Origin of the sequence: Gemmobacter nectariphilus DSM 15620, from assembly GCF_000429765.1 — a bacterium.
Classification (GTDB): Bacteria; Pseudomonadota; Alphaproteobacteria; order Rhodobacterales; family Rhodobacteraceae; genus Wagnerdoeblera; species Wagnerdoeblera nectariphila.
The window spans coordinates 500,389-554,143 of the sequence record NZ_KE386949.1; the positions used below are offsets into that span (position 1 = coordinate 500,389).

The 53,755-nt window shown below is 67.0% G+C and carries 56 protein-coding genes, 1 pseudogene and 2 riboswitches (1 of these 59 cut by a window edge); of the genes and pseudogenes, 28 read left to right on the forward strand and 29 right to left on the reverse strand.

Translation table 11 applies throughout. The features are described 5' to 3' along the window. Positions 1-14: 14 nt before the first annotated feature. The 5 genes from G481_RS0121115 to G481_RS0121135 all read left to right on the forward strand — a co-directional run bounded on the left by G481_RS0121115 (position 15) and on the right by G481_RS0121135 (position 4,566). Positions 15-350, forward strand: a complete 336-nt coding sequence (locus tag G481_RS0121115; RefSeq protein ID WP_028031767.1) for an STAS domain-containing protein — start codon at positions 15-17, stop codon at positions 348-350. Beyond that, positions 340-831, forward strand: a complete 492-nt coding sequence (locus G481_RS25300) for an ATP-binding protein (RefSeq protein ID WP_051294689.1) — start codon at positions 340-342, stop codon at positions 829-831. The genes G481_RS0121115 and G481_RS25300 overlap by 11 nt, the downstream gene beginning before the upstream one ends. A gap of 308 nt (positions 832-1,139) precedes the next feature. Beyond that, positions 1,140-1,248: riboswitch (TPP riboswitch) on the forward strand. 39 nt (positions 1,249-1,287) lie between these two features. Beyond that, complete coding sequence (gene thiB, locus G481_RS0121125) at positions 1,288-2,277, forward strand: thiamine ABC transporter substrate binding subunit (RefSeq protein WP_028031768.1); 990 nt, start codon at positions 1,288-1,290, stop codon at positions 2,275-2,277. Between the two features lie 101 nt (positions 2,278-2,378). Beyond that, complete coding sequence (locus G481_RS0121130) at positions 2,379-3,884, forward strand: ABC transporter permease family protein (protein WP_051294709.1); 1,506 nt, start codon at positions 2,379-2,381, stop codon at positions 3,882-3,884. After that, complete coding sequence (locus tag G481_RS0121135) at positions 3,868-4,566, forward strand: thiamine ABC transporter ATP-binding protein (RefSeq protein WP_245595023.1); 699 nt, start codon at positions 3,868-3,870, stop codon at positions 4,564-4,566. Before G481_RS0121130 ends, G481_RS0121135 begins: the two co-directional genes overlap by 17 nt. Before the next feature lie 102 nt (positions 4,567-4,668). Here G481_RS0121135 and G481_RS0121140 read toward each other — a convergent pair whose 3' ends face one another. Then, positions 4,669-4,896, reverse strand: coding sequence for a DUF1150 family protein (locus G481_RS0121140; RefSeq protein ID WP_028031770.1), 228 nt, complete (start codon positions 4,894-4,896; stop codon positions 4,669-4,671). Between the two features lie 12 nt (positions 4,897-4,908). Then, positions 4,909-5,322 (reverse strand): Hsp20 family protein, encoded by a 414-nt coding sequence (locus tag G481_RS0121145; RefSeq protein WP_028031771.1) that lies wholly within the window; start codon positions 5,320-5,322, stop codon positions 4,909-4,911. A 177-nt stretch (positions 5,323-5,499) separates the two neighbouring features. On the opposite strand from G481_RS0121145, the gene G481_RS0121150 reads away from it, so the two are divergent. The 6 genes from G481_RS0121150 (at position 5,500) to G481_RS0121175 (ending at position 10,089) form a co-directional block, all read left to right on the forward strand. After that, the gene (locus tag G481_RS0121150; RefSeq protein ID WP_028031772.1) at positions 5,500-5,718 is read left to right on the forward strand and encodes a YdcH family protein; all 219 of its coding nucleotides are present in this window, start codon (positions 5,500-5,502) and stop codon (positions 5,716-5,718) included. A 72-nt stretch (positions 5,719-5,790) separates the two neighbouring features. Further along, on the forward strand, positions 5,791-6,282 hold the full coding sequence (gene purE / locus G481_RS0121155; RefSeq protein WP_035026898.1) for a 5-(carboxyamino)imidazole ribonucleotide mutase: 492 nt from the start codon (positions 5,791-5,793) through the stop codon (positions 6,280-6,282). Then, a complete protein-coding gene (locus G481_RS0121160; protein WP_028031774.1) occupies positions 6,275-7,345 on the forward strand; it encodes a 5-(carboxyamino)imidazole ribonucleotide synthase in 1,071 nt (356 codons plus the stop codon). The genes purE and G481_RS0121160 overlap by 8 nt, the downstream gene beginning before the upstream one ends. A 193-nt stretch (positions 7,346-7,538) precedes the next feature. Further along, positions 7,539-8,042 (forward strand): bifunctional 3-hydroxydecanoyl-ACP dehydratase/trans-2-decenoyl-ACP isomerase, encoded by a 504-nt coding sequence (fabA, locus tag G481_RS0121165; RefSeq protein WP_035026900.1) that lies wholly within the window; start codon positions 7,539-7,541, stop codon positions 8,040-8,042. Positions 8,043-8,054: 12 nt separating this feature from the next. Beyond that, positions 8,055-9,284, forward strand: coding sequence for a beta-ketoacyl-ACP synthase I (gene fabB, locus G481_RS0121170; RefSeq protein WP_028031776.1), 1,230 nt, complete (start codon positions 8,055-8,057; stop codon positions 9,282-9,284). A gap of 16 nt (positions 9,285-9,300) precedes the next feature. Then, positions 9,301-10,089 carry an enoyl-ACP reductase FabI gene (locus G481_RS0121175; protein WP_028031777.1) on the forward strand — a complete coding sequence of 263 codons (789 nt, stop codon included), beginning with the start codon at positions 9,301-9,303 and terminating at the stop codon, positions 10,087-10,089. Positions 10,090-10,148: 59 nt separating this feature from the next. On the opposite strand, the gene G481_RS0121180 is transcribed toward G481_RS0121175, so the two are convergent. Both G481_RS0121180 and G481_RS0121185 read right to left on the reverse strand, forming a co-directional pair. Beyond that, entirely contained in the window at positions 10,149-10,979 is an 831-nt protein-coding gene (locus G481_RS0121180) for an alpha/beta fold hydrolase (protein ID WP_028031778.1), read from the reverse strand. Continuing rightward, positions 10,979-11,575 (reverse strand): 2-hydroxychromene-2-carboxylate isomerase, encoded by a 597-nt coding sequence (locus G481_RS0121185; RefSeq protein ID WP_028031779.1) that lies wholly within the window; start codon positions 11,573-11,575, stop codon positions 10,979-10,981. The genes G481_RS0121180 and G481_RS0121185 overlap by 1 nt, the downstream gene beginning before the upstream one ends. A gap of 93 nt (positions 11,576-11,668) precedes the next feature. On the opposite strand from G481_RS0121185, the gene G481_RS0121190 reads away from it, so the two are divergent. The 4 genes from G481_RS0121190 (at position 11,669) to trmB (ending at position 16,254) form a co-directional block, all read left to right on the forward strand. Then, a complete protein-coding gene (locus G481_RS0121190) occupies positions 11,669-12,688 on the forward strand; it encodes a ribose-phosphate pyrophosphokinase (RefSeq protein ID WP_028031780.1) in 1,020 nt (339 codons plus the stop codon). Between the two features lie 3 nt (positions 12,689-12,691). Then, positions 12,692-14,167, forward strand: a complete 1,476-nt coding sequence (gene lnt / locus G481_RS0121195; protein ID WP_028031781.1) for an apolipoprotein N-acyltransferase — start codon at positions 12,692-12,694, stop codon at positions 14,165-14,167. 32 nt (positions 14,168-14,199) lie between these two features. Then, positions 14,200-14,247: riboswitch (SAM-SAH riboswitch) on the forward strand. Between the two features lie 7 nt (positions 14,248-14,254). Then, positions 14,255-15,442: a methionine adenosyltransferase gene (gene metK / locus G481_RS0121200; RefSeq protein WP_028031782.1), complete on the forward strand. Its 1,188-nt coding sequence runs from the start codon at positions 14,255-14,257 to the stop codon at positions 15,440-15,442. Between the two features lie 110 nt (positions 15,443-15,552). After that, positions 15,553-16,254, forward strand: a complete 702-nt coding sequence (gene trmB, locus G481_RS0121205) for a tRNA (guanine(46)-N(7))-methyltransferase TrmB (protein ID WP_028031783.1) — start codon at positions 15,553-15,555, stop codon at positions 16,252-16,254. A 12-nt stretch (positions 16,255-16,266) separates the two neighbouring features. Here the strand turns inward: trmB and G481_RS0121210 are convergent, their stop codons facing one another. From G481_RS0121210 to fabF, 3 genes are read right to left on the reverse strand one after another with little or no spacing between them, the layout of a single operon-like run. After that, positions 16,267-16,686, reverse strand: coding sequence for a cytidine deaminase (locus G481_RS0121210; RefSeq protein ID WP_028031784.1), 420 nt, complete (start codon positions 16,684-16,686; stop codon positions 16,267-16,269). A 1-nt stretch (position 16,687) separates the two neighbouring features. Further along, positions 16,688-17,857 (reverse strand): endolytic transglycosylase MltG, encoded by a 1,170-nt coding sequence (gene mltG / locus G481_RS0121215; protein WP_028031785.1) that lies wholly within the window; start codon positions 17,855-17,857, stop codon positions 16,688-16,690. Then, positions 17,857-19,119, reverse strand: a complete 1,263-nt coding sequence (gene fabF / locus G481_RS0121220; RefSeq protein ID WP_028031786.1) for a beta-ketoacyl-ACP synthase II — start codon at positions 19,117-19,119, stop codon at positions 17,857-17,859. Before fabF ends, mltG begins: the two co-directional genes overlap by 1 nt. A gap of 270 nt (positions 19,120-19,389) precedes the next feature. Between fabF and G481_RS0121225 the strand changes: the two genes are divergently transcribed. From G481_RS0121225 to G481_RS0121235, 3 genes are read left to right on the forward strand one after another with little or no spacing between them, the layout of a single operon-like run. Beyond that, positions 19,390-20,433, forward strand: a complete 1,044-nt coding sequence (locus G481_RS0121225; RefSeq protein ID WP_028031787.1) for an aldo/keto reductase — start codon at positions 19,390-19,392, stop codon at positions 20,431-20,433. Continuing rightward, on the forward strand, positions 20,433-20,768 hold the full coding sequence (locus G481_RS0121230; RefSeq protein WP_028031788.1) for a hypothetical protein: 336 nt from the start codon (positions 20,433-20,435) through the stop codon (positions 20,766-20,768). Before G481_RS0121225 ends, G481_RS0121230 begins: the two co-directional genes overlap by 1 nt. After that, positions 20,756-21,241 carry a lipocalin/fatty acid-binding family protein gene (locus G481_RS0121235; protein WP_028031789.1) on the forward strand — a complete coding sequence of 162 codons (486 nt, stop codon included), beginning with the start codon at positions 20,756-20,758 and terminating at the stop codon, positions 21,239-21,241. Before G481_RS0121230 ends, G481_RS0121235 begins: the two co-directional genes overlap by 13 nt. Positions 21,242-21,332: 91 nt before the next feature. Here the strand turns inward: G481_RS0121235 and G481_RS0121240 are convergent, their stop codons facing one another. The 3 genes from G481_RS0121240 to G481_RS24840 form a co-directional block, all read right to left on the reverse strand. Then, complete coding sequence (locus G481_RS0121240; RefSeq protein WP_342666613.1) at positions 21,333-21,635, reverse strand: H-type lectin domain-containing protein; 303 nt, start codon at positions 21,633-21,635, stop codon at positions 21,333-21,335. Positions 21,636-21,771: 136 nt separating this feature from the next. Next, entirely contained in the window at positions 21,772-22,410 is a 639-nt protein-coding gene (locus tag G481_RS0121245) for a GntR family transcriptional regulator (RefSeq protein ID WP_028031791.1), read from the reverse strand. A 1-nt stretch (position 22,411) separates the two neighbouring features. Further along, the gene (locus G481_RS24840) at positions 22,412-23,416 is read right to left on the reverse strand and encodes a phosphotransferase (RefSeq protein ID WP_245595024.1); all 1,005 of its coding nucleotides are present in this window, start codon (positions 23,414-23,416) and stop codon (positions 22,412-22,414) included. Positions 23,417-23,540: 124 nt separating this feature from the next. Here G481_RS24840 and G481_RS24845 point away from each other — a divergent pair, with 124 nt between their 5' ends. The 3 genes and pseudogenes from G481_RS24845 to G481_RS26805 form a co-directional block, all read left to right on the forward strand. Further along, a complete protein-coding gene (locus G481_RS24845; protein WP_035026903.1) occupies positions 23,541-24,812 on the forward strand; it encodes an acyl-CoA dehydrogenase family protein in 1,272 nt (423 codons plus the stop codon). Next, positions 24,809-25,594 carry an SDR family NAD(P)-dependent oxidoreductase gene (locus tag G481_RS0121260; RefSeq protein WP_028031792.1) on the forward strand — a complete coding sequence of 262 codons (786 nt, stop codon included), beginning with the start codon at positions 24,809-24,811 and terminating at the stop codon, positions 25,592-25,594. Before G481_RS24845 ends, G481_RS0121260 begins: the two co-directional genes overlap by 4 nt. A gap of 66 nt (positions 25,595-25,660) precedes the next feature. Then, a pseudogene (locus G481_RS26805) lies at positions 25,661-26,152 on the forward strand (NYN domain-containing protein); the annotation flags it as partial. Between the two features lie 85 nt (positions 26,153-26,237). On the opposite strand, the gene uvrB reads toward G481_RS26805, so the two are convergent. Genes uvrB through mnmC2 form a run of 4 tightly spaced genes read right to left on the reverse strand, consistent with a single transcriptional unit; the run spans position 26,238 to position 30,896 of the window. Further along, positions 26,238-28,418, reverse strand: a complete 2,181-nt coding sequence (gene uvrB, locus G481_RS0121270; protein ID WP_028031794.1) for an excinuclease ABC subunit UvrB — start codon at positions 28,416-28,418, stop codon at positions 26,238-26,240. A 57-nt stretch (positions 28,419-28,475) separates the two neighbouring features. Continuing rightward, complete coding sequence (locus tag G481_RS0121275; protein ID WP_028031795.1) at positions 28,476-29,351, reverse strand: DMT family transporter; 876 nt, start codon at positions 29,349-29,351, stop codon at positions 28,476-28,478. Positions 29,352-29,353: 2 nt separating this feature from the next. Continuing rightward, the gene (locus tag G481_RS0121280) at positions 29,354-30,226 is read right to left on the reverse strand and encodes a DMT family transporter (protein WP_028031796.1); all 873 of its coding nucleotides are present in this window, start codon (positions 30,224-30,226) and stop codon (positions 29,354-29,356) included. A 1-nt stretch (position 30,227) separates the two neighbouring features. Further along, positions 30,228-30,896 carry a tRNA (5-methylaminomethyl-2-thiouridine)(34)-methyltransferase MnmC2 gene (gene mnmC2 / locus G481_RS0121285; protein WP_035026905.1) on the reverse strand — a complete coding sequence of 223 codons (669 nt, stop codon included), beginning with the start codon at positions 30,894-30,896 and terminating at the stop codon, positions 30,228-30,230. Positions 30,897-31,001: 105 nt separating this feature from the next. Here mnmC2 and G481_RS0121290 point away from each other — a divergent pair, with 105 nt between their 5' ends. Further along, positions 31,002-32,024: an NAD(P)/FAD-dependent oxidoreductase gene (locus tag G481_RS0121290; RefSeq protein ID WP_028031798.1), complete on the forward strand. Its 1,023-nt coding sequence runs from the start codon at positions 31,002-31,004 to the stop codon at positions 32,022-32,024. 46 nt (positions 32,025-32,070) lie between these two features. Here the strand turns inward: G481_RS0121290 and G481_RS0121295 are convergent, their stop codons facing one another. The 10 genes from G481_RS0121295 to G481_RS0121340 all read right to left on the reverse strand — a co-directional run bounded on the left by G481_RS0121295 (position 32,071) and on the right by G481_RS0121340 (position 42,960). Then, positions 32,071-32,694, reverse strand: coding sequence for a flavin reductase family protein (locus tag G481_RS0121295; protein WP_028031799.1), 624 nt, complete (start codon positions 32,692-32,694; stop codon positions 32,071-32,073). After that, on the reverse strand, positions 32,691-33,620 hold the full coding sequence (locus tag G481_RS0121300; RefSeq protein WP_028031800.1) for a carbon-nitrogen hydrolase family protein: 930 nt from the start codon (positions 33,618-33,620) through the stop codon (positions 32,691-32,693). Before G481_RS0121300 ends, G481_RS0121295 begins: the two co-directional genes overlap by 4 nt. A gap of 100 nt (positions 33,621-33,720) precedes the next feature. Continuing rightward, positions 33,721-34,641, reverse strand: a complete 921-nt coding sequence (locus tag G481_RS0121305; RefSeq protein WP_028031801.1) for a fumarylacetoacetate hydrolase family protein — start codon at positions 34,639-34,641, stop codon at positions 33,721-33,723. Positions 34,642-34,648: 7 nt separating this feature from the next. Further along, the gene (locus G481_RS0121310; RefSeq protein ID WP_028031802.1) at positions 34,649-35,770 is read right to left on the reverse strand and encodes a cupin domain-containing protein; all 1,122 of its coding nucleotides are present in this window, start codon (positions 35,768-35,770) and stop codon (positions 34,649-34,651) included. 198 nt (positions 35,771-35,968) lie between these two features. Continuing rightward, positions 35,969-38,413: a DNA topoisomerase (ATP-hydrolyzing) subunit B gene (gene gyrB, locus G481_RS0121315; protein ID WP_028031803.1), complete on the reverse strand. Its 2,445-nt coding sequence runs from the start codon at positions 38,411-38,413 to the stop codon at positions 35,969-35,971. Positions 38,414-38,493: 80 nt separating this feature from the next. Beyond that, a complete protein-coding gene (locus tag G481_RS0121320) occupies positions 38,494-39,114 on the reverse strand; it encodes a LysE family translocator (RefSeq protein ID WP_028031804.1) in 621 nt (206 codons plus the stop codon). Then, positions 39,111-39,536: a VOC family protein gene (locus G481_RS0121325; protein WP_028031805.1), complete on the reverse strand. Its 426-nt coding sequence runs from the start codon at positions 39,534-39,536 to the stop codon at positions 39,111-39,113. The genes G481_RS0121320 and G481_RS0121325 overlap by 4 nt, the downstream gene beginning before the upstream one ends. Next, entirely contained in the window at positions 39,533-40,588 is a 1,056-nt protein-coding gene (gene recF, locus G481_RS0121330; protein WP_028031806.1) for a DNA replication/repair protein RecF, read from the reverse strand. Before recF ends, G481_RS0121325 begins: the two co-directional genes overlap by 4 nt. Positions 40,589-40,667: 79 nt before the next feature. Then, positions 40,668-41,786: a DNA polymerase III subunit beta gene (gene dnaN / locus G481_RS0121335; RefSeq protein ID WP_028031807.1), complete on the reverse strand. Its 1,119-nt coding sequence runs from the start codon at positions 41,784-41,786 to the stop codon at positions 40,668-40,670. A gap of 187 nt (positions 41,787-41,973) precedes the next feature. Continuing rightward, positions 41,974-42,960, reverse strand: coding sequence for a 2-hydroxyacid dehydrogenase (locus G481_RS0121340; protein WP_028031808.1), 987 nt, complete (start codon positions 42,958-42,960; stop codon positions 41,974-41,976). 162 nt (positions 42,961-43,122) lie between these two features. On the opposite strand from G481_RS0121340, the gene G481_RS0121345 reads away from it, so the two are divergent. Beyond that, entirely contained in the window at positions 43,123-43,683 is a 561-nt protein-coding gene (locus G481_RS0121345; protein ID WP_035026908.1) for an SH3 domain-containing protein, read from the forward strand. 69 nt (positions 43,684-43,752) lie between these two features. Then, positions 43,753-44,649, forward strand: a complete 897-nt coding sequence (locus G481_RS0121350; protein ID WP_028031810.1) for a cation diffusion facilitator family transporter — start codon at positions 43,753-43,755, stop codon at positions 44,647-44,649. Positions 44,650-44,813: 164 nt separating this feature from the next. Here the strand turns inward: G481_RS0121350 and G481_RS0121355 are convergent, their stop codons facing one another. The 5 genes from G481_RS0121355 to G481_RS24850 form a co-directional block, all read right to left on the reverse strand. Then, complete coding sequence (locus tag G481_RS0121355; RefSeq protein WP_028031811.1) at positions 44,814-46,199, reverse strand: glutamine synthetase family protein; 1,386 nt, start codon at positions 46,197-46,199, stop codon at positions 44,814-44,816. Between the two features lie 4 nt (positions 46,200-46,203). Beyond that, positions 46,204-47,574 carry an aspartate aminotransferase family protein gene (locus G481_RS0121360; protein WP_028031812.1) on the reverse strand — a complete coding sequence of 457 codons (1,371 nt, stop codon included), beginning with the start codon at positions 47,572-47,574 and terminating at the stop codon, positions 46,204-46,206. A gap of 66 nt (positions 47,575-47,640) precedes the next feature. Further along, a complete protein-coding gene (locus tag G481_RS0121365) occupies positions 47,641-48,597 on the reverse strand; it encodes a DMT family transporter (RefSeq protein WP_028031813.1) in 957 nt (318 codons plus the stop codon). Continuing rightward, positions 48,594-49,664 (reverse strand): DUF6902 family protein, encoded by a 1,071-nt coding sequence (locus G481_RS0121370; RefSeq protein ID WP_028031814.1) that lies wholly within the window; start codon positions 49,662-49,664, stop codon positions 48,594-48,596. Before G481_RS0121370 ends, G481_RS0121365 begins: the two co-directional genes overlap by 4 nt. Positions 49,665-49,768: 104 nt before the next feature. Next, a complete protein-coding gene (locus G481_RS24850) occupies positions 49,769-50,119 on the reverse strand; it encodes a DUF6749 family protein (protein ID WP_154664712.1) in 351 nt (116 codons plus the stop codon). Between the two features lie 421 nt (positions 50,120-50,540). Here G481_RS24850 and fahA point away from each other — a divergent pair, with 421 nt between their 5' ends. The 4 genes in view from fahA to G481_RS0121395 are tightly spaced (at most 1 nt apart) and all read left to right on the forward strand, a layout consistent with a single transcriptional unit that may run on beyond the window. After that, on the forward strand, positions 50,541-51,800 hold the full coding sequence (gene fahA / locus G481_RS0121380; RefSeq protein ID WP_028031815.1) for a fumarylacetoacetase: 1,260 nt from the start codon (positions 50,541-50,543) through the stop codon (positions 51,798-51,800). Next, positions 51,800-52,060, forward strand: a complete 261-nt coding sequence (locus G481_RS0121385) for a hypothetical protein (protein ID WP_028031816.1) — start codon at positions 51,800-51,802, stop codon at positions 52,058-52,060. Before fahA ends, G481_RS0121385 begins: the two co-directional genes overlap by 1 nt. Further along, positions 52,057-53,298: an NAD(P)/FAD-dependent oxidoreductase gene (locus G481_RS0121390; RefSeq protein ID WP_028031817.1), complete on the forward strand. Its 1,242-nt coding sequence runs from the start codon at positions 52,057-52,059 to the stop codon at positions 53,296-53,298. Before G481_RS0121385 ends, G481_RS0121390 begins: the two co-directional genes overlap by 4 nt. Position 53,299: 1 nt before the next feature. Then, positions 53,300-53,755, forward strand: partial view of a DMT family transporter gene (locus tag G481_RS0121395; protein ID WP_035026910.1) — the 5' portion only. It continues 363 nt past the right edge of the window; 456 of the gene's 819 nt are visible here — the first part of the coding sequence; the start codon lies at positions 53,300-53,302; the stop codon falls past the right edge of the window.

Below are 53,755 nucleotides of genomic sequence, written 5' to 3' on the forward strand. Positions count from 1 at the left end.
GGAAAGGAGCGGTCATGGACATCGCCTGTGATACCATCGGCGACACGCTGGTTGCCCGCGTGCAGGCCACGCGCATCGACGCCGCGATCGCCATACGTTTCAAGGATCTGATGCGCGAGGTGTTGCACGCCCCGGCGCCGCGTATCGTGCTGGATCTGTCAAAGGTCGATTTTCTGGACAGCAGCGGTCTGGGCGCAGTCGTTGCGGTGATGAAACTGGCCGGCCCGGGGCGGCGGCTGGAGCTCGCCGCGCTCACCCCGACGGTGGAAAAGGTGTTCCGCCTGACCCGGATGGATCAGGTCTTTACCATTCACGCCCAGCCACCGGGAATCGTGCGCCATGCCGGATGATCCGGGTATCGCCGGGGCCCCCGGCACCAGCGGCGTCCGGCTGGTGATCCCTGCCGAACCCATGGCGGTGCGCCAGGCGCTGCTGGATCTGTTCGCGATGGCGCCGACGGATCACCTGCCGGACGATCTGCGCTCGACCGCCGAGATCGTGATCGCCGAGGTGCTGAACAACATCGTCGAACACGCCTATGCCGGGACCAAGGGCGATATCGACCTGTCGATCCGGCCGACCTGTGACGGGCTATGGTGCACGGTGATCGACCATGGCGCCCCGATGCCCGGCAATGCACTGCCAGCCGCGACGCTGCCCGACTCGCAGGCCGAGGACCTCCCCGAAGGCGGGTTTGGCTGGTTCCTGATCCGCACGCTGGCCCGCGACGTGCGCTATGATCGCAAGGGGCCCACCAATTGCCTGACCTTCTGGCTGCCCGCCACCGAAAGCGAGATTGCGGACATCCCGGGCGCAGCAACCTGCATCTGACGGCATTGCCCCGAAAATGCCTCATTTCGTCCGCAGTCACGCCATGACCCAGGGGCAAGCTGGTAACCGTAGCTGCATAAAGCTTCCCTCGGCGTCGCGGAAACAGCCCCCACCCAGCCCGCGGCGCCGAGGAACTAGATTGCGAACACGGCGGTCGATCAATTTCATGGTCGGCTGCCGTGTTTTCGTCTGAGGCGCCTGCCCGGCAGGGCAACACAGCCTGACCGCACATCGCCCCGCTGACCGATCGCCCTTGACCGAGGGGGCAATGGTTCCCCCTTGCGCCCGGCGCCCCATCGCCTATGTTCCCGCCTACCTCGGGGTGCCTGCGGACGATCCGCCGGCTGAGATGCTCTACGCGAACCCGTCGAACCTGAACCGGATCATACCGGCGGAGGGAAGGTAAGCGAGAGCGATCTCCGGTACCGACCTGTTCCGTCGCAACTGGAGGAAGACATGAAAGCTCTTTTCCTTGCGACCTGCGGCCTGATGGCTGCGACCACCCTGACCATGGCGGATACGCCCGTGCTGACGGTGCTGACTTATGACAGCTTTGCCTCGGACTGGGGGCCGGGGCCGGTGGTCGAAAAGGCGTTCGAGGCCGACTGCGGCTGCGATCTGCGCTTTGTCCCGGCCGGCGATGGGGCGGCGCTGCTGTCGCGCCTGCGGCTGGAAGGCGCGCGGTCCGAGGCCGATGTGGTGCTGGGCCTTGATACCAACCTGACGGCCGCCGCCAAGGCGACCGGGCTGTTCGCCCCCCATGGCGTCAGCGCCGCGCTGGATCTGCCGATCGCCTGGGACGATGCGACCTTCCTGCCGTTCGACTGGGGCTGGTTTGCCTTTGTTTACGACAAGGCCCGGGTCACGGCGCCTCCGACCTCAATCGAGGCGCTGGCGGATTCGGATCTGAAGGTGGTGATCCAGGATCCGCGGTCCTCGACCCCCGGCCTTGGGCTGCTGATGTGGGTCAAGGCGGCCTATGGCGAGCGGTCGGGCGAGATCTGGGAAAAGCTGGCCGACAATATCCTGACGGTGACGCCGGGCTGGTCGGAATCCTATGATCTGTTCCTCAAGGGCGAGGCGGACATGGTGCTGTCCTATACGACCTCGCCCGCCTATCACCTGATCGCGGAACAGGACGACAGCAAGGCCGCCGCCGCATTTGACGAGGGCCATTATCTGCAGGTCGAGGTGGCGGGCGTTCTGGCCAATGCGAAACAGCCCGATCTGGCGCGCAAGTTCATGGCCTTTGTGGTCTCCGAGCCGTTCCAGGCCGCCATCCCCGAGACCAACTGGATGTATCCGGCCAAGACCCCGGCAGCAGGCCTGCCCGAGGGCTTTGGCACGCTGATCCAGCCGGCCAGATCGCTGCTGTTTCCTGCCGACGAGGCGCAAGCCGTGCGTGACGCTGCGGTCGAGGAATGGCGCGCCGCGCTGGCCAAGTGAGCCGCGCGCCGGTGGCTGGCGCAGACCGGGGGGCCTTGCCCCCCGGACCCCCCAGGATATTTGCATCAAGGCGAAAGGGCTGGCCGGGGCTTGTGCTGGCCATGGCCATCGCCGGGCTGATGGCGGCGGCGCTGGCGGTGGTCTTTCTGCGGGCAGGATCGCCGCGACTGGGGGCGGCGGACTGGGCGGCGGTTCGGTTCTCGGCCAGCCAGGCAGCGGCTTCGGCGCTGGCCTCGGTGCTGCTGGCGGTGCCGGTGGCGCGGGCGCTGGCGCGGCGGCGCTTTGCCGGGCGGGGGCTGCTGATTGCAGCCATGGGGGCGCCGTTCCTGTTGCCGGTCGTGGTGGCGGTGCTGGGGTTGCTGGCGATCTTCGGGCGGGCCGGGCTGGTCAATGCCGGGCTGGCGGCGCTGGGGCTGCCGCAGATCGGGATTTATGGCTTTCACGGCGTGGTGTTGGCCCATGTGTTCCTGAACATGCCGCTGGCGGTGCGGATGATCTTGCATGGCTGGCAAGGCGTTCCCGCCGAGCGGGTGCGGCTGGCGCAAAGTCTGGGCCTGGGCCCCTGGGGGGTCTTTCGCCATATCGAATGGCCGATGCTGCGGGGCGTTGTGCCAGGCGCCTTGCTGGCGGTGTTCCTGATCTGCCTGACGAGTTTTGCGGTGGTGCTGATCCTGGGGGGCGGGCCACGGGCGACGACGGTGGAATTGGCGATCTGGCAGGCGGTGCGGTTCGATTTCGACCTGAGCCGGGCGGCGATGCTGGCCTCGGTGCAGTTCCTGTTGTGCGGGGCGGCGGTGCTGCTGGCAGCGCGCTGGACCGCGCCGGGGGTGCTGGGCGGCGGGCTGGACCGGGCGCTGAGCCTGCCGGCGCCAGGTGGATGGCGGCGGGTGGCGGATGTGGTCGCCATTGGCGCGGCCGGGGTGTTTCTGGCCTGGCCCGTCGCGATGATCGGGGTCTGGGGGCTGGGCGGTCTGACCAGCCTGCCGCAGGCGGTCTGGGCCGGGGCGGCAACCTCGATCGCGCTGTCGCTGGTGGTGGCGCTGCTGACGGGGCTGGCCGTGGTGGCGCTGGCCTCGGCGGCGGCGCGGGCGGGGGTGCTGGCGCGGCTGGCAGAAGCAGCCGGGATGCTGCCGATGGCGGCCAGCTCGCTGGTGCTGGGGATCGGGCTGTTCTTGATGCTGCATCCGGTGATGGCACCGTCGCGGCTGGCGCTGCCGGTCACGGCGCTGGTCAACACGCTGATGGCGCTGCCCTTTGCCTTGCGGCTGGTGCTGCCCGCCTGGCGCGAGGCCGAGGCGACGCAGGGGCGGCTGGCCGACAGTCTGGGGCTGACCGGGCTGGGACGGTTGCGGCTGGCGATCTTGCCGCGGGTGCGGCGCCCGCTGGGCATGGCGGTCGGGCTGGCCGCCGCGCTGGCAATGGGCGATCTGGGGGTCATCACGCTGTTTGCCAGCGATCAGGGCGGCACATTGCCCTTGCAGGTCTGGCGGCTGATGGGCGCCTATCGCACCGATCAGGCCGAGGCGGCGGCGCTGCTGTTGACCGTGCTGTCCTTTGCCGTGTTCATTCTGTTCGATCTGTGGGGGCGCTGTGGGACTGAGGCTTGATCATCTGGTGCTGACGCAGGGCAGCTTTCGGCTGGAGGCCGACTGGCAGGTGCCGGCCGGCGCGCGGGTTGCGGTGATCGGGCCGTCAGGCGCCGGGAAGTCGACGCTGCTGGCGGCGATTTCGGGGTTCCTGCCGCCGGTTGCGGGGCGGATCTTGTGGGACGGGCACGATCTGGCCAAGCTGGAGCCGGGCGCGCGGCCGCTGTCGATCCTGTTTCAGGATGGCAATCTGTTTCCGCATCTGACGGTTGCCCAGAACCTTGGGCTGGGGCTGTCACCGGGATTGCGGCTGACCGAGGCGCAGAAGGCCCGCGTGGGCGCGGTGCTGGCCGAGGTGGGCCTTGGCGACAAGGCCGCCCGCAAGCCTGCGGCCCTGTCGGGGGGCGAGCAATCGCGGGTGGCGCTGGCGCGGGCCTTGCTGCGGGCGCGGCCGATGCTGTTGCTGGACGAGCCCTTTGCTGCGCTAGGCCCCGCGCTGAAGGCGCAGATGCTGGATCTGGTGGACCGGATCGCAGGGCAGACTGGGGCGACCGTGCTGATGGTCACGCATGACCCCGAGGATGCGCGGCGGCTGTGCCCGCTGACAGTGGTGGTGGCCGATGGCGTGGCCGCGCCGCCCGCGCCCACCGGCGCCTTGCTGGACGACCCGCCCCCGTTGCTGAGGGCCTATCTGCGGGGCTGAGGCTGCGCGAGGGGGGCCTTGCCCCCATGGCCCCCGATGTCTTGCGGCAAGGTGGTGCCGCCCCCCAGGGTATTTGGCAAAAGGCAAAGGGGGCGGCGCGGCTTAGTGGACGTTGACCGGCGCAAGATCATGCTGGCGGGCCAGGACAAAGGCCAGTTGGCGATCCTTGACCAGCGCAAGGCGTTCACCATCGGGGCGGTTGACCGAGTAGATGGTTTCGACAGGGCCGATCTGCTGGCGCAGTTCTGCGGGAAGTTCTGCCACCGGAACCGGGCGAACATAGACGATGCGGTCCCCGGTTTCGGGGCCGAAGTTGAATGGATGATCCATCATGCCCTCCTTTCAGGCGCTGTGGATGCGGATGGTCTGGACAACAGGTTCGGGAATCGAACGGCGCAGGTCGACATGCAGCAAGCCGTTTTCCAGCCGCGCGCCGGCAACCTCGACCCCGTCGGCCAGCACGAAGCTGCGCTGGAACTGGCGGGCCGCGATGCCACGGTGCAGGAAGACGCGGGAATCCCCCGCCTCGTCCTGGCGGCCGCGCACGACAAGCTGGCGGTCTTCGACGGTGATCTGCAATTCCGCCTCGCGAAAGCCGGCGACGGCCAGCGTGATGCGGTAATCGTGTTCGCCCAGGCGTTCGATGTTATAGGGCGGGTAGCCATCAGCCGCCGTCTTGGCGGTCCGTTCGACCAGCCGTTCCAGCTGTTCGAACCCGAGAAGGAAGGGGTGGCCCCCGAAACTGGTCTTCGTCATCCGCGGTGTCCTTGGTACAAGCGACAAGTCCGGCAGGCCCCGGATGCCGGCAGCCCGCCCGATCAATATGGGGGACCGTCCGGCGCCCGGCAAGGCCCTTGAAAAACTTCCAACAATCGGGCCGAATCGCTATATTCGCCGGACGCGTGCCCGCGACTCAGAAGAAGGCCACAAGCGATGAATGCCCCGTCCGAGCTGAACACCGAAGAGGTCTTGCGCATCCGGCTGGAGGTGCTTCGGCGCGAACACCGCGATCTGGATGATGCGATTCATGCGCTGGAAACCTCGGGCAAGGCGGATCAGCTGGCGCTGAGGCGGCTGAAAAAGCAGAAACTGGCGCTCAAGGACCAGATTGCCCGGCTGGAAGACCGGCTGATCCCTGACATCATTGCCTGAGGGCCCCCTTTGCCGTTGACCGCGCGCGGCGGCCCGGCTAGGCCCCAGTCGCAGCGACAACCGGGGGCAGGCATGGCCGGACAGGTGGAAGTGGGCATCATCATGGGCAGTCAGTCGGACTGGGCCACGATGAAGGAAGCGGCGAACATCCTTGACGAGTTGGGGGTGCCTTATGAGGCGCGCATCGTCTCGGCCCATCGCACGCCCGACCGGCTGTGGAGCTATGGCAAGACAGCCGTGGATCGCGGGCTCAAGGTGATCATCGCGGGCGCTGGCGGTGCCGCACATCTGCCAGGCATGATGGCCAGCAAGACCCGTGTGCCGGTGATCGGCGTGCCGGTCCAGACCCGGGCGCTTTCGGGCGTCGACAGTCTTTATTCCATCGTGCAGATGCCCAAGGGCTTTCCGGTTGCCACCATGGCGATCGGCGCCGCGGGCGCGGCGAACGCCGGGCTGATGGCGGCCGGCATCCTGGCGATTTCAGACCCCGCGCTGGCCGCCCGGCTGGATGCCTGGCGCGAGGCCCTGTCGGCATCCATCCCCGAGGAGCCGCAAGATGACTGAGCTGCCGACCGGATCGACCATCGGCATCCTGGGCGGCGGCCAGCTGGGCCGGATGCTGGCGGTGGCCGCCAGCCGTCTGGGGCTGAAGGCGCATATCTATGAGCCCAGCGCCAACCCGCCTGCCGCAGATGTGGCACACCGGGTCACGACAGCCCCCTATGACGATGCCGCCGCGCTGACCGCCTTTGCGCAGTCGGTCGATGTGGTGACCTATGAGTTCGAGAATATCCCCACTTCGGCCCTAGACCTGATCGAGGCGATCCGCCCCATTCGTCCCAACCGCCGGGCACTGGCGATCAGCCAGGACCGGGTCGAGGAAAAGGGCTTCCTGAATTCCATCGGCCTTGCCACCGCGCCTTGGGCCGCCGTGTCCGATGCGGCCGGGCTGGAGGCCGCGCTGGGGGCCATCGGGGCGCCGGCGATCCTCAAGACCACGCGCCTTGGCTATGACGGCAAGGGGCAGGCGCGGATCATGGCGCCCGAGGATGCGCCCGCCGCGCTGGCCGCGATGAACGGTGCGCCTGCGGTGCTGGAAGGGTTCGTGCCCTTTACCATGGAAATCTCGGTGATCGCCGCGCGCGGGCTGGATGGTCAGGTCGCCGCCTTCGACCCAGGCGAGAATGTGCACCGCGATGGCATCCTGCACACCACGACCATTCCCGCCCGACTGCCGCCCGCCCGCCGATCGGATGCGGTGCTGATCGCGGCGCGCATCCTTAATGCGCTGGACTATGTCGGCGTCATGGGGGTGGAACTGTTCGTCACGCCCCAGGGCCTTCTGGTGAATGAGATCGCGCCGCGGGTCCACAATTCGGGCCACTGGACGCAAAATGGCTGCGCGGTGGACCAGTTCGAACAGCATATCCGCGCCGTGGCAGGCTGGCCCTTGGGCGATGGCAGCCGGCATTCCGATGTGGTGATGGAAAACCTGATCGGTGACGATGTGGACCGCATCCCCGCGCTGGCGCGCGAGGCGGGAACGGCGATCCACCTTTACGGCAAGGCCGAGGCCCGGCCCGGGCGCAAGATGGGCCATGTGAATCGGGTGCGCCCGCGCGAATGACCCGCACAGGGCACGCCGCCGCCGCACCTGGACCGGGCCCCTGTCCTTCGCATTGATACAAATATCCCCGCCGGAGGCCCCGGCCAGCCACCCGAGCGCCGCTTGCCGCCAAGCGCCCTGCGGCCCCGCGCCACTTGCCCTTGCGCACAGGCGGGTGTTACAGGGGGCCATATGCGAATGCAGGGAGACGCAGGTGTATCCAACCAGGTTCGAGCGGGAAGATCTGTTGAAATGCGCGCGGGGCGAGCTGTTCGGGCCCGGCAACGCGCAACTTCCCGCGCCGCCCATGCTGATGATGGACCGGATCACCGACATCTCGGGCGATGGCGGCGAACATGGCAAGGGTCATGTGGTGGCGGAATTCGACATCACGCCCGACCTGTGGTTCTTTGACTGCCATTTCCCCGGCAACCCGATCATGCCCGGCTGTCTGGGCCTTGATGGCCTGTGGCAGCTGACCGGCTTCAACCTGGGCTGGCGCGGCTGGCAGGGCCGGGGCTATGCGCTGGGTGTGGGCGAGGTCAAGCTGACCGGCATGGTCCGCCCCGATCGCAAAATGCTGACCTATTACGTCGATTTCACCAAGGCCGTGCAGACCCGCCGCCTGACCATGGGCGTGGCCGATGGCCGCGTCGAGGCGGATGGCGAGACGATCTATCTTGTCAAGGACATGAAGGTCGCCCTGTCGGCCAGCTAAGGAAGGAAGCCCATGCGTCGCGTCGTCATCACCGGCATCGGCATCGTCTCGCCCATCGGAAACACCGCAGCCGAGGTGCAGGAAAGCCTGCGCCTTGGCCGCTCGGGGATCATCGCATCGCCCGATTACGCGGAACACGGCTTCCGCAGCCGCGTCCACGGCCAGCCGCAGATCGTGCTGGAAGACCATATCGACAAGCGCGACCTGCGCTTCATGGGCGACGGCGCGGCCTATAACTTCATCGCCATGCAACAGGCGGTGAAGGATTCGGGGCTGGATCCGTCGGATGTGTCGAACGAACGCACGGGGATCATCGTGGGCTCTGGCGGGCCCTCGACCAAGTCGTTCTACAAGGCGCACAACATCGTGCGCGAAAGCGGCAGCCCCAAGCGGATCGGCCCGTTCGGCGTGACCAAGGGCATGTCGTCCACCAACTCGGCCTGCCTTGCGACGCCCTTCAAGATCAAGGGCGTGAACTATTCGATCACCTCGGCCTGCTCGACCAGCGCCCATTGCATCGGCAACGGGACCGAGCTGATCCAGATGGGCAAGCAGGACATCGTCTTTGCCGGCGGCGGCGAGGAACTGGACTGGACCCTGTCGTGCCTGTTCGACGCTATGGGCGCCATGTCGTCGAAATACAACGACACGCCCGCGACCGCCTCGCGTGCGTTTGACGCCACCCGGGACGGGTTCGTCATTGCCGGCGGCGGCGGTGTCGTCGTGCTGGAAGAGCTGAACCACGCCCTGGCGCGCGGTGCCAAGATCTATGCCGAGGTCACGGGCTATGGCGCCACCTCGGATGGCCATGACATGGTGGCCCCCTCGGGCGAGGGTGGCGAGCGGTCCATGCGCCTTGCGCTGTCCACCCTGCCGCAGGGCCGCAAGATCAGCTATATCAACGCCCATGGCACCTCGACCCCTGCGGGCGACGTGACCGAGGTCAAGGCGATCCGCCGCGTCTTTGGCGAGGGGAACGTGCCGCCGATCTCGTCCACCAAGTCGCTGACCGGCCATTCGCTGGGCGCGACCGGCGTTCACGAGGCGATCTATTGCCTGCTGATGATGCAGGCGGGCTTCATCACGGCCTCGGCCAACATCACCCAGCTGGACCCCGAACTGAAGCCCGAGGAAATCGCCACCACCCTGCGCGAGGGTGTCGATTTCGACAGCGTGCTGTCGAACAGCTTCGGCTTTGGCGGCACCAATGCCACGCTGGTGATGAGCAAGTACCTCGACTGAGAACCGGAGAAACGGAATGGCGGACCTTCTGAAGGGCAAGCGCGGGCTGGTCATGGGGGTCGCCAACGAGCGCTCCATCGCCTGGGGGATCGCCAGGGCGATGGCGGCCGAGGGGGCGGAACTGGCGTTTTCGTATCAGGGCGAGGCCTTCGGCAAGCGGGTGGAACCGCTTGCGGCCTCGGTCGGGTCGTCGCTGCTGGTCGATGTGGACGTGACCAATGACGCCAGCCTTGACGCCTGCTTTGGCAAGCTGAAAGAGACCTGGGGCACGATGGACTTTCTGGTCCACGCCATCGCCTATTCCGACAAGAACGAGCTGACCGGCCGCTTCATCAACACGACGCGCGCGAACTTCCAGAACTCGCTGACCATTTCGTGCTTCAGCTTCATCGACGTGGCGCGGCGCGCGTCCGAGATGATGCCCGATGGCGGCACGCTGATCACGCTGACCTATGGCGGCTCGAACCGGGTGACGCCGAATTACAACGTGATGGGCGTGGCCAAGGCGGCGCTGGAATCGGCCGTGCGCTATCTGGCGAACGATCTGGGGCCGCAGAAGATTCGCGTGAACGCAATCTCGCCCGGCCCCATGAAGACGCTGGCCGGCGCGGCGATCGGCGGCGCGCGTGCCACCTACCGCCACACGGAAACCAACGCCCCGCTGCGGTCCAATGCCACGCTGGAGGCCGTGGGCGGCACGGCCGTCTGGCTGGCCTCGGACGGCGGCGCCTTTACCACGGGCGAAATCGTGCGCGTGGATGGCGGCTTCCACGTTCTGGGAATGCCGCAGGGCGAGAACCTGTAGGACTGCCCAATCCGTGCGCCTGCGACCCCAACGGGCCGCAAGCGCAAAGGCCTGATGCCTTAGCCCCGTTCTGGCAACCCCAGGTGCGCGCGCACCATCGGGGCCAGAACGCCCGCATGGGTAATCGGCAACATGTGCCCCGCCCCGTCGATCACCACCCGCTGCACGCCTGGAATGCGGGCCGACAGCGCATCGTTGATCGCATGGATGATGCCGGGCGAGGTGCTGCCCTCGGCCAGCAGCACCGGCACGGCCAGCGAGTCCAGCCGGCCAGGGGCGACCAGGCCCAGGCGGTCATCCTCGACCACATCCCTTGCCGCGTCGATCACGCCGATCCGCTCGACGATATAGCGGCGCTGGGTTTCCGGCAGATCGTCCAGCGGCGTGCCATTGCCCCAGTCGGCATGGAACAGCGCCGTCGCCTCGTGCGGCTTGCCCTGGGCCAGAAGGGCGCGGAACTGTTCCTGCTTGTCGGCCCAGACGCGCGCCTCGGCCGCACCGATGGCACGGGCGGCCGAGAACAGCACCGGCTCGAACAGGGTCAGGCTGCGCACCAGATCGGGGCGCTGCATGGCCAGCCGCAGGGCGACCGTGCCACCAAAGGAATGGCCCAGAATGTCCACCGGCGCGCCGCCGCCGATCCGCTCGGCCAGCGCCTGCGCCACCGCCGCCGCCGTGTCATGCATCGACCCGCCGGCCGGCCAGTCGGCGCTGTGGCCATGGCCCGGCAGGTCGGGCGCGGTCAGCGTGGCCGCATCGCCCAGATGCGCCGCCATCGGCACCCAGGCCCCGCCATGGGCCAGCGAGCAATGCAGCGCCAGAACTGGCCGCGCCCCGCCCCCAAGGGTGCGCAGATGGGTCGGGTGGCCCCCGACGAGTTCGGTTTTCATCAAAGCTGTCCCGACAGGTGAAGATCCAGATCCTCCAGCCGGTCCTGGCCCCAGAACCGCTCGCCTTCGACGATGTAGAACGGGGCGCCGAACACCCCGGCCGCAACGGCATCCTCGAGATTGCGGGCATAGGTCTCGGCGCCGGTGAACAGGCCCTTGTCGGCCAGCGCCGGGTCAAAGCCGTGACGCGACAACTGGTCGCGGATCACCTCGTCCTCGGCGATGTTCTTGCCCTCGGCCCAGCAGGCGCGCATGAAGCCCTGCACCAGACCCGGCAGATCGCCGCCGCCGGCATTTTGCGCCGCGATGATCGCATAGCTGGCAGGCGCGGGGTTCGTCGGGAAGAACGGCGGCTGAAGATCGATCTTCATGCCCAGCTTGGCTGCCGTGCGCCGCAGATCCTGAAGCCGATAGGCCTTGCGGCTTTCGTGCCGTTCCGCCAGTACCTTGCCCCCGGTGCGCGGAAAGATCCCCGGCGTGTCGAACGGCAGATAGCGGATGGTCGCGCCATGCTTTGCGGCAATACGCTCCAGCCGGTCGCCCGCCAGATAGCACCAGGGCGAGACAGGCGTGAAATAATAGTCGATCTGCGGCATGGCGACTTTCCCGGTTTCCAGAGGGTTTCGCTGGACCCTAGTCGGGTGATAAGCGGTGTCAACGCCCCGAATCCCCTGTGCAAGGACTGTCCCATGCCCGTGATGACCGAACCCAAGCTTATTGCCGGGAATGCCAACAAGTCGCTCGCCAGCGCGATTGCCCGTCGGATGTCGATGCACCGGGGCATGTCCGTCAACCTGCTGAACGCGCGCGTCGAGCGCTTCAACGATCAGGAAGTCTATGTCGAGGTCTATGACAATGTCCGCGGCGAGGACATGTACATCATCCAGCCGACCTCGAACCCGGCCAATGACAACCTGATGGAGCTGCTGATCATCACCGATGCGCTGCGCCGGTCTTCGGCCGATCGCATCACGGCGGTGATCCCCTATTTCGGCTATGCCCGGCAGGACCGCCGCGCCAAGGCCCGCACGCCGATTTCCGCCAAACTGGTCGCGAACCTGCTGACCGAGGCGGGCGTGGACCGCGTGCTGACGATGGATCTGCACGCCGCGCAGATTCAGGGCTTTTTCGACATTCCGGTCGACAACCTTTACGCCGCGCCGATCTTTGCGATGGATGTGGAACATCACTTCCGTGGCCGGCTGGACAATGTGACCATCGTCTCGCCCGATGTGGGCGGTGTGGCCCGCGCGCGCGAGCTGGCCAAGCGCATCGGCTGCGCGCTGGCCATCGTGGACAAGCGCCGCGAAAAGGCCGGCGAGATTGCCGAGATGACGGTGATCGGCGATGTTGAAGGCCAGACCTGCATCATCGTCGATGACATCTGCGACACTGCCGGCACACTGGTCAAGGCAGCCGATCTGCTGCTGGACAACGGCGCGGCAGAGGTGCACGCCTATATCACCCATGGCGTCCTGTCCGGCCCGGCGGTGGAACGGGTGACGAAATCGCGCATGAAATCGCTGGTCATCACCGATTCGATCGAGCCCTCGGCCGCCGTGAACGCTGCGCCGAACATCCGCATCGTGCCGACCGCGCCGATCTTTGCCCAGGCGATCCTGAACATCTGGAACGGCAATTCCGTGTCCTCGCTGTTCGAGACCGAGACCTTGCAGCCGATCTATGAGGGGCTCTATCCCCGGCCGTAAGCCATGACCGGGCGTTGGGGCGGGCTGATGCTGGCCGCCGTCGCCGGGCTGGCGGCGGCGCTGGGGCAGGTTCCATGGGCGCTGTGGTGGCTGGCGCTGCCTGGCTATTCTGCGGCAATCTGGCTGGTGGCCGGGGCACTGACGCGCTGGCAGGCCGCGGCGCGTGGCTGGCTGTTCGGAACCGCGCATTTCCTGCTGGCCCTGCACTGGATCACCGAACCCTTTCAGATCGACGCCGTGCGCGATGCCTGGATGGCGCCCTATGCGCTGGTGCTGATGGCGGGCGGGCTGGCGCTGTTCTGGGGCGCGGCGGGGCTGGTCTCGGCGTTCTTCCGCCCCCGCGCGCTGGCCTTTGCGCTTGCGCTGGCGGGGGCCGAGGCCGCACGGGGCGCCGTGCTGACCGGCTTTCCCTGGGCGATGCCGGGGCATATCTGGCTGACGCTGGCGCCGATGCAACTTGCGGCGCTGGCCGGGGCGGGCGGGCTGACGCTGCTGACGCTGGGGCTGGCGCTGCTGCCGGTGATGGCCCGCCTGCGCGGTCTGGGCGCTGCGGCGGCGCTGCTGGCGGCTGTCTGGGGCTGGGGGCAGTGGCGCCTTGGCCAGCCCCTGCCTGCCCCGCCCGGCCCGGTGATCCGCCTTGTGCAGCCCAATGCCGACCAGCTGCTGAAATGGCAGCCGGACCATGCGCGCGAATTCTTCGACCGCCATATCGACCTGACCGCCGCCCCGGCCGAGCGCCAGCCCGACCTGATCGTCTGGCCGGAAACCTCGGTCCCCTTCCTGCTCAATGACGACCGGGGCGGTCTGCGTGCCATCCTGTCAGCCTCGGGCGGAACGCCTGTCGCGCTTGGCATCCAGCGCACCGAAGGGCTGCGCGGCTATAATTCGCTGGCCGTGATCGGCCCCGATGCCCAGGGCGCGCCGCAGATCCGTGCCGTCTATGACAAGGCCCATCTGGTGCCCTTTGGCGAATATGTCCCCTTGGGCGATCAGATGGCCGACTGGCTGGGCATCTTCAGCTTTTCCCCGCGCGAGGGCTTTGGCTATTCCCCCGGCCCTGGCCCGCGCCTGCTGGACCTGCCCGGCCTTGGCACCGTTCAGCCGCTGATCTGCTACGAGGCGGTCTTTCCGTATTTCCAGCGCGCTGTCGCCCGGCCGGACTGGCTGTTGCAGATCACCAACGATGCCTGGTTCGGCGATGATGCCGGGCCATTCCAGCACCTTGCCCTTGCCCGCCTGCGCGCTGTCGAAAACGGCCTGCCGCTGGTGCGGGTTGCCAATACCGGCGTCTCGGCAGTGATCGACGGCCGGGGGGGCGTGGTGGCAGAACTTGGCCTCAACCGGATGGGGCTGCTCGATGTTGCCCTGCCCGGCGCGCTGCCCGCGACACCCTATGCCGGGCTGGGGCGCTGGCCATCTGTCGTGGCCTGGCTGCTGGGGTTCCTGCTGCTTTTGTGCCGCAGATCCGTCAAACATTGACCCTGACCGCAGGGCATTGTATGCGCGGCGACTGACCGTCACAACGGCTTCCTGGCGTGACGGCATACCCCAATGGAGCACCCTTTCATGTCCCGCAAGAACTACGTCTTCACTTCCGAAAGCGTTTCGGAAGGTCATCCCGACAAGGTCTGCGACCGCATCTCCGACGCCGTCCTTGATGCGTTCCTGACTGTCGAGCCCCACGCCCGCGTTGCTTGCGAGACCTTTGCGACCACCGGCCGCGTCGTCGTCGGCGGCGAGGTTGGCCTGTCCGACAAGGACAAGCTGAAAGAGATGCTGGGCCGCGTCGATGGCATCGTGCGCGAGTGCATCCGCGACATCGGCTATGAGCAGAAGAAATTCCACTGGGAAACCGTCAAGGTCCAGAACCACCTGCACAAGCAATCGGCCCATATCGCCCAGGGCGTCGATGCGAACGACAAGAAGGGCAAGGCCGAAGGTGCCGGCGATCAGGGCATCATGTTCGGCTATGCCTGCCGCGAGACCGAGGCGCTGATGCCCGCGCCGATCCAGTATGCCCATGCGATCCTGCGCCGTCTGGCCGAGGCGCGCAAATCCGGCGCCGAACCCACCCTGCTGCCCGACGCCAAGTCGCAGCTGTCGGTGCGCTATGCCGATGGCAAGCCGGTCGAGGTCACCTCGATCGTGCTCTCGCATCAGCATGTCAGCAAGAAGCAGAAGTCCAAGGACATCCGCGCCATCGTCGAACCCTATATCCGCGAGGTTCTGCCCGAAGGCTGGATCACCAAGAAAACCGTCTGGCACGTCAACCCGACGGGCACCTTTGTGATCGGAGGCCCTGATGGCGACGCCGGCCTGACCGGGCGCAAGATCATCGTAGATACCTATGGCGGCGCGGCGCCCCATGGTGGCGGCGCCTTCTCGGGCAAGGATCCGACCAAGGTTGACCGCTCGGCCGCCTATGCCGCGCGCTACCTGGCCAAGAACGTGGTGGCCGCCGGTCTGGCCGAACGCTGCACGCTGCAGCTGTCCTATGCCATCGGCATCGCAGAGCCCCAGTCGATCTATATCGACACCCACAGCACCGGCGTTGTCCCGGACGAGGTGATCGAAAAGGCGGTCATGGCCTCGATGGACCTGACGCCGCAGGGCATCCGCACCCATCTTGGCCTGAACCGCCCGATCTATTCGCGCACCTCGGCCTATGGCCACTTCGGCCGCGCCCCCGAGGCGGATGGCGGCTTCAGCTGGGAACGCACCGACCTGATCGAGGCGCTGAAAAAGGCCGTCTGACCTTCATCTGTCCCCAAATATCCTGGGGGTTTCTCAAGGGGGGCAAGGCCCCCCTTGAGCAGGGGGCGTGGGGGACTGGTCCCCCGCCTCCTCCCCCAAAGGCGATCCACATGACCAACCCCGATACCCCCCGCCGCAATTTCTATGGCCGCACCCACGGCAAGACCCTGCGCGCCTCGCAAAAGACCTATCTGGCCGAGGATCTCGACCGCCTGCGCCTCTGCGGCGTCTCGCGCGAGGATAATCCCGATCGCGCCCCGCTCGATCTGGCGACCGCCTTTCCCGGCACCGGCCCGCTGTGGCTCGAGGTCGGCTTTGGCGGGGGCGAACATATGGTCCACATGGCCGCCCGCAATCCCGGGATCCGGCTGATCGGCTGCGAGCCCTTCGTCAACGGCATCGCCATGCTGCTGGGCAAGATCCGTGCGGCGGGCGTGACGAACCTTGCGATCCACCCGGCGGATGTGCGCGAGCTGTTCGACGTGCTGCCCGATGCCTGCCTGTCCAGGGTGTTCCTGAACTACCCCGACCCCTGGCCCAAGGCGCGGCATCACCGCCGCCGGTTCGTGAATCCCGATTACCTGCTGCCGCTGGCCCGCGTCACCGCACCAGGCGCCGAATTCCGCGTCGCGACCGACATTCCCGATTATGTCCGCCAGACACTGGAAGAGGTGCCCCCCGCCGGCTTCACGCTGGAACGCCAGGCCGGCCCGGGCGAGGCCTGGGACGACTGGATCTCGACCCGCTATGAACAAAAGGCCCTGCGCGAAGGGCGTGAGCCGCACTATCTGACCTTCCGCCGCAACGGCTAGCGCGGTGTCGCGCTAGGTCGGCCGGCGGTATTTGCCTGGCAGCAAGCTCTGGATCGGCACCGGCGTGCAGCCACATGGGCCATCCGGCATCAGGACCTGCGCGGCGGGCGCATAGTCCGAAAGCATCTCGCGGCACATGCCGCACGGGGCGATGACCGGCGTGTTTCCGTCTGGCAGATGATAGACTGCGACGATGCGCTCGACCTCTGCCGAGCCATGTTCCGTCACCGCCCGCCCCAAGGCGATGGACTCGGCGCAAACCGCGATCCGGCCGACATTGGCGGCCATGTTGACCCCGGTGACGATCTGGCCCGATTTCAGCCGCAGCGCAGCGCCGACCACATGCCAGTCCAGCCGATAGCGCTGGCGGATCGCGGCGCGCGCGGCCTCGAGAAGGTCATTGTCGTCCTGATCTGTGCCGTGCAATGCCATGTCAGTTCCCCGTGGGCTGCTGCTTCGCCCGATCCGCCTCGATCTGGCGCCACTTTGCCACGTTGGCATTATGCGCCGCCAGCGTCTCGGCAAAGGCATGACCGCCTGATCCATCGGCCACAAAGAACAGATAGGGCGTAGCCGGCGGGTTCAGCGTGGCCTCGATGCTGGCGCGGCCAGGGTTCGCGATGGGCGTCGGCGGCAACCCGTCGATGACATAGGTGTTCCAGGGCGTCGCCGCCCGCAACTCCGACTGCCGCAGCCCGCGCCCCAGCACCCCCTGCCCCTTGGTCACGCCATAGATCACCGCCGGGTCGGTCTGCAGCTTCATCCCGGCCTTGAGGCGGTTGATGAAGACGCTGGCCACCGTGCCGCGCTCTTCGGGAACGCCGGTTTCCTTTTCGACGATCGAGGCCATGACCAGCGCCTCTTCGGGGGTCTTGTAAGGCAGGCCCTCGGCCCGCGCCGCCCACAGATCGGCCAGCAGCCGGGTCTGGCGGCCCTGCATTTCGGCCAGCAGCTCCGCGCGGTCCTCGCCCTTGACGATCTCGTAGCTGTCGGGGGCCAGCGTGCCTTCGGGCGGCAGCGGGCCAACCTCGCCGGCCATGATGTCGATGCGCTTCATCGCCTCGGCCGCCTGCCACACCGTTGTGCCTTCGGCCAGGGTCACACGAAAGCGGATGCCGGGGTCGGCAACTGCCTTGGTGTATTCTGCCGGGGCCTCGGTTGCGGCCGGGTCGAACTTGACCACCTCGACATAACGCTGGGTCGCCGGGTCCAATTCGCGCAGGACCACATCGGCCACCGTGACGCCGATGCGATAGTTGATTTCGGCCCCGCAGGTCGATTGCCCGCCGCGGGTCAGCTGATCGACGATGGCATCCATGCTGGTGCCCGGCTGGATCAGATAGGATCCGAACTTCAGCCCCTGTGCCTTGCCGCTGTAATCCGCCCCGATCCGGAAAATCCGCGCATCGCTGATCGCGCCCTGCGATTCCAGCGCCCGGCTGACCGCCGCGAACGAGGCCCCGCGCTCGACCCGGAAGCAGATCGCGGTTTCCAGCGGACCCGGCCCGTCATATTGCCGCTTGCCCCAGGCCAGCAGCCCCGCCAGCGCGATCAGCACCACAATGAACAGCGTCAGCGCGTTCGAGGCAACGGCCTTCCACATCAGTCGCGAACCTTGCCCAGAACCAGGCTGGCATTGGTGCCGCCAAAGCCGAACGAGTTCGACAGGGCAATGTCGATCTTGCGCTTCACGGCCTTGTTCGGCGCCAGATCCAGCTTGGGCTCGACCGCCGGGTTGTCCAGGTTGATGGTCGGCGGCGCCACCTGATCGCGGATCGCCAGCACGCAGAAGATCGCCTCGACCGCCCCGGCCGCGCCCAGCAGGTGGCCAATGCTGGATTTGGTCGACGACATGGTCGCACCCGCCGCCGCATCGCCCATCAGCCGTTCGACCGCGCCAAGTTCGATCGTATCGGCCATCGTGCTGGTGCCGTGGGCGTTGATGTAATCCACCTTGTCCGGGGTGATCCCGGCCCGGGCCAGCGCAGCCTTCATGCTGCGGAATCCGCCATCGCCATCTTCGGACGGCGCGGTGATGTGATAGGCATCGCCCGACAGGCCATAGCCCAGCACCTCGGCATAAATCTTGGCGCCGCGCGCCTTGGCGTGTTCGTATTCTTCCAGCACGACAACGCCCGCGCCTTCGCCCATGACGAAACCGTCACGGTCGGCATCATAGGGGCGGCTGGCCTTGGCGGGGTCAGCCTCGCGCTTGGTGGACAGCGCCTTGCAGGCGTTGAACCCGGCAATGCCGATTTCCGAGATCGGCGATTCCGCGCCGCCCGCCACCATCACATCGGCATCGCCGATCATGATCAGCCGCGCCGCATCGCCAATCGCATGGGCGCCGGTCGAGCAGGCGGTCACCACCGCATGGTTCGGTCCCTTGAAGCCAAAGCGAATGGACACCTGACCCGAGATCAGGTTGATCAGCGCCCCTGGAATGAAGAAGGGCGAAACGCGCTTCGGCCCCTTTTCCTTGATCAGAACGGCCGTTTCGGCAATCGAGGTCAACCCGCCGATGCCCGAGCCGATCATCACGCCCGTGCGCTCGAATTCCTCGTCGGTGGCCGGTTGCCAGCCCGAATCCTTCACGGCCTGAGTGGCGGCTGCCATGCCATAGAGGATGAAATCATCCACCTTGCGGCGGTCCTTCGGCTCCATCCAGTCGTCCGGATTGAAGGTGCCGTTCGTGCCATCGCCAAACGGGATCTCGCAGGCATATTTCGTCACGACGTTCGAGGCGTCGAACCGCGTGATCGGGCCCGCCCCCGATTGCCCCGCCAGCAGCCGCGACCAGGTTTCTTCCACCCCGCAAGCCAGCGGTGTGACCATTCCCAGCCCCGTGACCACTACCCGACGCATGCCTGTCTCCTCATGGACGTTCCGCCTATCGCGAAAGCTGATACACGCGCGCCCCCGCCAGCGCAACATTGTGCCATGTTTGCAGGCGGCTTGCCGCCCTTCGCCTTGATACAAATATCCTGGGGGGCGGCGCTGCCGTTGCCATCCTCCCTGCCCTCGCCATGGGGGCAAAGCCCCCCTCGCGCCCCCCACGTTTGCTCGATCCGTCCAACTCCCCCCTTGCCCCCGGCGCCCCTGTGACTAGTCTTTGCCGGAACAAAGGAGAGACCGATGCAGAAACTTCCGCTGGGGCGGACCGGCCTCCAGGTCAGTGAGCTGTGCCTGGGCACGATGACATGGGGCAGCCAGAACACCGAGGCCGAAGGCCATGACCAGATGGACATGGCGCTCGATCACGGGGTGAATTTCCTCGACACCGCCGAGATGTATCCGACAAACCCGGTGCGGGCGCAAACCGTGGGACGGACGGAGGAAATCGTCGGCAGCTGGCTGGCCAGCCGCAAGCGGCGCGATGACTGGATCATTGCCACCAAGATCACCGGCATCGGCCACGATCAGGTGCGCGACGGGGCGCCCATCACCGCGGCTGCGCTGCGGTCCTGCGTAGAACAATCGCTGCGCCGCCTGAACACCGATGTGATCGACCTTTATCAGCTGCACTGGCCCAACCGGGGCAGCTACCATTTCCGCCGCAACTGGTCGTTTGACCCGACAGCGCAGGACCGCGCCGCCACCATTGCCCATATGCAGGACGTGCTGGCCGAGGCCGGCAAGCTGGTGACCGAAGGCAAGATCCGCGCCTTTGGCCTGTCGAACGAAAGCGCCTGGGGCACCGCGCAATGGCTGCGTCTGGCCGATCTGAACGGCTGGCCGCGTGTGGCCTCGGTGCAGAACGAATATTCGCTGCTCTGCCGCCACTTCGATACCGACATGGCCGAGCTGTGCCACAACGAGGATGTGACGCTGCTGGCCTTTTCCCCGCTGGCGGCCGGGCTGCTCAGCGGCAAGTATGCGGGCGATGTGACCCCCGACAACACCCGCCGCATGGCGACCCCCGATCTGGGCGGGCGGATCACCCCGCAGGTGTTCCCGGCTGTCGCCGCCTATCTGGGCGTTGCGGCCGATCACGGGCTGGATCCGTGCCAGATGGCGCTGGCCTTCACCCGCTCGCGCGCCGTGCCGACCATCCCGATCATCGGCGCCACGACCCTAGCACAGCTGCGCACCAATCTTGGCGCGGCCGGCATGGTGCTGTCCGACGAGGTGCTGGCCGACATCGCCGCCACCCGGCGCCAGCATCCGATGCCGTTCTGATGCGCCGCGCGGGGCTGGTTCTGCTGGCCGCCCTGGCCCTTGCCGCCTGCCGGGAAGAGGCCGGGCCAAAGGCGGAGCCGCTGCTGCCCGACCCGCTGGAGCTGGCGACACGGGACTGCACGCGCACGGGCGGGCGGATGGTCAAGGCAGGCATCGCCAATGCGATGACCTGCATTCACGACACGACGGATTCGGGCAAGCAATGCCGCACGTCGGGCGATTGCGAGGGCGATTGCCTGGCGCGCAGCGGCACCTGCTCGCCGGTGCGGCCGCTGTTCGGCTGCAACGAGATCCTGATGAACGATGGACGCAGGGCAACGCTGTGCCGCGACTGATCGTGCTGGCCCTGCTGTTGGCCGCCTGCGCGGCACCCGCGGTGCAGTCGCTGCGCAACCCCGCTGTTCCCGTGCGCTCGATCGCCGGCTACGACTTCAGCCGCATGTCCGGCACCTGGCACGAGGCCGCGCATCTGGCCCCGGCGGGAACGCCGGCCTGTGCGCCTGGAACCCTGTCGGTTCGCCCCGAAGGCGCCGCCCTGCGGCTTGCTGGCACCCTGTGCCAGGCCGGTGTTGCGCGGCGCATCTCTGCCCGCGCCGTGCCCTCGGGTCCGGGCCGTCTTGCGCTCTCGGGCCAGGCCGAGGATTGGTGGGTGATCTGGGCCGACCACGGCGACCGCACGCTTGTTCTGGCGCCGCCCTCGGGCCGCTTCGCCGTGGTGCTCGATCGCGGGCGCATTGCCCCGGACCGGCTGAAGGCCGCGCGCGAGGTGCTGGATTTCAACGGCTTCGACGTGGCGCGGCTACGCTGATCGCCGCACACCGGGCCGCAGGCCCGGCCCCCCCCCCCCCCAACGGGAGGAGCGGCGCCTGCGCCGCGACCGACGGGCGGGAGCCGCCCGGTCAGTCCAGATCCCACATATCCTCGTCGCGCACCGCGCCGATGGCGGTCCAGTCTGCCCGGATGCGGGCGATGCGCGTATCGGCCCAGGTGCGGAACACCAGATCGAACCCGGACTCGGTGACATTCTCGGCCGCAATATCGGCGCGCAGGTTGGTCCGGCCGTCGGCATCCCACAGCGAAATCCCCACCATCACCGCAGGCGGCGCGGCAAAGGGTTCGGCAAAGCTCACCGCCTGACGGCTTTCGCGCGGGCCAGAGCCGGTCCACATCGGGCCATCATGGGTGAAGTCGGTGAACATCATCCGCGAACCCTGATCCAGGCCGACGGAATGGGGGGCGATGCGTTTCATACGGGGCCGATCAAGTTGTCATCGGGTACAGTTTACCCTCATGAAGGCCAAACTCGGGCAGGAAAAGGAAAAACCTGCGTCCATCGCCTCAGTTTCGGGCGAACAGCGCCTCGGGCAGGTCGGGCAGCTGGCTCAAGAGCTGGTCCAGCTGCTGACGCGCGGCCTGATCCGCCGCAGCGGCATCGCCGGCGCAGACGGCCGCGACCAGCGCTGCATGGCCCGGCGGGCTGGCCCCCGCATGGTCGCGCATCTGCGCCCGTACCAGCGGCACCTGGATCGAGGGCAAGAGCCGCATCACCTCGCGGTTTCCTGCAAGCGCGGCCAGCGCGCGGTAATAGCGCCCGCGCGCCCGTTGCCGCAGCGGACCCGAGGCGGCAGCATACTCGGCCTCGGCCTGCACCAGATCCTCTGCGCTGGCCCCGGCCGCCACCGCCTCGGCCGCCTGACGGGCCGCCAGCGACAGCAGCGCCGCCGCCACGCGCAGCACATCGGCCGCCTCGCGCCGGGTCAGCCGCCGGATCGCGGCGCCCCGATGCGGCACGATCTCGACCAGCCCGTCCGAGGCCAGGCGCCCCAGCGCCTCGCGCACCGTGCTGCGGCCCACGTCATAGCGCGCCATCAGGTCAGGCTCGGCCAGACGCTGGCCGGGAACGAACCGTCCCTCGGCCAGCCCATACAGGATGTCCCGCGCCAGCGCCTCGGGACCAGAGGGGCGCCTGTCGCTCATCTCAGGCCTTTTGCGCCATGTCCCAGGCGATCTGCGCCAGCGGCTCGGCCTTGGCGCCAACCTCGACCGCCTCGGCGCTGGCCGCGGTCCCGTCCAGGGCACGCCGCGCGATGCCCTGCAGAATGGCGGCAATGCGGAACAGGCTGAGGATGACGTAGAAATCGAAGTTCGCCGGCCGCTGCCGTCCCGTGCGCCGGCACCATGCGTCGATATAGGCGTCCTCGTCGGGAATGCCGGTGCCTGCCAGCGGCACGCCGCCGATGCCCCGGAACAGATCGGGCGAGATGCGCCAGGCCATGACGTTATAGGCGAAATCGGCATAGGGGCAGCCCAGCGTCGACAGCTCCCAGTCGACCACCGCCAGAACGCGCGGCTCGGTCGGGTGCAAGATCAGGTTGTCCAGCCGGAAATCGCCATGCGCGATCCGCACTTCCTCGGGCGTCGTGGGCAGGTGCTGCGGCAACCAGTCGATCAGCGCATCCATCGCCGGGATCTTGCGCGTCTCGCTGGCGCGATACTGCTTGGTCCAGCGCGAGACCTGACGTTCCACATAGCCGCCCTGACGGCCGTAATCCCCCAGCCCCACCGCCAGCGGATCGACCATGGAAATCGCCGCGATGGCTGCATTCATGCTGTCAAAGATCGCCGCGCGTTCCTCGGGTGTCTGGTCGGGCAGGCGCGGGTCGTAAAGGACACGGCCCTCGACATGTTCCATGACAAAGAACATGCTGCCCATGACCGCCTCGTCCTCGCACAGCGCGATCATCCGGGGCACCGGCACATCCGTCGACTGCAGCGCGGTCATCACCCGGTATTCCCGGTCCACCGCATGGGCCGAGGGCAGCACCTTGCCGACCGGCTTTTGCCGCAGCACATAGCGCCGGCCAGGCGTTTCCACCCGCCACGTCGGGTTCGATTGCCCGCCCGACAGGCGCGTCAATGTCAGCGGCCCCTCAAAGCCAGGCACATGCTGCGCCATCCATGTCGCCAGGTCTGCCTCGGCCATACACATTCCTCCCCGTCAGCCTGGCTGCAGGATGCAGATGAGACAACTTGTCGTCAAGTCATATCGTCAGACGATCTTGTCAGATGCAATACCTTTCGCTAGGCTGCCTGCAGGAGGACTTGCCATGATCCCAGAAAAATCCGCCCGCGTGATCGACCTGTCGGCCCGGCTGACCGCCTTCATGGAAGAACACATCTACCCCAACGAGGCGCGATTCTATCGTGAGGCCGAGGAGTTGGGGCCATTCTCCACCTATCCGGTTATCGAAGAGCTAAAGCCCAAGGCCAGGGCCGCCGGATTGTGGAACCTGTTCCTGCCCGAATCGGATCGGGGCGCCGGGCTGACCAATGTGGAATATGGCCATCTGTGCGAGATCATGGGCCGCTCGTTGCTGGCGCCCGAGGTGTTCAACTGCAACGCCCCCGACACCGGCAACATGGAGGTGCTGGAACGCTACGGCACCGACGCGCACAAGGACCGTTGGCTGAAGCCGCTGCTGGCCGGGGAAATCCGGTCCTGCTTTGCGATGACCGAGCCCGATGTCGCCTCGTCGGATGCCACCAACATCCAGGCCGAGATCCGGCGCGACGGTGACGATTATGTCATCAACGCCCACAAATGGTATACGACCGGCGCCAGCAACCCGGCGACGAAGATCTGCATCTTCATGGGCAAGACCGACCCGTCGAATCCCGACCGCTATCGCCAGCAATCCATGATCCTTGTCCCGATGGACACGCCCGGCATTACCGTCCTGCGGTCGCTGCCGATCTTCGGCTATTACGGCGTGCCGGACCGGGCCTCGGAAGTGGTGTTCGAAAACGTCCGCGTGCCGGCCAGCAACATGCTGTTGGGCGAAGGGCGCGGGTTCGAGATCGCGCAGGGCCGTCTGGGGCCGGGGCGCATCCACCATTGCATGCGCTCGATCGGTCTGGCCGAGCGGATGCTGGAAGGCATGTGCGACCGCGCCCTGCAACGCGTCGCCTTTGGCAAGAAGGTCGCCGATCAGGGCGTCACGCGCGAGCGGATCGCCAATGCGCGCATCCTGATCGACCAGTGCCGCCTGCTGACCCTGCACGCCGCGCACCGGATGGACACGGTCGGCAACAAGGAAGCCAAGGCCGAGATCGCCATGATCAAGGTCGCCGTGCCGAACATGGCCTGTCAGGTCGCCGACTGGGCCATCCAGGTCTTTGGCGGTGGCGGCACCAGCAACGATTTCGGCACGGCCATCGCCTATGCCGGGGCGCGGGTGCTGCGGCTGGCCGACGGGCCCGACGAGGTGCACCGCGATCAGCTGGCACGGCTGGAACTGAAGAAGCGTCAGGGCCTCAACCATCCCGGCTGGGCGCCGCATGTCACCCGGCTTGGCCGCAACCCGGCGCTTTCGGCATGAGCGCGCTGCATGGCAAGGTCGCCATCGTCACCGGCGCGGCGGGCGGGATCGGGCGGGCCAGCGCATTGTTGCTGGCCGAACGGGGGGCCGCCGTTCTGGCCGTGGACCGCGCGCCCGAGGTGATCGACACCGCCGCGCTGATCGCCGCACGCGGCGGGCGCGCCGATGCGGTGCAGGCCGACTGCGCGACGGAAAAGGGCGTGACTGCCTTTGTCGCGCAGGCGATGCGCGATTTCGGACAGCTGGACATCGTTCATGCCAATGCCGGGATCCTGGGCGCCTTTGCCCCCTCGTTCGACGAGGGGCCAGAGGCCTTTGCCGAAACGCTGCGGATCAACCTGATCGGGCCGTGGCTGGCGATCCGCGCGGCGGTGCCGCACATGACGCGGGGCGGGTCGATCATCTGCACCGCCTCGGTCGCCGGGATGCGCGCGGGGGCGGGGGGTATCGCCTATTCGGCGTCCAAGGCCGGGGTCATCAACCTGGTGCAGACCTGCGCGCAACTGCTGTCGGGCACCGGGATCCGGGTGAACGCGGTCGCGCCGGGGCTGGTGGAAACCGGCATGACGCAAATGCTGTTCGACGCCGCCCGATCCCGCGGGCGCGAAGGCAAGATCGGCCAGCTGAACCCGCTGCGCCGGTCGGGCGAGCCGCCCGAGATCGCCGAAGCGGTGGCCTTCCTGGCCTCGGACGCGGCCAGCTATGTCAACGGGCAGGTCATCGCGGTGGATGGCGGGCTAAGCACCAGCCACCCCTTTGCACCGCGCCCGGCGGGGGCGTAGCACCGGCCCAACTTTGGCCCCATTGCCGTGGCATCCCCAACGGGATGCCACATTGACGAGTCCCCGATGTACGCGCCACTTGCCCTGCTTGCCCTTTCCGCGCTGATCGCCGCAGCGGCCCGGCTGCCCGGAACGCCGCTGCATCCCGATCTGGCCCCGGTCGCGGTGCTGGCGGCGCTGGCCGCCGGCGGGCTGCTGCTGCGGGCCTGGATCGCCCGCGCCCGCGCACCCGCACTGCGCCTGCCACGCAAGCGGATTCTGGTCGATGGCTCGAACGTTCTGTATTGGGCCGACAACACCCCGGATCCGGCAACCATCACCATGGTGCTGCAGGCACTGAAGGCGCAAGGCTATGCGCCGGTGATCTGGTTCGACGCCAATATCGGCCACCTGATCGACGGGCGCTACATGAACGCGCGCGACATGGCCGGCAGGATCGGCCTGCCACACGACGCCGTGCATGTGGCGAAACGCGGCACGCCGGCCGACCCCATGATCCTGTCGATGGCCATGCGCGAGCGGTTGCGGATCGTCACGAACGATCGCTACCGCGACTGGCACGCAACCTATCCGCATCTGGCCTTGGGCGGCCTGCTGGTTCCGGGCCGGATCGAAGATGGCCAGGTCGTGCTGGACCCCGCCTCTAGTTCCGGCGCTTCTTCACGCCGCCGCGCTGGCCAGGACGGCCGGCGGTCGAGCGGCCCTTCATCTTCTGCGCCTCTTCCACAGCTTCCTCGACAGCAGACTGCCGGGCAAGCGGGTCGTCGGAAACGGCAAGCTCCACCGCCTCCAGCCGCTTGATTTCGTCGCGCAGGCGGGCGGCTTCCTCGAATTCCAGGTTCTCGGCGGACTTGCGCATCTGCACCCGCAGCGCATCGAGATGCGCGGCAAGGTTCTGACCCACCATCGGCTTGTCCACCTTGGTGGTGATGCGGGACTGATCGGTATCGCCTTGCCACAGGCCTGCCAGCACATCCTCGACGTTCTTCTTCACCGTCTCGGGGGTGATGCCGTGCAACTGGTTGTAGGCCATCTGCTTTTCGCGCCGGCGGTTGGTTTCGGCAATCGCGCGTTCCATGCTGCCGGTGATCCTGTCGGCATACATGATCACCCGCCCTTCGGCATTGCGCGCCGCCCGGCCGATGGTCTGGATCAGCGAGGTTTCCGACCGCAGGAACCCTTCCTTGTCGGCATCCAGAATGGCGACCAGCCCGCATTCGGGAATGTCCAGCCCCTCGCGCAGCAGGTTGATGCCGACCAGCACGTCGAACGCCCCAAGGCGCAGATCGCGCAGGATCTCGATCCGCTCGATCGTGTCGATGTCGCTGTGCATATAGCGGATGCGAATGCCCTGTTCGTGCAGATATTCGGTCAGATCCTCGGCCATGCGCTTGGTCAGCGTGGTGACCAGCACCCGCAGCCCGCGCGCGGCAACCTGGCGGATTTCGTCCAGCACATCATCGACCTGAGTCTTGACCGGGCGGATCTCGACCTCGGGGTCCAGAAGGCCAGTGGGGCGGATCACCTGTTCGGCAAAGACGCCGCCGGCCTGCTCCATCTCCCACTTGGCCGGAGTGGCCGAGACAAACACCGACTGCGGGCGCATCGCGTCCCATTCCTCGAACTTGAGCGGGCGGTTGTCCATGCAGCTGGGCAGGCGGAACCCGTGTTCGGCCAGCGTGAACTTGCGCCGATAGTCGCCCCGATACATCGCGCCGATCTGCGGCACGGTGACGTGGGATTCATCGGCAAAGACAATCGCATTGTCGGGGATGAATTCGAACAGAGTTGGCGGCGGCTCGCCCGGCGCACGGCCGGTCAGATAGCGCGAATAATTCTCGATCCCGCTGCACACGCCTGTCGCCTCGAGCATCTCTAGGTCAAAGTTGGTGCGCTGTTCCAGCCGCTGTGCTTCCAGCAGCTTGCCTTCGTCATTGAGCTGCTTGAGCCGCTGGTGCAGCTCCAGCTTGATGCCCTTGATGGCCTGTTGCAGCGTCGGGCGCGGGGTCACATAGTGGCTGTTCGCATAGATGCGGATCTGCTCGAACGTGTCGGTTTTCGCGCCGGTCAGCGGATCGAATTCGGTGATCGCCTCCAGCTCTTCGCCAAAGAACGAAAACCGCCAGGCCCGATCCTCAAGGTGGGCCGGCCACATCTCGATGACATCGCCGCGCACGCGGAACATGCCGCGCTGGAACGCGGCCTCGTTGCGCTTGTATTGCTGGGCAACCAGCTCGCGGATGAACTCGCGCTGGTCATAAAGGCCGCCGACCTTCAGATCCTGCGTCATCGCCGAATAGGTCTCGACCGAGCCGATGCCGTAGATGCAGCTGACCGAGGCGACGATGATCACATCGTCCCGTTCCAGCAGCGCCCGGGTGGCCGAGTGGCGCATCCGGTCGATCTGTTCATTGATCTGGGATTCTTTCTCGATATAGGTGTCCGTCCGCGGCACATAGGCCTCGGGCTGGTAATAGTCGTAATAGGACACGAAATATTCGACCGAGTTGTCGGGAAAGAACCCCTTGAACTCGCCGTAAAGCTGCGCCGCCAGCGTCTTGTTGGGCGCCAGGATGATGGCAGGGCGCTGCGTTTCCTCGATCACCTTGGCCATGGTAAAGGTCTTGCCGGTGCCGGTGGCGCCCAGCAGAACCTGGTTCTGCTCGCCCGCGGTGACGCCTGCGGCCAGTTCGGCAATCGCCGTGGGCTGGTCGCCCGCCGGCTTGAACGGCGTATGCATCACGAACCGCTTCCCGCCTTCCAGCTTGGGGCGGGTCAGCACGTCGGGGCGCAGGACGGGCATGTTGGTGTTGTTATGGGGCATGGGTGATTCCCTTGGTCGCCCCTAGAGTTGGTCACATTTTGTTCACGTGCAAGGGGGTCAGCCCCGCTTGGCCACCCGCCCGCTGCGCCAGATGGTGAACACGCCGGCCCCCACCACGATCAGCGCCCCGATGAACACGTTCGGCGCGATCACCTCGTTGAACACCGTCACGCCGATGATCGACACGAAGACCAGCTGCAGATAGGCGAAGGGCTGGATCGCGCTGGCCTCGGCCACCTCATAGGCGCGGATCATCAGCCAGTGGCTGAAGATGCCGGTGCAGCAGATCACCGCCATGAAGGCCCAGTCGCGCGGCAGCATCGGTTCCCAGAACAGGATCCCGATGGGCGTCAGCACCACGGTGCCCGCCACACCCGCCCAGAACAGCGAGACCGAGGCACTGTCCTTTTGCCCGACATAGCGGGTCAGCAACCCATACAGCGCAAACAGCAGCGCGGCAAAGATGGCGATCAGCGCCTCGGGCGCAAAGACGGCAAAGCCGGGGCGCAAGATCACCAGCACACCGACAAAGCCGATGGCAATCGCCGTCCAGCGCCGCCAGCCGACCCGCTCGCCCAGCACCGGGCCGGACAGCGCGGCAATCAGCAGCGGATAGGCGGCGAACAACGCATGGGCATTGACCAGCCCCAGCGTGGCAAAGGCCAGCACCGCGATGCAGATTTCAAACGCCAGCAACACCCCGCGAAAGACCTGCAGCCGCGGAAATTGCGACCGCGTCGCGGCCCGAAACCCCTGTGGATGGCGCAGGGCCACCGCAATGACAAAGGCGGCAAAGAACCAGTACCGAACGGTCACCACCATCCAGACATTGTAGGTTTCCGCCAGATGCCGGGAAAACCCGTCCTGAATGGCAAAGACCAGCGTGGTGGCCACCATCAGCCAGATGCCAAGTTTCGTGTTCTGAACCGCCATTCTCAGGCCCCCTTTGTCCGGCCGACCCGCACCAGCGTCACCAGCCCCGCGCCCACCACGACGGCGGCCCCGATCAGCGTTGCCAGCTGCAGCGGCTCGCCAAAGACGGCGACCCCCATCAGCATGACGAACACCAGTTGCAGATAGGCAAAGGGCTGCACCACATTCGCCTCGGCCCGCGTGTAGCAGCGGATCACCAGCCAGTTCGCCAGAATGGCAAAGCCGCCATTTGCCACCGTCAGGCCCCAGTCCTCCAGCGGCATCGGCTGCCAGAACCAGATCCCGATCGCGCTCATCAGCACGGCGCCCAGAATGCCGGACCAGAAAAAGGCCACGAACGAGGGCTCGGCCCGTGTCGCCAACCGGGTCAGCACGGAATACAGCGCGAACAGCGCCGCCGATCCCAGCGCCAGCAGCGCCAGCGGGCTGAACAGATCGCTGCCCGGCCGCAAGATGATCAGGATGCCGCAAAACCCCGCCCCGATCGCCAGCCAGCGCGCCAGCCCCACCCGCTCGCCCAGCACCGGGCCGGACAGCGCCGCAACCAGCAGCGGGCAGACGGCAAAGACCGCATGGGTGTTGATCAGCCCGATCAGCGTGAAGCTGGCAACGATCAGGCAGATCTCCGATATGTGCAGCACCGCCCGCGCCAGGTTCAGCCCCGGCCGCCGCGTGGTGACAGCGGCCCGCAACCCCTGCGGCTGACGCAAGGCCAGCAGCAGAACGAACCCGGCAAAGAACCAGTAGCGGATCATGATGGTCTGCCAGACGGTATATTCGCCGGCCAGATGCCGCGACAGCCCGTCCTGCACCGTCAGGGCCGCCACCGCGCCGATCATCAGCCAGATGCCTGCGCGGTTGTCTTGCGCGGTCATGTCACCCCAGCCTGCCCACGCTCATGTGGCGCTTGTGCCCAAATCCTGCGCGACGCTCTACCTGAAAGCCGGCCGCCTGCAAGGCCCGGCGCACATGGCCCGCAGCCGTATAGGTGGCAAAGCTGCCCTGCGCGCCGGTATGGGCCGCCACCTCGGCCATCAGCGCCTCGCCCCACATCTCGGGGTTCTTGGCGGGGGAAAAGCCGTCCAGGAACCAGGCATCCGCGCGGCCCTGCCAGGCGGGCAGCGTGTCGCGCACATCGCCCACGATCACCTCGGCCTCCAGCCCCTCCATGCGGATCACCCGCGCGCCGCTGGCCCACTGGTCCAGGAACGGGCCGGCAATCGCCTCGGCCTCGGGGAAGGCCTGCAAGGCGCGGGCAATATCGGTCGCGGCCAGCGGATAGCCCTCGAAGCTGGTGAACCGCAGCGGCCCCGCAACCCCGGCCGCCCGCCAGCAGATCAGCGCCGCCAGCATGTTCAGCCCGGTCCCGAACCCCAGCTCGGCCACATGGAACCCCGGCCGGAACCGGCCCGGCAGATCGTTGCCATCCAGAAACACATGCCGCGTTTCCGCCAGCCCGTTGCCCAGCGAGAAATACGGATCGTCAAAGCGCTGCGAGACCGGAACCCCGCCCTCTTTCCACTCCAGCCCGTCTCCTGCGACCATCGCGCCCTTGCCCCTTTGCCTTTTCCAAAATACCCCGGGGGAGGCCGCCATCGGCGGCCGGGGGCAGCGCCCCCTTCTCGGCCCCCGCAAGCGCAAAGGCAAGGCATGAGCGAGATCACCATCCTCGGCGCCGGCATCTTCGGCCTGTCCTGCGCATGGGAGGCCGCAAGGCGCGGCGCCCGCGTGCAGGTGATCGACCCGAATGGTCCCGGCGCCGGTGCCTCGGGCGGGCTGGTCGGGGCACTCGCCCCCCACGCCCCCGAAGGCTGGGCGGCGGCCAAGGCGCTGCAGCTTCAGGCCCTGCTGATGGCGCCGGACTGGTGGTCCGGGGTCGAGGCGGCATCCGGCCTGCCCTCGGGCTATCTGCGCAGCGGCCGGGTGCAACCGCTCACGGATGCCCGCGCCGTCGAACAGGCCCATGCCCGCGCGACTGGTGCGCAAACCCTGTGGCAAGGCCAGGCCCTCTGGCGCGTCCGTCCGGCAGACCGCCCCGGCGATCCGACCAGCCCGACCGGCATGGTCGCCGAAGATACCCTGACCGCCCGCCTGCACCCCCGCATGGCCCTGGCCGCGCTGATCGCCGCGATCCGCGCCCAGGGCGGCACGGTGGAACGCAGCGGCACGGCCCGCGGGCCGGTGATCCATGCGACCGGGGCCGCCGGTCTGCGCGATCTGTCGAATGATCTGGGGCGCGCGGTCGGTCGGGGCGAAAAGGGGCAGGCGCTGTCGCTGGCCTTCGATGCCCGCGACTGGCCACAGATTTATGCGCCTGGCCTGCACATCGTGTTTCACGCCGACGGCACGACGGCCATAGGTTCGACATCCGAGCGCGACTATGACCGCGCCGACGCCACCGACACGCAGCTTGACGCCCTGCACGCCCGTGCCGTCGAGGTGCTGCCCGCCTTGCGCGATGCGCCCATCCTGGCCCGCTGGGCGGGCGAGCGTCCGCGCGCCGCCAGCCGCACCGTTCTGCTGGATGCCTGGCCCGGCAAACCCGGCCATTTCATCGCGAATGGCGGGTTCAAGACCGGCTTTGCCATGGCCCCGCTGGCCGCAGGGCTGCTGATGGACAGGGTGCTGGACGGGGCCGACCGCATTCCTGATGCCTGGCGCATGGCGGGGTAAACCCCGCCATCCCCCAAGGGACCCCAGGCCCGTCAAAGGGCAGCTCTTACCCCTTGGGCGGCCAGACCGGACGATCCAGCTGGAACATGTCCTGCGTGCGGGCATACCAGCCCGACCCATGCATCCGCCCGATCAGCTCCAGCGCCGGCGTGTCGATATGCCCGCGTTCGGCATTGGTCACATAGGGATCGTCGATATGAACCGCGAGAATGCGGCCGATCACCACCGTCTGCTGCGGGCCGGTAACCACGGCCGACAGCGTGGTGCATTCAAAGCTGACCGGGCTTTCGGCAATGCGCGGGGCGCGGATATGGGTGCTGGGGGCCGGGGTCAGCCGGGCGACATCCAGCTCTGACACATCGGCCGGGGCATCGATGCAGGTCAGGTTCATCGCCTCGGCCAGACGTTCGGGCACAAGGTTGACCACGAATTCCCCGGTATCAAGGATATTGCGCGCCGTATCCTTGAACCCCTTGACCGGATCGGCCAGCAGCCCCAGCGCCAGTGTAGGCGGCGTGTGCCCCATCGCATTAAAAAAGCTGTAGGGCGCGGCATTCACCACCCCCGACTTGCCAAGGGTCGAGACCCAGGCAATCGGACGCGGGGTGATCGTGGCCGTCATCAGCTTGTAGCCGATGCCGGGGGCGAGCTTGTCGTAATCGAACCTCATGCTTCGCGCACCGCCTTCTTGGGTTGCGTGTCCACTGTCAGCTGGAACACGTCGGGCCGGGCATAATGGCCCGTGCAGTCGAAATCGAACTTGCCGCGCGCCACGTCCACCGGGTCAAGCGTGGCATACAGCACCGTCTCGCCGCTGAAATCGGGGCCAGCCAGCACCTTGCCCAAAGGCGAGACAATGGCCGATCCGCCCCGCATCATCACGGTATCCGGCGCATCCCCCAGCGCGGATTCGTGATCCGCCGCATAGGCCGCACGGGTGATGTGCTGGCAGGCGGTCAGCACGAAGCACCGCCCCTCCAGCGCGATATGCTGCATGGTGCCCAGCCAGGTGTCACGGTCATCGGCGGTCGGGGCGCAATAGATGGTGACGCCCTGGTGATACATGTGCATCCGCAGGGCCGGCATATAGTTTTCCCAGCAGATCACCGCACCGATCGTGCCGAAATCGGTCTTGAACACCGGCATGGTCGAGCCATCGCCAAAGCCCCAGATCAGCCGCTCGCCCGCTGTGGGCATCAGCTTGCGGTGCTTGCCGACCAGCCCCTTGGCACCATCGAAGTAAAGCGCGGTGCAATAGACCGTGCCGCCATCGCGCTCGATCACGCCGATCACGGCAAAGGCGCCGGTTTCCGCCGTTGCCTCGGCAATCACGGCCACCTCGGGGCCATCAAGGTCGATGGCCGCCGCGTGGTAGCGGGCAAAGGCCTCGCGCCCCTCGGGCTTGCGCATCCCGATCGGAGCGCCAAAGCTCGCCCCCTTGGGATAGCCGCCGATCAGCGCCTCGGGGAAGACCACCAGCCGGGCGCCCTGCCCGGCTGCCTCGCGCAAGGTGGCAGCGGCCTTTTCGGCGGTGGCCAGACTGTCATCTGGCAATGAGGCGATCTGGGCGACGGCGACCTTGAAGGCGGCAGACATGACAGGCGGTCCTTTTGCGGCAAGGGAAGGACCGGGGGTTTCACACCCCCGGACCCCCGTGGGATATTTGAGGACAGATGAAAGGGCGGCCGGGGCGCCGTCAACCCATCGTGGCGTCAATCACCGGATGGCGGATGGTGCCGATGCCTTCGACACAGGCGACCACGGTATCGCCCGGCCACATCCATTCCTGCGGCTTGCGGCCCGCACCAACCCCTTCGGGCGTGCCGGTGGCGATGATGTCGCCCGGCTCCAGCGTGATGCCGCTGGACAGATCGGCGATCAGCTCATCGACCTTGAACAACATCTTGGCCGTGTTGGAGCGCTGCTTTTCGACGCCGTTGATCGTCAGCCACAGATCCAGCACCTGCGGATCGGGGATTTCGTCGGCGGTCACGATGCAGGGACCAAAGGGCGCATAGCTGTCCATGCCCTTGGAAAAGATCCACTGCCCGGCGCGGCGGTTGTCGCGGGCCGACACGTCGATGATCACAGAATACCCAAACACATGATCCAGCGCCTCGGCGCGGTCGACGCGGGTTGCCGTGGTGCCGATGATGACCGCCAGTTCGACCTCCCAGTCAAGCTGCTGGGTGATGGCCTTGTTATGACGGATCGGCTCGCCCGGCCCGATCACCGTGGTCGGCGGCTTGGAAAACACGACCGGCTGCTTCGGCAGATCAGGCGCGGTATCCAGCGCGGTCGAGCTTTCGGCAACGTGGTCCAGGTAGTTCAGCCCGATGCCGAAGATATTCTTGCGCGGGCGCGGGATCGGCGCCAGCAGCTTGACGTTTTTCAGCGCGACGGCCGTTCCGGGCGGGAAATGCCCGTCGCAATCGTCCATCAGCGAGGCCAGCGCCTCGAGCCCCGGGCGGCCCAGGTCGATCAGGCCCAGCATCGAATCGGGCAGCGCTTCATCGAAGGCCGCGCCAAGGCTGGCAACATCGACGACCAGATCATCGGCGATCACGCCAAGACGGGCCGGGGCTTCGACCCCGGCGCGGAAGGTGACAAGTTTCATGCAGTCCTCACTTGATGGGCTGATAGCCGCCGTTTTCGCCAAACGCCTGTTCGCGATACAGGCCCAGGGCACGCATCACCGGCAGATCGCTCAGACAGAACAGGCAGGCATCCTCGGTGGCCGAGCCGTTGACATGTTCGTGCCAGGCCCACGAGGGCACGCAGAAAATGTCACGCTCGGACCAGTCAAAGCGCTTGCCGTTGATGATCGAATGGCCCGACCCCTTGGCGACCGTATACAGATAGCTGCCGGTATGGCGATGCGCCTTGGTATGTTCACCGGGGCGTAGCATCTGCATGCTGGCACCCATGGTGCGCATCACCGGGCCATTGGTGGTGGGGTTGACGTATTCCATCAGCACCCCGTCAAAGGGTGATCCATCGGTGCAGGCCGCATAGCGCGCCAGCGCCTCGTAGGTCGGTTCCCATTCGTATTTGAACATCGGGCTATAGCCCTTGGTCCAGTCGCCGCCGCCCGGCGTCAGGCCCGGATTGCCCCAGGTCTTGGTCATGTCATCGACCGCATAGCCAACGGCCTGGGTCAGATCGGGGTGAACTTCGTAGAAATTCGCCTCCATTGCATTGACAAAGGGAATGTCCAGGCAATCCTGCCAGATGCACGGGCTGCCCTCGGCCGCCACGGCATGTTCATGCCAGGTGCCGTTCGGGGTCAGCACGAAATCGTTGCGGCCCAGCGTCATCTTGTGGCCATCGACCACGGTATAGGCGCCCGCGCCTTCCAGGATGAAACGGATCGCGCTGGCCGAATGGCGGTGCGCCGATGCCGCCTCGCCAGGGTTCATCACCTGAAGGCCCGAGTAGATCCAGCCGACAGCCGCCGCCACATCGTCACGCCCCGGATTGCGCAGATAGATCACCCGGCGCCCTGCCTTTTCCGGCGTCACCAGATCGACCGACCGCAGCACCGGCTCGCGCAATTCGTTCCAGCGCCACAGCATCGGCACGGACGAGGATTGCGGCTCCCAAGGTTCGATCTTGTTCGCCACCGTCCACAGCGCGCCGGCGCCGAAACGGTCGAGATCGTTGTAATATGCCAGCAGCTCGGGCGTGTCTTCGACGTTCGCGCGACCGGCCACATCCTCGCGGTGGTTCTCATGCGGGCGTGCCATCTGGTCCTCCATGGTGGGATCGGGCCGAGTGTGCGACTCGACTGCCCCGAATGCAACAGGATTTTCGAAAATATTGCGCGCGGCGATGCAGCATTTCGCCTTGTTCCAAATATCCTGGGGGGCAGGCGCGCCACCAACGCCTGGCCAGACAGCAAAAAGGGGGGCAAGGCCCCCCTTCGCGACCGGCTGACGCCGACCTCAGAAATCCAGATTCTCGACGCTCAGGGCGTTTTGCTGGATGAACTCGCGCCGCGGTTCGACCACATCGCCCATCAGCTTGGTGAAGATGTCATCCGCCTCGGCCACATCGTCGATGCGCACCTGCAGGAAGGTCCGCGCCTCGGGGTCCAGCGTAGTTTCCCACAGCTGTTCGGGGTTCATCTCGCCCAGGCCCTTGTAGCGTTGCAGCGACAGGCCCTTTTCGCCCTCGGACAGGATGGCCTTGAGCAGGTCGGTCGGCCCGTTCACCGGGACTTCCCGCTCCTTGCGCACCAGACGGCTGCCGCTGACATAGGCGTCGCGCGTCGTGCTGGCGACCTGCGCCAGGCGCCGCGCCTCGCCAGAGCGCAGGACCGCGCCGTCCAGGGTGCGGATCTCCTCGACCCCGCGCAGCACGCGGGCCAGGCGGATGCCCTGATCCTGGGTGATGCGCCCTTGCCAGCCGCGTTCGTATTCCACCGCCACCGCATCGAGGCGCGCGGCGACCTTGTCGGCCACCGCCTGCAGATCGGTCTGCCCGGCATCAAAGGCACCGGCAATCGCCGCCTGTTCCAGGATCGCGCGCGGGTAATGCGTGGGGAAGGCATCAAGGATGCGGCGGAACTGCCGCGCGCCTTCGATGACCCGGCCCAGATCGGCGCCCGCAATCTCTTCGCCCGATCCCAGACGCAGCACCGCGCCTTCGGTGCCCTGCGCGATCAGGTAATCGTCCAGCGCCGCCTGATCCTTGAGGTAAACCTCGGACTTGCCACGCGACACCTTATACAGCGGTGGCTGCGCGATATAGAGATACCCGCCTTCGATCAGCTGCGGCATCTGCCGGAAGAAGAACGTCAGCAGCAGCGTGCGGATATGCGCGCCATCGACGTCGGCATCGGTCATGATGACGACCTTGTGGTAGCGCAGCTTGCCGATGTCGAATTCGTCCCGGCCGATCCCGGTGCCAAGCGCGGTGATCAGCGTGCCGATTTCCGCGCTGGACAGCATCTTGTCGAACCGGGCGCGTTCCACGTTCAGGATCTTGCCGCGCAGCGGCAGCACGGCCTGATTGGCGCGCGACCGGCCCTGCTTGGCCGACCCGCCGGCCGAGTCACCCTCGACCAGGAACAGCTCGGATTTCGACGGATCGCGTTCCTGGCAATCGGCCAGCTTGCCCGGCAGCGACGCCACATCCAGCGCCGTCTTGCGACGCGTCAGCTCGCGTGCCTTGCGGGCGGCCTCGCGCGCCAGTGCGGCCTCGATGATCTTGCCGACGATGGATTTGGCCGGGCCGGGGTTTTCCTCGAACCATTCGGCCAGCTTTTCGTTGACAAGGTTCTCGACCGCCGGGCGCACCTCGGATGAGACCAGCTTGTCCTTGGTCTGGCTCGAGAATTTCGGATCCGGCACCTTGACCGACAGAACGCAGGTCAGCCCTTCGCGCGCGTCGTCGCCGGTGAAATCCACCTTCTCGCGCTTGGCGATGCCGCTGGTCTGGGCATAGCTGTTGATCGTGCGCGTCAGCGCGCCGCGGAACCCGGCAAGGTGGGTGCCGCCATCGCGCTGGGGAATGTTGTTGGTGAACGGCAGCACGTTTTCGTGGTAGCTGTCGTTCCACCACATGGCGATTTCCACGCCGATGCCGTTCTTTTCCCCGACCATATAGATCGGTTCAGCCATCACCGCCGTCTTGGATCGGTCAAGGTATTTGACGAATTCCTTGACCCCGCCGTCATAGAACAGCTCGGTCCGCAGGGGTTCGGCCGGGCGCTCATCTTCAATGATGATGCGCACGCCGGAATTCAGGAACGCCAGTTCCCGCAGCCGCGTTTCCAGCGTCTTGAAGCTGTAATCGAGGTTCGAGAAGGTGCCATCCGGCCGGTTCGTCTTGGCCGAGGCCATGAACCTCACCTCGGTCCCCCGCTCGCCCGGCGCAGGACCGACCGGATGGACATGGACAACGCATTCGCCATGCTCGAACCGGGCGCGGTATTCGGTATCGTTGCGCCAGACCCGCAGCTCCAGCCATTCCGACAGCGCGTTGACGACCGAAACGCCCACCCCGTGCAGACCGCCCGAGACCTTGTAGGCGTTGCCGCCTTCGTCGGTGTTGTTGAATTTGCCGCCGGCGTGCAGCTGGGTCATGATGACCTCGGCCGCCGAGACGCCTTCCTCGGCATGAATGTCGATCGGGATCCCGCGCCCGTTGTCACGCACGGAAACGCTGGAATCGGCATGGATCTTGACCGTCACCGCGGTCGCATGGCCGGCCAGCGCCTCGTCGATGCCGTTGTCCACGACCTCATAGACCATGTGATGCAGGCCGCTGCCATCGTCGGTGTCGCCGATGTACATGCCGGGACGTTTGCGGACCGCCTCCAACCCCTTGAGAACCTTGATGGAATCGGCGCCGTATTCGTCGGCCTTCCGTGCTGCTTCGGCCATGCCTGCCTTACCCTTCACGTTGCCCGCAGGTTATAGCTGCGGGGGGCGGGATTGTCACGCCTTGGGCGCGCTTTTCCGCCTCATGTAAAGGGAATGACCAGCCCGACCAGAACCAGCAGGACGCCCGACCCGACATTCAGCCGCCGCACGGCCTGCGGGCTCGACAGCAGCCGCCGCGCGCGGTCCAGGAACAGCGCAAGGCACAGGTTCCCCAGCATCGGCACGATGGCCGAGATCACCAGGATCGCGGCAATATCCGGCACCGTCACCCGGGACAGATCGAAGAACCCCGGCAGAAAGCCCATGTAGAACAGGATCGCCTTGGGGTTGCCGATCACCGCCGCCACGCCCACCGAAAAGCCGGCCCAGATACCGGGCCGCGTCATGCGGCTGTCGGTGCCCGGCGCGGCCGCCGGCTTGCGGATCAGCAAGATGCCCATCACGATGAACACCCCCGCCGCAATCCAGCGCAGCACGGTCAGCGCATCGCCATACAGCGACAGCACCCAGGCCAGCCCCAGAATGGCACACAGCGGCCACAGCAGATCGCCCAGCGCCACGCCCACCGCCAGCGGCCAGGCCGCCGCCATGCCCCCCGACAGCGCCCGCGCCGTCAGCGCCACCCAGACCGGGCCGGGCACCGCCCAAAGACCCGCCATGCCCAGGGCATAGAGGGCAAGTTCACCAAGCGTCACGGTCATGGCAGGGTCAGACTCCCGTCTTCGGACAGCGGCCAGAAGGGGTTCATCGCCACCTCCCAGACATGGCCATCCGGGTCGGCCCAATAGCCGGAATAGCCGCCCCAGAACACTTTTTCCGGCCGTTTCAGCGCACTCGCCCCCGCCGCCAGCGCGGCGGCAAAGGCGGCGTCCACCTCGGCCTCGGTGGCAAAGTTCTGCGCCAGCGTCACGGCGCCGGTGCCCAGCGTCGCCCCAGGCCGGCCCTGATCCGCCGCCAGATCGGCCAGCCCGAACAGCGCCAGCACGGCCCCCTGCATCTGAAAGAACGCAACCCCCGGCTGGCTTTGGCCATGTTCAACCCAGCCAAGCCGGGCATAGAACGCCCGCGCGGCGGCCAGATCGGCCACACCAAGGGTTGTCAGTGTCACACGTTGCGGGGTCATGCCGCGATCACCTCTGAAACACCGCCGCTTTCGGCAACGGCAAAACCCTGCGCCCTTGCGCCCAATGTCTCGAACAGCCCTGCCTCGGTCCCGGTCAGAAAGGCCTGAGCCCCCAGCGCGCAGATTTCGTCATACAGCGCCGCCCGGCGGCCAGGGTCAAGATGCGCTGCAACCTCGTCCAGCAAGATCAGCGGCGGGCGCCCCAGATCCTCGGCCGCAATCCGGGCGCTGGCCAGGATCAGCGAGATCAGCAGCGCCTTCTGCTCGCCGGTGGAACATTGCGCGGCGGGCATCGACTTGGCGGCCCAGACGGCCCGCAGATCGGCCCGGTGCGGGCCCGACAGGCTGCGCCCCGCCGCCATGTCCCGGCGCCGCCCCGCCACCAGCGCGGCGGCCAGATCGTCCGCCCCCTCGCCCGCGTCCAGCTCCAGCATGGCAGCAGGAAAGGCACCATCAACCTGCGCCGACTGCAACCGCGCCACCACATCGCGCCGCGCCTCGGTGATCCGCGCGCCGGCCTCGACCATCCGCGCCTCGATGGCGCCATACCAGGCCGCGTCCTGCACCTGATCCTTCAGCAGCCGGTTGCGCTCGCGCATGGCGCGCTCATAGTCCAGCGCGGCCTCGGCGTGACCGGCATGCAAGCTCAGGACCAGCCGGTCCAGAAACCGCCGACGCCCCTCGGGGGCCTCGATCCACAGCCGGTCCATGGCGGGCACCAGCCAGACCACCCGCGCCAGCGCGCCCATCGCCGCCTGCGTTGCGGCCTTGCCGTCAATCTTTACCTGACGGCCGGCGCCCTCGGCCCAGGTCTCGACCTCGTGGCCCTCGACGATGGCCGCCACCTTCCAGCCCGCCGCATCGGGGCGCCGCCCGATGTCCTCGGCAGCAGCGCGGCGCAGACCACGCCCCGGCGACAGCAGCGAAATCGCTTCAAGGATATTGGTCTTGCCTGCCCCGTTCGGCCCCCAGATCGCCACGGGCCGGCCGTCAAACTCCAGCCGCAAGGCCCTGTGGCTGCGGAACATGGCCAGCCGCAACATGCTCAGCATCCCGCGGCCTCGTCCACTTTGCCTTTTTGCAAATACCCCACGGGGGCCCGGGGGTGTGAAACCCCCGGTTCCACATCCGTCACACGCGCATCGGCATGACGACATAGACCGCCGACATGTCGTTCCCTTCGCGCATCAAGGTCGGATCGCCCGAGGAGTTGAACAGGAACACCGCATTCTCGCGGTCAACCTGGCTGGCGATTTCCAGCAGGTATTTCGCGTTGAACCCGATCTCCAGCCGCTCATCGCCATAGGCGACGACCAGCTCTTCCTCGGCTGCACCCGAATCCGGGGCGTTGACCGACAGGACCAGACGGTCCTCGTCAAGGCTCAGCTTCACCGCCCGGCTGCGCTCGGACGACACCGTCGCCACGCGATCCACCGCCTTGGCGAAATCGCCGGCGTCAACCTCCAGCCGGCGCGAATTGCCGACCGGGATCACGCGGGTATAGTCGGGGAACGTCCCGTCGATCACCTTCGAGGTCAGGGTGATCGTCGGCGTGGCAAAGCGCACCTTGGTTTCGGAAACCGACACGGCGATCTGCGCCTCGTCGTCATCCAGCAGCTTGCGCAGCTCGCCCACCGTCTTGCGCGGCACGATCACGCCCGGCATTCCGGTCGCGCCGTCGGGCAGCGGCGCGTCGATGCGCGCCAGCCGGTGCCCGTCGGTCGCCACGCAGCGCAGCACCGGGCCTTCGTCGCCCTGTGCGGTGTGCATGTAGACGCCGTTCAGGTAATAGCGCGTCTCTTCGGTGGAAATCGCGAATTTCGCCTTGTCGAACAGCCGGCGCAGCACCGGCGCAGGGGCCGAGAAGTTCGAGACATATTCCGACGACGCCATGACCGGGAAATCCTCGCGCGGCAGCGTCGCAAGATTGAAGGTGGAACGCCCCGCCTCGATCACCAGACGGCCGCTTGCCGCCTCGTCCGTCAGCGTGACCAGCGCGCCATCGGGCAGCTTGCGCACGATTTCATGCAGCATGACGGCCGAAACCGTGGTCGCGCCCGGGCGTTCGACCTGGGCGGCGGCCTTGTCCACCACCTCGATATCCAGATCGGTGGCGCGGAACGACACGCCCGCCCCTTCGGCCTCGATCAGCACATTCGCAAGGATCGGAATCGTGTTGCGCCGCTCGACCACCGACTGGGCCTGCGCCACGGCTTTCAGAAGCGTCGCGCGCTCGATGCTGAACTTCATCCGAACCCCCTGTGTTCTTGCCCGCCGGGCGGCAGCCCCCGGGGCCACGAAACTACCCGGTTTCCTGCGACAGACAAGGGGGTTGGCGGCACAAAGCGCCGCGAAAGACCCCTGCAAGACGTCCGGCGCGCGGCTTGGGTGGCTGCGGGCCGCCCTGCGCCCTTGTGACGCGCGGGCGGCCGCCCCCTTACATCATCCCCGGCACCACCTGATCCGGCGGGCGGTGCCCATCGGCAAAGGTCTTGATGTTGAGGATCACCTTCTCGCCCATCTCGATCCGGCCCTCGATGGTGGCCGAGCCCATATGCGGCAGCAGCACCACGTTCGGCAGCTCGCGCAGCACGGGGTTGATCTCGGCGCCGTGTTCATAGACGTCCAGCCCTGCCCCGGCCAGCTCGCCCCCCTTCAGCGCGCGCACCAGCGCGTTTTCGTCGATCACCTCGCCGCGCGAGGTGTTCACGATCACCGCCGAGGGCTTCATCAGCTTCAGCCGCCGGGCATTGAGCAGATGGAAGGTCGAAGGCGTGTGCGGGCAGTTGATCGACAGAACATCGACCCGCGCCAGCATCTGGTCCAGGCTTTCCCAGAATGTCGCCTCGACCTCGCCCTCGACCTCGGGGCGCAGGCGGCGGCGGTTGTGATAATGGATCTGCATGCCAAAGGCGCGCGCGCGGCGGGCAACGGCCAGACCGATGCGGCCCATGCCCAGAATGCCCAGCCGTCGACCGCCCACGCGGTGCCCCAGATGCGCCATCGGCGACCAGCCTTGCCAGTTGCCGCCCATCATCTCGCTGATGCCTTCGGGAACCTTGCGCAAGACGCCCAGAATCAGCGCCATGGCCATGTCTGCAGTATCGTCCGACAGAACGCCCGGCGTGTTGGACACCAGAATCCCGCGCTGCCGCGCCGTCGCCACGTCGATATGATCGACCCCGGCGCCATAGTTGGCGATCAGCCGCAGCCGATCGCCCGCCTGCGCCAGCAGATTGGCGTCGATCTGGTCGGTCACGCAGGGCACCAGCACATCGGCGGCGCGCATCGCGGCGGCCAGCTCGTCACGGCTCATCCGCGTGTCAGGGTCGCGCAGCGTCACGTCGAACAGTTCGGTCATCCGGGTCTCGACCGCCTCGGGCAACCGTCGCGTCACGACAACACTCAGCCTTTTCGCGGGCATGTGATACCTCCCTGCACTTCCAAATCGCCGCCTGTTTTGGCAAGGTGGCGCAAGCGCGCGCCGGGCACAAGCACCCGCTCGCCCGCAACAGCAGCGACGCGGCAAAAAGACCGCGCGACCCAGCAAGCGGTGGCGCAAGACGCCGCAAGGACAGGCAAACAGATGCGTCAGGCGATATTCGCGCTGGGATTGGCGGCCGCGACGCTGGCCCTGAGCGGCAGCGCACCAGCCCAGACCAGCGAGGGCGAAGAGACCTCCGGCGTCACCCGCAGCGGGCAGAAGGACTGCCCGCCGGGCATCGGCTGCGTGACCCGCCGGCCGCTGCCGCGCTATGTCTCGGTCAAGGGCAGCGAGGCCCGCGCCCGCCGTGGCCCTGGCCAGGATCACCGCGTCGACTGGGTCTACAAGCGCCCCGGCCTGCCGCTGAAAGTGACCGCCGAATATGAAAACTGGCGCCGGGTCGAGGATTCCGAAGGCGCGGGCGGCTGGATGCACTATGCGCTGCTGTCGCCCACGCGCACCGCGATCGTGACCCAGGACATGGCCGAGCTGCGCGCCTCGCCCGAGGCCGGGGCAACGGTCGTCGCGCGGGCGCAGAACGGTGTCATTGCCCGGCTGCTGGAATGCCAGCCCGACTGGTGCCGCGTTTCGGCCGATGGCACGCGCGGATGGATGCCCAAGTCCGCCATGTGGGGCGTCGAGCCGGGCGAGACCTTCGACTGACCCCGTCGGGGGGCCTTGCCCCCTGCGGGCCGAACTGGCATCAGGGCCGCCCACTTCGAGGCTTCCGTCATGTCCGATTCCGATAGTCACCGCCTGAACCTGTCTGCGGCCCGCGCCTCGGTCGGCGTGGCCATTGCGCTGATCGGGGTCAAGCTCTGGGCGTTCTGGGCAACGGGGGCCCTGTCGATTGCCGCCTCGCTGGCGGATTCGACCATGGATCTGTTCATGTCGGCCGGCGCCATGCTGGCCGTGCATTACGCAGCCCGCCCGCCAGATGACGACCACGCCTTCGGCCATACCTCGGCCGAGGATCTGAGCGCCTTTGTCCAGTCGCTGTTCCTGATCGGGGCAGCGGTCGGGCTGGTCACTTCGGCTGTCACGCGATTGCTGGCCAGCACCCCGCCGCACCTGGCCAGCGAAGGCGCGGGCATCGTGGCCATGGTGATCTCGATGGCCTTCACGGCGGCCCTGGTGATCTGGCAGGGCTGGGTCGCACGGCGCACCGGAAACCGGGTGATCGCGGCGGACCGGCTGCATTATATTGCCGATCTTCTGCCGGCCGTCGGGTCAATCCTGGCGCTGGTCGCCTCGCATCTCTGGGGGCTGTGGCAGCTTGATGCGGTCGTCGCGCTGCTGGCGGCGGCCGTGCTGGCCCGCGGCGCCTGGTCGATCGGGCGCGGCGCCTGGGATGCGCTGATGGATCGCCGGGCCGACCCCGACATTCTGGACGGCATCGCCCGCATTGCCGACAGCTGGCCCGGCGTGCGCGGCTGGCATGACCTCAAGACCCGCACCGCCGGCAGCCGGGTGTTTGTCCACCTGCATATCGAGCTGGATGGCGACCAGCCCTTGCGCGAGGCCCATGACATCGGCGCCGCCCTGCGCCGCGCCATCATCGCGGCCTATCCGCAGGCGGATGTCATCATCCACAAGGATGTGGCCAGAAAGGCCCCCGCCGCACCCTGAGCGAAAATTGCCCTCATCCGCGCATGGCCATCCGGATAGAGACGGCCGCCTGCCGAATGCGGCCTTGAGACAGGAAGAACAGCCTGGCCGCCGAGTCTTTCGGCACCTTCCCCAATGTGCGAATGGCCGGACCAGCCCGCCGGGTTGCCGGCGGGCCTGCTGGTTCAGACCGTGTGCAGATACAGATCGTAATCCACATCGGGGATGGTGCGGGCAACGCGCGCATGTTCGGCGGCCTTGATGGCACAGAAGGTGCGGTGCATTTCCTCGCCCAAGGCATGGCGCAGAAAGGCCGACCCTTCGGCCGCCCGGATCGCCTCGCGCCAGTCGCGGGGAATGCGGTCGGATCCGGGTGCATCATAGCCGTTGCCGGTGGTTTCGGGGCCAGGATCGACCTTGTGGGTCAGGCCGTGGCGGATGCCTGCCAGCACCGTGGCACCCACCAGATAGGGGTTCGCATCCACCCCCGCCGGGCGATGTTCGATCCGCCGCGCGGCAATGTCGCCCACCGGGATTCGCAGCGCCACCGACCGGTTGTTGACACCCCAGGTCGGGCTGACCGGCGCATAGCTTTGCGAGGCAAAGCGGCGCCAGCTGTTCGCATGGGGGGCAAAGACCAGCATGGAGTCGGCCATCGTCTCGACCAGCCCACCCATCGCATGCAGGATCGTCGGCGACCACTGGCCGGGGCGATCCTCGGCAAAGACGTTGCGCCCCTCGGGCGTCATCAGCGAGACGTGGAAATGCATCCCCGACCCGGCATATTGTTCCACCGGCTTGGCCATGAAGCAGGCCGTCACGCCGTGCCGCCGCGCCTGCATCCGCACGATCCGCTTGAGCCGCATCAGATCGTCCGCCGCCTCCAGCACATTGGTGCGGTAATGCAGCGTCAGTTCATACTGGCCGGGGGCATATTCGGAAATCATCGTCTCGGCCCGGATCCCGGCGATTTCAGCGGCCGCATAGATATCGGAAAACAGCGGCTGCATTCCGTGCAGGTGATCGACCGAATAGACCTCTGTCTTGGACGAGGGGCGGCCATCGAGCACCGCGCGCGCCGGCTGGACCTTGCCGTTTGCATCGCGATCATTGGCCAGCAGGAAGAATTCCAGCTCGAACGCCCCTGCCGGGTGCAGGCCATCGGCCTCCATCTTGGCAAGGTTGCGGGCCAGCGCGTGGCGCGGGTCAGACCCCATGGGCAGGCCATCCAGCGTATACATCGACATGAACACCTCGGCCCGTGCCGGGTTGGTGCCATGCAGCCGTTTCAGCGTGCCAGGGATCGGCCAGGCGCGCAGATCGCCATCGCCCTGATCCCAGATCAGGCCGGTTTCGTGCACATCCTCGCCGCAGATATCGAGGCCCAGGATGGAAATCGGCAGATGCCGGCCGCCCCGGTAGAACGGCACCAGTTCGTGCCGCCGGATGATCTTGCCGCGCCCGATCCCGTTGGCATCGTGCAGCACGATGTCCACCGCCTCGATATCGGGATTGGCGGCCAGAAAGGCTTCGGCTTCGGCAACGGACGAACCAGAGGGGGAAGTGGTCATGGGATCACGCAAACAGGTCTGAAAGGGTTTCGTCAAAGGCCGCGATCAGGCGGTCGATCTGCGCCTTTTTCGTGGCCGGGCTGACCAGCATCATGTTGTGGAACGGGGCGATCAGACAGCCCCGGTTGAGCAGCATGGTATGGATGACAGCCTCCAGCCGGGGCTGGTGGGCGGCCGCTGCCTCGGCCCCATTGGTCAGGGGGCCGGGGGCGCAGATGAATTCCACCCGCGCGCCAACCCGGACAACATGCCAGGGCGCCTTGTGCCGGGCGATCACGGCCGCCAGCCCCCGTTCCAGCCGCCGGGCGCCCTTTTCCATGCGGGCATAGGCCTTGGGCGTCATCACATCGGACAGCGTGGCGCGCAGGCAGGCAAACTGCATCGGGTTGGCCGACAGCGTGGTGCCCATGCCGGAATGGCCCGGCGGGCGGGTTTCGTCATAGGCAGCCAGCCGCGCCGCCACATCGGGGCCAAGACCCCAGACCGCCGTGGGCATCCCGCCGGCCACGCATTTGCCGACCACGAAGATATCGGGCGACAGGGAATGCACGCGGGTATAGCCGCCCAGACCGCTGGAAATCGTATGCGTCTCGTCGATGATCAGCAGCGCGCCATAGCGGCGGGTCAGGGTGCGCAACCCGTCATGGAACCCCGCGCGCGGCAGCACCATGCAGGAATTGGTCATCACCGGCTCGGTCAGAACGGCAGCGATCTGCCCGGTGGCCAACGCGGCCTCGACCGCCGCGATATCGTTGAACTCGACCGAGACCGCGACGTCTGACAGATCCGTCACCTGCCCGACAAGGCCCGGGCGGTTGACGGTGCGCCCGTTGTCCAGCGCGACCATCGTGTCATCGACCGTGCCATGATAGCAGCCGTTGAACACCAGCACCTTGCGCCGCCCCGTCACAGCGCGCGCCACGCGCAGGGCAAAGCGGTTGGCGTCGGTCGCCGTGGTGGCGATCTGCCAGCGGAAATCCCCGAACCGCTCGGTCAGCAGGCGGCCGGCCTTCAGCGCATCCTCGGTCGGCAGCATATAGGTCAGGCCGCGCCGCGCCTGCTGGCGGATCGCCCTGGCGACCGGGGCGGGGGAATGGCCGAACATGCTGCCGGTATCGCCCAGACAGAAATCGTCGATGCCGAAGCCGTCCAGATCCTCCAGCCGCGCGCCCTTGGCACTGGCGACGACCAGCGGAAAGGGCATTGGCCAGTCCTTCATCCAGTGCATCGGCACACCGCCCAGCCAGGGCGCCGCGCCGTCTGCCAGCGCCTTCTGGCTCAGGGGGCGGGCGGCTGCGAAGCGGCGCGCCTCACGCAGGGCAAGGCGTGCCAGCCGGTCAGCTGGCACGCCTGCGATCAGATCAGGATCGGACATGGGACCACCAAGGGTTTTCCCTGTCATATCGCTGCGGCAAGGGCGCGTCCACACCCTCGCCAGCGATCATTCTGCCGGGATCAGGCGCGGCTCGGACGGAACCCCAGGGATCGAGACGGGGCGGCGCGCCGGAAGTTCCCCCCGGATGCGGGCCTGTTCCAGCACAAGGAAGCACCCGGCGCCGATGATGCAGGCGGCCCCGACAAGGGTGCCGGCCTCGGGCACCTCGCCAAAGGCGACGCGGCCGATCACCACCATCCAGACGAATTGCAGGTTCATCAGCATCATGGCGACATGCGCCTTCAGCCGGGCCAGCGCGGGCACCATCAGCCAGCGGGCGGCAAAGACCGCGCTGGAATAGGCCGCGACCAGACCGACATCGGCCAGCGACATCGGCTGCCAGACAAAGGGCAGCGCGGCGCCCATCACGGCGACCATGGCGGCATGGGGCCAGAACACCTGCGCCAGCGTGTTGGGTTCGGACTTGGTCATGCGGCGCATCAGCACCAGCGACAGTGTGCCCGACCCGACCCCCAGCGCGGCAGCCAGATGCCCCCAGCCAATCCCGGCCAGACCTTGCGGGAACAGGAACAGGATGCCAAAGGCCCCCGCCCCAAGCGCCGCCCAGGCCGCAGGGGCCACGGTTTCGCCCAGCACGGGCCGCGACAGGATCGCCGCCAGCAGCGGCATCATGCCGATGAAGACAAAGACTTCGGCCAGCGGCAGGCGGGCAAAGGCGTGGTAATAGGACACCACCGACACCAGAACCAGCGCCGAGCGCAAGGCAAGCATCCAGCCGTGCCGCGTCGCCAGCCTGCCCGTCGGCCCCAGCGACGGCGTTGCGCGGTTCATCAGCAGGCTCATCCCCGCGACGACCAGACCGCAGAAGAAATACATCTGCGGCGGCGCAAAGCTGCCGGTCAGATGCTTGGTCAGACCATCGGCCGCAGCGGAAACCAGGGTGGTGGACATGACCAACCCCACCCCGACGACCACGGCAATATCCCAGTTTCGACGGCTCATGCGGCAATTCCTTTCCGGTCTACCCGTGCGAAGCGGGCAAAGAAGGGCTCGAAGGCGTGGGTAGAGGCAGCGGCGCGGTCAAGGATGTCCATCGCGGGCGGTGACAGGCGGGCTGCCAGGCGGCGGCGCATCACCGACCAGTCCGGGCTGCGCGCGGCGTCCAGATCCAGGAGCACGGCCGACAGTTCATGCAGTGCCGACGGGCGGCGCGGCGCGGCAAAACCAAGCGCACCGGCAGGCAACAGCCCCGCCATCGGTTGGCCGCCGGCAACGCTGGCCGACCAGGCGGCCATCAGCCAGGCGTGATAGTCGTCACTGCCCGCAGCACCATCCATCGGCCCGATGTAGAACTCTGCCAGATCGCCCGCGATCCCCTCTTCCCAAAGGGCCGGGGGCGTTGCGCCGCAATAGCGCAGGGCCATGCAGACCTCGGCCAGCAGGTCGGTGTTCTGTTCCAGCCAGGCGACCAGACCGGCAAATTCCAGGCTTTCGCGCAAGGTTTCGGCGCCTTCGAACGCATGGCAGCCATAGTCGGACAGATAGAACGCGATATGTGTCAGTTCATAGGCTGCCTTCTTGTTCGGCAGCGCAAAGGTTGCGGAACGCCCGGCAAAGCGCATCAGGCGTTCGGTCAGCCCATCATCGGGCAAGTCCAGCCCGACACGGCGCGCGAACAACGCAGCCTCGGCCCGCTGAAGATCGGACAGTTCCGATTCCGGCAGACCATCCGCCACGGCCCGTGCGACCAGACCCGCTGCATCCAGCCCGTTCATCCCCAGCGCGCCAAGATCAAGCGCGATGGACAGCAGAAAGCGGTAATACTGCGGAAAGAACGCCAGCCGCGTCGGCAGATCGCGCGCCGTGGCGCCATGAGCACGGCCCAGCAGCTCGGGGTCGATCATCTGGCCGGTTGCGACCAGAAGGCGCAGGACCTCGGCGTTTTCCTTGAGCCAGCGCGCATCGCCCTGACCATGCCTGTGCAGCGCAAACAGATCGACAAGTCGTTCAGGCGCAGAACCCAGCGCACGGCGCCTGCGAAAATCGGGTAGTGTCAGGATGTTCGACATGATCCCCCCAGGACCGTCGGCAGCACGGCAAGCCCTGCCGGCCAGGCAAGACGTGGATTGGGGCGCGGGCGGCTGGCAGGCCGCCCACGGCCCCGAACCTTCGCTCAGCGGTCCGAGGCGGACGAGAACATCTGCACAGCCTCGCCGCGGGCAAGATCATGCGCAGCAGGCGCGGACGCCGACGAGAACATCTCGACCGCGTTGCCCGTCTCGGTGCCAAAGGCCACCGGCGACGACGCCGACGAGAACATTTCCACCGCATTGCCACCGGCCATGCCATGGCTGCGGGGCGCGGAGGCCGAGGAGAACATTTCCACTGCATTGCCGCCGGTCATGCCGAACGGAACCGGGGCCGAGGCCGACGAGAACATTTCCACCGATTGCCCGGCAGCCATGTCGTGGCCCGCGGTGATCGAGGCGGACGAGAACATTTCGACCGCATCGCCCGCAAACATATCTGCCCCAGCCGAAACCGAAACAGCCGAATACTCTTTGATTTTCAGATTGTTGAACACTTGATTCCCCCAGTGTGTGGTAGTGGCAGCAAGCAAAGCCTAACAACCATTACGCGTTTTTCAAACAGAAAAATTTCCCGTCTTACAATTATTTTCGATCGACTATTCAACCATGGATAGAATAGAAAATACCCCACCTGCACGCGGCGTGAACGCCGAATGCTGATGGGGTCAACAACGCGGGCATCGTCCCGAATTCTCGCCGCCATGCGGCGAGTCAGGGTTCAGCCAATCAAAAGGCTGAGCCAAGACCGACTTTTTCGCAAGAACTCTGCGCGGCAATCGCTTTTCCGATCGGCCTTGCCCCATTCGCATGGCCCGGTCACAATAAGGCAAAGGCTGAACCAAGTAAGGAAAGACGATGCCCCTGATGCGCTCGTGGGTGCAAAGCGCCAATAGCCCCGACACCGACTTTCCGCTCAACAATCTTCCCTGCGGGGTCTTCTCGCGCAAGGACGAGGATCCGCGGTGCGGCGTTGCGATCGGGGACATGATCCTTGATGTCAGCGCGCTGGAAGAGGTGGGATTGCTGCGGCTTGCAGATGAACCCGTGCTGGACGTGCCCTTCTGGAACGAGGTGATGGAACTTGGCCCCGACGCCTGGGCCCGGCTGCGCATTCTGCTGCTGGGGTTCCTGACCGAAGGGTCGGATGTCAAATCCCAGGTGGAACCCTATCTGGTGCCGCAGGCGGGCAGCCGGATGCACATGCCGTTCCTGGTCTCGGAGTATACCGATTTCTATGCCGGCAAGCATCACGCCTTCAATGTCGGCTCGATGTTTCGCGATCCGGACAATGCGCTGCCGGCCAACTGGCTGCATATCCCGATCGGCTACAATGGGCGCGCCTCCTCGGTTGTCGTCTCGGGCACCGATGTGCGCCGCCCGCTGGGGCAATTGAAACCGCCAGGCTCCGAAGGGCCGGTGTTCGGCGCCTCGCAGCGGTTCGATTTCGAGCTGGAAATGGGCGCCGTGGTCGGCAAGGCGTCGGAGGGCATGGTCTCGGTGCCCGAGGCGGATACGATGATCTTTGGCTATGTGCTGCTGAATGACTGGTCGGCGCGCGATATCCAGGCGTGGGAATATGTGCCGCTGGGCCCGTTTCAGGCCAAGGCGACCGCCACGACCATTTCGCCCTGGATCGTGATGAAGGCGGCGCTGGAACCCTTCCGCACCCCGACGCCTGCGCGTGAGGTGCCCTTGCTGCCCTACCTGCGCGAACCCGGCCCCATGCTGTATGACATCGCCCTGGAGGTGGCATTGGCCCCCGAGGGCAAGGCGGAAACGGTCATCAGCCGCACCAGCTATGCCGAGATGTATTATTCGGCCGCCCAGCAACTTGCGCATCATACCAGCAGCGGCTGCGCGATGAATGTGGGCGATCTGCTGGGATCTGGCACCATCTCGGGCCCGGTCAGGGACAGCCGGGGCAGCCTGCTGGAACTGTCCTGGGGCGGGAAAGAGCCGCTGACGCTGGCGACGGGCGACGAACGCAGCTTCATCGCCGATGGCGATACCATCGTCCTGCGCGGCCATTGTCAGGGCGATGGCTATCGCATCGGCTTTGGCGAATGCCGCGGCAAGGTGGTCGCGGCGGCCACCCTTCCCGACTGGGCGCGCTGATGGCCTGGGTCGGGCTGGCGGTGCAGGCAATCGTCTTCGCCGTCTGGGCCTGGCTGGTCTTTCGCGCCCTGTTCCAGCTGCGGGCGCGGGCGGTTGACCGCTCTGGCCGCGCCTTTCCTGGCCTTGCCGCAACGCTGGAGGCCTTTGGCGCCTTCCTGCGCGCGCCGGAATTCGCACACGAGCGCCGTCAGCTTGGCCTGGCAAGCGCCGCGCTGATCGTGATGATGCTGATCAACCGAATGCTCTGGGTGCCCCGATGAATGAACCCTTGACTGCCGGGATTGCCGTCGTAGGGGGCGGTGTCGTCGGTCTGGCCTGCGCCTTGCGGCTGGCCAAGGCAGGGCACGAGGTGGTTCTGGTCGAGCCCGAAACGCCCGGCATGGGCGCCTCGTATGGCAATGCGGGCACCATCGCGGATTATGCGGTGATGCCGGTCGGAACGCCGGATGTGCTGAAATCGCTGCCCTCGCTGCTGTTTGACCGCAACTCGCCGCTGGCGATCCGGCGGGCGGCGATCCTGTCGCTCGCGCCATGGCTGATGCGATTCGCCTGGCAATCGCTGCCACATCGGGCGGCCGCCAATGCGGCGGCGCTGGCGACGCTGGTGTCGGATGCGGCGCCGCTGTGGGCCGAACTTGCCGCCGAGATCGGCGGCAGCGCCATCTTGCAACATCGCGGCGCGATCTACGTATTCGAGACCGCCGCCGCGCTGGCCGGGGCCGGGGCAGCGATGCAGGCGCGGCGCGATCTGGGGGTGACGGTCGATCTGATCGATTCGCAAGACCTTGCGGCGCTGGAGCCCGGTCTGCCGCCTGCGGCAGGCGGCGCGTTTTTCCCCAAGGCTCTGTTCCTGTCGGACCCCGGCCGCATGGTTGGCCTGCTGGCAAAGGCGGTGGCGGATGCAGGCGTGCCACATATCCGTGCGCGGGTCGATCGGCTGCGGCGCGGGCCGGATGGTGTTCATCTGTCGGGGCATGGGCTGCACCTGACCGCCCGCCGGGTGGTGATTGCCGCAGGTGCCCATTCGCGGGATCTGGCCTTGCAGGCAGGCGACCGGGTGCCGCTGGACACCGAGCGCGGCTATCATCTGGAATGGGACATGCCGGCCCCGCTGCTGTCGCGCCCCTGCTGCCCAACCTCGCGCGGGTTCTACCTGTGCCCGATGGAGGGGCGCCTGCGCGCTGCCGGAACGGTCGAGCTGGGCGGGCTGACCGCGCCGCCTTCGCCCCACCGGCTCGCCCGGCTGAACGAGGGGGTCAGCGCGTTCTTTCCCCAGCTGGGCGCGCCGTCGCGCAGCTGGATGGGGTTCCGCCCGTCCCTGCCCGACAGCCTGCCGGTGATCGGACCCTCGGCCGAAGGGCCGGATGTGATTCACGCCTATGGTCATGGCCATATCGGGCTGACGCTGGCCCCTGTCACCGCCCGGCTGGTCGAATCGGTCGTTGCAGGCACCGCCCCGGACCGCGACATGCTGCCCATGCATCCGGGGCGGTTCTAGGATGCGGCTTTTGCTGCTAACGGCGCTGGCCATGACGGCCTTTGCCGCGAATTCGCTGCTGAACCGGGCAGCTGTCGGGTCGGGGCTGGTCGATCCCTTTACCTTTGCGGCGATCCGGGTCGCCTCGGGCGCGGCGGTGCTTCTGGTGCTGGTGCGGCTGCGGTCAAGGCCGCTGCCCTGGCGCGGGCGGCTGGTGCCGGTGCTGGCCCTGACCACCTATATGCTGGGCTTTTCAGCGGCCTATCTGGGGCTTGCTGCCGGAACGGGGGCGTTGATCCTGTTCGGGACCGTGCAGGTGACCATGTTCACCGGGGCGCTGCGGGCGGGCGAATCGCTGCCCATGCGGCGCTGGATCGGGGCGGGGCTGGCGCTGACCGGGCTGGCGGCCCTGCTGCTGCCGGGCGCGGGTGCCGTGCCCGCCTTGCCCCCGGCACTGGCCATGGTGGCGGCCGGTATC

What these genes read in the sequence shown, in the direction of transcription:
- G481_RS0121115 (WP_028031767.1), top strand. Translation starts at nt 15, where the DNA reads ATGGACATCGCCTGTGATACCATCGGCGACACGCTGGTTGCCCGCGTG.
- G481_RS25300 (WP_051294689.1), top strand. Translation starts at nt 340, where the DNA reads ATGCCGGATGATCCGGGTATCGCCGGGGCCCCCGGCACCAGCGGCGTC.
- thiB (WP_028031768.1), top strand. Translation starts at nt 1,288, where the DNA reads ATGAAAGCTCTTTTCCTTGCGACCTGCGGCCTGATGGCTGCGACCACC.
- G481_RS0121130 (WP_051294709.1), top strand. Translation starts at nt 2,379, where the DNA reads ATGGCCATCGCCGGGCTGATGGCGGCGGCGCTGGCGGTGGTCTTTCTG.
- G481_RS0121140 (WP_028031770.1), bottom strand. Translation starts at nt 4,896, where the DNA reads ATGGATCATCCATTCAACTTCGGCCCCGAAACCGGGGACCGCATCGTC.
- G481_RS0121145 (WP_028031771.1), bottom strand. Translation starts at nt 5,322, where the DNA reads ATGACGAAGACCAGTTTCGGGGGCCACCCCTTCCTTCTCGGGTTCGAA.
- G481_RS0121150 (WP_028031772.1), top strand. Translation starts at nt 5,500, where the DNA reads ATGAATGCCCCGTCCGAGCTGAACACCGAAGAGGTCTTGCGCATCCGG.
- purE (WP_035026898.1), top strand. Translation starts at nt 5,791, where the DNA reads ATGGCCGGACAGGTGGAAGTGGGCATCATCATGGGCAGTCAGTCGGAC.
- G481_RS0121160 (WP_028031774.1), top strand. Translation starts at nt 6,275, where the DNA reads ATGACTGAGCTGCCGACCGGATCGACCATCGGCATCCTGGGCGGCGGC.
- fabB (WP_028031776.1), top strand. Translation starts at nt 8,055, where the DNA reads ATGCGTCGCGTCGTCATCACCGGCATCGGCATCGTCTCGCCCATCGGA.
- G481_RS0121175 (WP_028031777.1), top strand. Translation starts at nt 9,301, where the DNA reads ATGGCGGACCTTCTGAAGGGCAAGCGCGGGCTGGTCATGGGGGTCGCC.
- G481_RS0121180 (WP_028031778.1), bottom strand. Translation starts at nt 10,979, where the DNA reads ATGAAAACCGAACTCGTCGGGGGCCACCCGACCCATCTGCGCACCCTT.
- G481_RS0121185 (WP_028031779.1), bottom strand. Translation starts at nt 11,575, where the DNA reads ATGCCGCAGATCGACTATTATTTCACGCCTGTCTCGCCCTGGTGCTAT.
- G481_RS0121190 (WP_028031780.1), top strand. Translation starts at nt 11,669, where the DNA reads ATGCCCGTGATGACCGAACCCAAGCTTATTGCCGGGAATGCCAACAAG.
- lnt (WP_028031781.1), top strand. Translation starts at nt 12,692, where the DNA reads ATGACCGGGCGTTGGGGCGGGCTGATGCTGGCCGCCGTCGCCGGGCTG.
- metK (WP_028031782.1), top strand. Translation starts at nt 14,255, where the DNA reads ATGTCCCGCAAGAACTACGTCTTCACTTCCGAAAGCGTTTCGGAAGGT.
- trmB (WP_028031783.1), top strand. Translation starts at nt 15,553, where the DNA reads ATGACCAACCCCGATACCCCCCGCCGCAATTTCTATGGCCGCACCCAC.
- G481_RS0121210 (WP_028031784.1), bottom strand. Translation starts at nt 16,686, where the DNA reads ATGGCATTGCACGGCACAGATCAGGACGACAATGACCTTCTCGAGGCC.
- mltG (WP_028031785.1), bottom strand. Translation starts at nt 17,857, where the DNA reads ATGTGGAAGGCCGTTGCCTCGAACGCGCTGACGCTGTTCATTGTGGTG.
- fabF (WP_028031786.1), bottom strand. Translation starts at nt 19,119, where the DNA reads ATGCGTCGGGTAGTGGTCACGGGGCTGGGAATGGTCACACCGCTGGCT.
- G481_RS0121225 (WP_028031787.1), top strand. Translation starts at nt 19,390, where the DNA reads ATGCAGAAACTTCCGCTGGGGCGGACCGGCCTCCAGGTCAGTGAGCTG.
- G481_RS0121230 (WP_028031788.1), top strand. Translation starts at nt 20,433, where the DNA reads ATGCGCCGCGCGGGGCTGGTTCTGCTGGCCGCCCTGGCCCTTGCCGCC.
- G481_RS0121240 (WP_342666613.1), bottom strand. Translation starts at nt 21,635, where the DNA reads ATGATGTTCACCGACTTCACCCATGATGGCCCGATGTGGACCGGCTCT.
- G481_RS0121245 (WP_028031791.1), bottom strand. Translation starts at nt 22,410, where the DNA reads ATGAGCGACAGGCGCCCCTCTGGTCCCGAGGCGCTGGCGCGGGACATC.
- G481_RS24840 (WP_245595024.1), bottom strand. Translation starts at nt 23,416, where the DNA reads ATGGCCGAGGCAGACCTGGCGACATGGATGGCGCAGCATGTGCCTGGC.
- G481_RS24845 (WP_035026903.1), top strand. Translation starts at nt 23,541, where the DNA reads ATGATCCCAGAAAAATCCGCCCGCGTGATCGACCTGTCGGCCCGGCTG.
- G481_RS0121260 (WP_028031792.1), top strand. Translation starts at nt 24,809, where the DNA reads ATGAGCGCGCTGCATGGCAAGGTCGCCATCGTCACCGGCGCGGCGGGC.
- uvrB (WP_028031794.1), bottom strand. Translation starts at nt 28,418, where the DNA reads ATGCCCCATAACAACACCAACATGCCCGTCCTGCGCCCCGACGTGCTG.
- G481_RS0121275 (WP_028031795.1), bottom strand. Translation starts at nt 29,351, where the DNA reads ATGGCGGTTCAGAACACGAAACTTGGCATCTGGCTGATGGTGGCCACC.
- G481_RS0121280 (WP_028031796.1), bottom strand. Translation starts at nt 30,226, where the DNA reads ATGACCGCGCAAGACAACCGCGCAGGCATCTGGCTGATGATCGGCGCG.
- mnmC2 (WP_035026905.1), bottom strand. Translation starts at nt 30,896, where the DNA reads ATGGTCGCAGGAGACGGGCTGGAGTGGAAAGAGGGCGGGGTTCCGGTC.
- G481_RS0121290 (WP_028031798.1), top strand. Translation starts at nt 31,002, where the DNA reads ATGAGCGAGATCACCATCCTCGGCGCCGGCATCTTCGGCCTGTCCTGC.
- G481_RS0121295 (WP_028031799.1), bottom strand. Translation starts at nt 32,694, where the DNA reads ATGAGGTTCGATTACGACAAGCTCGCCCCCGGCATCGGCTACAAGCTG.
- G481_RS0121300 (WP_028031800.1), bottom strand. Translation starts at nt 33,620, where the DNA reads ATGTCTGCCGCCTTCAAGGTCGCCGTCGCCCAGATCGCCTCATTGCCA.
- G481_RS0121305 (WP_028031801.1), bottom strand. Translation starts at nt 34,641, where the DNA reads ATGAAACTTGTCACCTTCCGCGCCGGGGTCGAAGCCCCGGCCCGTCTT.
- G481_RS0121310 (WP_028031802.1), bottom strand. Translation starts at nt 35,770, where the DNA reads ATGGCACGCCCGCATGAGAACCACCGCGAGGATGTGGCCGGTCGCGCG.
- gyrB (WP_028031803.1), bottom strand. Translation starts at nt 38,413, where the DNA reads ATGGCCGAAGCAGCACGGAAGGCCGACGAATACGGCGCCGATTCCATC.
- G481_RS0121320 (WP_028031804.1), bottom strand. Translation starts at nt 39,114, where the DNA reads ATGACCGTGACGCTTGGTGAACTTGCCCTCTATGCCCTGGGCATGGCG.
- G481_RS0121325 (WP_028031805.1), bottom strand. Translation starts at nt 39,536, where the DNA reads ATGACCCCGCAACGTGTGACACTGACAACCCTTGGTGTGGCCGATCTG.
- recF (WP_028031806.1), bottom strand. Translation starts at nt 40,588, where the DNA reads ATGCTGAGCATGTTGCGGCTGGCCATGTTCCGCAGCCACAGGGCCTTG.
- dnaN (WP_028031807.1), bottom strand. Translation starts at nt 41,786, where the DNA reads ATGAAGTTCAGCATCGAGCGCGCGACGCTTCTGAAAGCCGTGGCGCAG.
- G481_RS0121340 (WP_028031808.1), bottom strand. Translation starts at nt 42,960, where the DNA reads ATGCCCGCGAAAAGGCTGAGTGTTGTCGTGACGCGACGGTTGCCCGAG.
- G481_RS0121345 (WP_035026908.1), top strand. Translation starts at nt 43,123, where the DNA reads ATGCGTCAGGCGATATTCGCGCTGGGATTGGCGGCCGCGACGCTGGCC.
- G481_RS0121350 (WP_028031810.1), top strand. Translation starts at nt 43,753, where the DNA reads ATGTCCGATTCCGATAGTCACCGCCTGAACCTGTCTGCGGCCCGCGCC.
- G481_RS0121355 (WP_028031811.1), bottom strand. Translation starts at nt 46,199, where the DNA reads ATGACCACTTCCCCCTCTGGTTCGTCCGTTGCCGAAGCCGAAGCCTTT.
- G481_RS0121360 (WP_028031812.1), bottom strand. Translation starts at nt 47,574, where the DNA reads ATGTCCGATCCTGATCTGATCGCAGGCGTGCCAGCTGACCGGCTGGCA.
- G481_RS0121365 (WP_028031813.1), bottom strand. Translation starts at nt 48,597, where the DNA reads ATGAGCCGTCGAAACTGGGATATTGCCGTGGTCGTCGGGGTGGGGTTG.
- G481_RS0121370 (WP_028031814.1), bottom strand. Translation starts at nt 49,664, where the DNA reads ATGTCGAACATCCTGACACTACCCGATTTTCGCAGGCGCCGTGCGCTG.
- G481_RS24850 (WP_154664712.1), bottom strand. Translation starts at nt 50,119, where the DNA reads ATGTTTGCGGGCGATGCGGTCGAAATGTTCTCGTCCGCCTCGATCACC.
- fahA (WP_028031815.1), top strand. Translation starts at nt 50,541, where the DNA reads ATGCCCCTGATGCGCTCGTGGGTGCAAAGCGCCAATAGCCCCGACACC.
- G481_RS0121385 (WP_028031816.1), top strand. Translation starts at nt 51,800, where the DNA reads ATGGCCTGGGTCGGGCTGGCGGTGCAGGCAATCGTCTTCGCCGTCTGG.
- G481_RS0121390 (WP_028031817.1), top strand. Translation starts at nt 52,057, where the DNA reads ATGAATGAACCCTTGACTGCCGGGATTGCCGTCGTAGGGGGCGGTGTC.